Origin of the sequence: Pseudanabaena minima str. Chao 2107 (genome assembly GCF_051131155.1) — a bacterium.
Classification (GTDB): Bacteria; Cyanobacteriota; Cyanobacteriia; order Pseudanabaenales; family Pseudanabaenaceae; genus Pseudanabaena; species Pseudanabaena minima.
Window position 1 is genome coordinate 576,119 of sequence record NZ_CP159508.1, and the last position, 57,671, is coordinate 633,789.

The following is a 57,671-nucleotide window of genomic DNA, read 5'->3' on the forward strand; positions in this document are numbered from 1 at the left end:
CAAGGCTACTTGCTGAATTTCTGGTAGCAATTTGCGCGATCGCTGTCTTTCAAAGATTTTCTGAGTTTCTTTATCCTTAAAGCTTCGGATCACGATCAAGGAATAGTAAGTTTATATTCGTATTATATAACGTAGCGCGTTAAATGTAAAGGGTTATACCAGCGATCGCCACTCAACCCCAAAAATCACGATCGCTACTCCATAAAAATCAAACAGCAATCGCTCTTAGCAGACCTTTGAGCAAATAGTAGAATTTCAGACTTTTGAAAATGAATGAAGTAAAATAAAACAAATTGAACTTTAGTGCTAATTGGAACACAAACATATGGATCCTGCAACAATAGGTGTTTTAGGTGTTTTAGCATCAGCGTTAATTTCTGCTTTTGTTGCTCATCAAACATCTTCCTTGCAACTAAGAGTTAATACCGATCAACAATTTAGTCTTTTGTTGTTTCAAAATAGGCTGGAATCATATCGTTCTCTATATAAGCATCTAAGCGATTTTATTAAAATCCTTAATTTTGGAAAACTTTCAGATCAAGGTGTGTTAGACACAGCAATATCCAGAGATGATGTTGTTCAATTTCTTCTAGGGCTTGAAAAATGGGATAGTGAAAATGCGATCTACTTGACTAATTACACATCTGGAATATGTATAAAGCTACGTAAAGAGCTTTACCAGCTTATCAGTAAAAGTAATGAATACTTTAAGTCTGAGTTGGGAATTGGTTCTTTAGCTAGGGAAATGCTTTACAGAAATATCGCAGGATTGGAAGCAGCTATTAAAAATGAGATTGGAGTATATGCAATTAGACCATTCCCAACCAACACTGACTTCAAACCTATTTCTACATACGAGGAGTCAAGAAAATATGCAATAGACGCAAAAGAAAGGCTTAAAGCGTTGCCTGATAGTGATCAATTATAAGGGTTCTGGAGCGAATAACAATTGTGGTGCAATAGAATTTTGTAGCCCAACAACGCAGATTTTTTAAAGATATTACACTCTGGATAACTAAAAACTTTACAAAGAATTGATACACGCCAGTTAAAGTTGTCTATTTCGAGTCAAGATTAGGCAATCAAAAATGATTTGCTTCATTGTTTGAGTTCGGATAAGTTATCGGCAATTCCTTTCAGGATGTGTCCCTTCGCAAAGAAAAATAGTTTTTAACTGATCGCAGATAACCTTCAATATTTTAGGATTTTTGGTAAGGCAAATTTCTAGATGCTAACGATACTAATCGGGTTAACTAAGCCATGTATCATTTAATCTGTAATAGATCCGCAAAAAATCCGCCCCATTGACATGAGCAATCAAACCTCAAAAATCACCTATACCTTTACCGATGAAGCTCCAGCCCTAGCTACTTACTCTCTACTGCCAATCGTCCAAGCTTTTACAAAAGCCGCCGACATTGAGGTTGAACTCAAAGATATTTCTCTAGCTGGGCGGATTATTGCGAATTTCCCTGAATACTTAACCGAAGCGCAGCGTCAACCCGATGCCCTTGCGGAACTGGGCGCTTTGGCGCAAACTCCTGAAGCATATATCATCAAGCTCCCGAATATTAGCGCCTCCCTGCCACAGTTAACGGCAGCGATCGCCGAGTTACAAGCTAAGGGTTACAACATTCCCAACTATCCTGCTGACCCGCAAACTGAGGAAGAGAAGGCGATTAAAGCGAAATATTCTAAGGTTTTGGGCAGTGCGGTTAATCCAGTATTGCGCGAAGGTAATAGCGATCGCCGTGTCGCCTCAGCCGTCAAAGAATTTGCTCAAAAGCATCCCCATTCCGTTGGTGCATGGTCAAAGGATTCTAAATCCCATGTGGCGCATATGACTGAGGGGGATTTCTACGGTAGCGAGAAATCAGTGATAATTCCCAAAGCAGGCGTAGTCAAGATTGAATTAACCACAGCCGATGGTTCCATTCAAGTTCTCAAGGAAAAAACAACTGTATTGGAAGGGGAAGTCATTGATGCTTCGGTGATGAGTGTCAAGGCTTTGCGGGAGTTTTATGCTCAAGAAATTGCCAAGGCAAAGGTAGAAGATATTTTGCTATCACTCCATGTCAAGGCAACGATGATGAAGATCTCTGACCCGATTCTATTTGGTCATGCGGTGACGGTCTATTATCAAGATGTATTTGAGAAGTATGCGGATACTTTCAAGCAATTGGGCATCAATCCAAATAATGGATTGGGCGATGTTTACGCCAAGATTCAATCTTTACCTGATGAACAGAAGAATGCGATCGCCGCAGATTTGCAAGCGGTTTACGAGAAGCAACCACGTTTAGCAATGGTTAATTCTGATAAGGGAATTACGAATCTTCATGTTCCTAGCGATGTGATTATTGACGCATCAATGGCGGCAACCATTCGCACCTCTGGCAAGATGTGGGGAGCAGATGGCAAGGCTTATGACACTAAGGCAATGATTCCCGATCGCTGTTATGCCACTATTTATCAAGCTTGTATCGAATTCTGTCAAGAAAATGGAGCCTTTGATGTCACCACGATGGGGAATGTTGCTAACGTGGGCTTGATGGCTCAGAAAGCGGAGGAATATGGCTCCCATGATAAAACCTTTGAGATTCCTGCGGATGGCGTGGTGCGGGTTAGTGATGAAACGGGGACAGTTCTCATTGAGCATTCTGTTGCTAAGGGTGACATCTGGCGGATGTGTCAAACTAAGGATTTACCAATTCAAGATTGGGTGAAACTGGCGGTTAATCGCGCCAGAGCAACAGGCAATCCAACAATTTTTTGGCTCGATGAACATCGTGCCCATGATGCGAATTTGATTACTAAGGTGAAGACCTATTTGCAAGACCATGACACCACAGGGTTAGATATTCAGATCATGGCTCCTGTGGCGGCGATGAAATATACCTGTGAGCAGATTAAGGCGGGTAAAAATGTAATTTCTGTAACTGGTAACGTTTTACGAGACTATCTCACGGATCTATTCCCAATTCTGGAATTGGGAACCAGTGCCAAAATGCTCTCGATTGTGCCATTGTTGGCAGGTGGTGGGCTGTTTGAAACGGGTGCGGGTGGTTCTGCTCCGAAACACGTTCAGCAGTTTCTCGAAGAAGGACATTTACGTTGGGATTCCCTTGGCGAATTTTTAGCGATCGCCGTTACCCTCGAAGACCTCGCACGCAAAACCAATAATGAGAACGCGAAGATCTTGGCGATCGCTCTAGATCAAGCCAACAGTCTCTATCTCAATAATGATAAATCGCCTTCCCGCAAAATTGGCGGCATTGATAATCGTGGCAGTCATTTTTATATCGCGCTTTACTGGGCACAGGCTCTAGCGGAACAGGATCAGAATTTGGAACTTAAGTCAAAATTTGCTGAGTTGGCGAAGATCTTGGCGGATAAGGAAAGCCAAATTATTCAAGAATTGAGTGCCGTTCAGGGTCAATCCGTCGATATTGGCGGCTATTATTTTGCAGATCCTGATAAGGCTAATCAAGCGATGCGCCCTAGTCAGACTCTGAATGAGGCAATTAATTCACTCCATTGATACCAATTCCCGAAGCCCTGCACTCAAGTGCGGGCTAAAAGCTCAAACCCGTTGAAACGGGTTAATTTATAGTATTCTGTAGTCCACTTCAGTGGACTTGAGCTTTTAGCCAAGAACTTGAGTTCTTGGGTTATTTGCGTAAATCATATAGATTACAGCAATTGCTTAAAGTCGCTTCACTTTACTTTTTAGAACTTTTTCTTCCACTTCATTAATTTGGACTTCTCGCAACCTCGTTGCATAGGCAGGGAAAGGAAATCCAACCAGTAATGGGGATGGAACTTCAGGCTGATGGATAAACATACTGCCAGATTTTAATAATAGCGATCGCTTCCGACAAGCTCCAGTCAAAAAGTTATATTCAGGTCGTTCCACTTCGGCAGAGTCAAGACGACCAACTACGCGCACTGCCGCCTGTCCGACCACACGACGTTCTACTTCTGAAGCAGTTTGTTGTGCGCCGATTAAGATAATGCCAAGCGATCGCCCCCGCTCCGCAATTTCCACTAGCAAGTCTTTAATAGGGCTACGACCTTCCTTAGGTGCATATTTATTCAACTCATCAAGAACAATGAAAACTACAGGATATTGACCGCGCTTTTCCTTTTCCATGAAGAGCTTTTGAAGCAATACACCCACCACAAACTTTTGAGCTTTGCTGCCGAGCTTGTTGATATCAGCGATCGTTAACTGATATTCCGCCGCTAGTGGATCGAGTTGATATTTTTGCAACTCCTCCGCAGGGAGATCACCACGAATCAAATGCCCCATTTCGTCAGCAATACCCCATAAACGTCTAGTTAGGGCTTCGGCTGTTGCAGGTGTATTGCGACCAAGCCATTTCTGATCTGCATTTTCTACTAATTTATCTTCAAGAAATAAAATTAAATCCCGAAATGTTTCTACCTTATCTTTGCCATCTTCCCCATAGGCATCATCTAAATCCAGACTAGCTCTAGGTAAAAATCCTAGCTTCCTATCATATTTATCATTATCCATCGCTAGTCTGGCTAGGCGCTCTTCAACAATGCTAGCCAGAAAGCCAATATTTCCGCGTTCGAGATCATCTCCTGCAAATAAAAAGCGAAATAAGCGATCGCGACAAAATTCACGCATTCCCCACACATAGGCGGAAATATTATCGGAACGCTGATCGAGGTGTGGTTCTATTTCTTGGGTATTTTTCTTGGGCGCAACACAAAATCTTACATCCCTAAATGGCTCTACAGGCAAATCAAGGGCATGATAGGTATGGCGATCTTCCTCTCGCATTTTATTGTTGGGTTTATCTAAGAAAAATAAATCTTCCCCTTTGACATTAAAAATGAGTGCTTTTGTATTCGCTCTCTTAGAACCCAAAGCCGCCGAATTAAAAATAGAATGTAGTAAAAACAAAGCAAAAGAAGTCTTCGTTGCTACCCCTGAAATCCCTGAAATATTGACATGAGCGCCCTTTGTGCCATCAATAAATTCATAGTTCAAATAGGCTGGACTTCCATTTCGCATAACTCCTGCGGAGATGCGTTGCTCCATGCCATCGAAATTTAGCGCAAATCGGAGATTCTCATCTTCGGCTAAATAGACAGCATCGCTCGGTTGTGGTGGTAAATATTCTTCAGGCTCAATGCGTGTGACTTGAATATGCGCGGCATAGGACACATTCACAGGCATACTGCCAGTAGTAACCAGAAATGTATCCGTATCAAATTGGGTTCCTTCATGGATCGTTCTCACATGATCGACCACACCATAAAAGTTGACGATGCCCTTTTTGTCGGGGCGATCGGTTTTTACTTGCACAACATCATCGAGACGAAGGACTTTGCCATCACTTACGGCTACCCAAAACTCAAGCGGGGTTGCATCTTTGGTTCCTAATATGTATCCAATCGGCTCGATCATGTGATTAATTATGAAGATTAATGATTTGAGAACAAGACAGAATTTACTATGCAAATTCTGTCTTGTTTTGATTATCTATTTCTACTTGCAACTTCTTGCTTAATAGCTTGCAAGGTGTCATCTAAAGCTTCTTTGAAAATGCTATAAAAAGCGTCAGTAGGTGTACCACCCTTGGGCTGAGCATTAACAGTGTAAGTAATCAAAATTTGAGTAGGTGGACGACGTGGCACGGTAGAGACAGGTTCTATTTTCCAATATCCTTCCATTTTGGCAAGATCCCCATCAACAAGTCGAAAATCAATTTGTTTGCGATCGGTCTCCTGAATGGCAAGTTTAGTACGCGAGACAATCGAAACTAAAAAGACTTGACGTGAATCTACTTGCTCGATCACCTTGCGATTACCACGACTTTCAAGAATTTTACTAGAAGTCATGTTGGGAATAAATTTGTAGAGATTAGCATAGTCGGTCAAAACTCGCCAAACTGCATCAGTTGAGGCGGTGATTAATACACGCGCTACATATTTACCATTACTACCTGTGACTACAGTTTGCCCCTTACGCAGAGAATCACGCTGGATCGAAGGTAATCGATCAACTGGTCCATCAAATAGGGCGGCTCGGGCTGGGAGCGTTGGTGTACAGCAAGCGATCGCGATCGCCATAAACATCGCTGATCCTGCGGAAAGTTTTGTCACGATTTTCTTGCCTAATTTCTGACCTAGTTTTTGATGGGATTGCATAGACTTTAGATAGGATGAATACTCTGTCATGGAATTAAGTTCTTGTGTATGTATATCAAAATTTGTGGGATTACGAAACTCGATCAAGCACAAGCGATCGCTCAAATGGGTGTAAATGCACTGGGATTTATTTGTGTAAGGGCTTCACCACGATATATCAGTGCAACTGCAATTGCTCAAATCACCTCTAGTTTACTCGTTGCTCAGTCGGAGAATGTGGGGGGTAGTCCCCAATTTGCCTCACTAGACTTGATTGGCGTATTTCTGAATGCAAGTTTTAGTGAAATTTGTGAAATCGTTACGCTAGCTGGACTAAATGCGGTGCAGTTACATGGGGATGAATCTCCAGAGTTTTGTGATCAGATGCGATCGCATCTCAACATTATTAACCCGAAAATCAAGCTGATTAAAGCATTGCGAGTCAAGGATCAAGCGGGTTTAGAGCAAGCACATCTTTTTAGTAGTGTAGTTGATGCAATTTTACTTGATGCTTACGATCCACATATGGCTGGAGGTACTGGTAAAACTCTGGATTGGCAGATGTTGCGCGATTTTCGTCCCAATTGTGACTGGTGGTTAGCAGGAGGACTATCTCCTGAAAATGTGACTGAGGCGATCGCTTTGGTAAATCCAAATGGTTTAGATGTATCCAGTGGGGTCGAACGTGCTGCTGGGGATAAAGATCTATCGAAAGTTGAGCAATTTGTGCAGAGATGCATTTGCGATCGCGCAGAGTAGTCCAGCACTCAAGTCCAGCACTCAAGTGCTGGCTAAAAGCTAAAACCCGTTGAAACGGGTTACGGAAAATTTTTTTTAGTCTGCTTCAGCAGACTTGAGCTTTTAGCCCGCACTTGAGTGCTGGGCTAATTCTGAGCTTAGGGGCTAGCTTTGCAATCTTTATAGATCTGCTTAAACTTTTGCTGCTGAATACTGTGATCGACTATTGGCAAAGGGTAATCACGTTTTTTACATTGATGTGGCGGAATATTGCCACTTAAAAGTTCGGCAGTCGTTAAGCCTTGTAATTCAGGTAACCAGCGCAAAATATACTCACCTTCAGGATCATATTTACGAGCTTGCGAGGCAGGATTAAAAATCCGCAAAGGTTTTGGGTCCATGCCACTAGAGGCACTCCATTGCCATCCACCATTATTTGCCGCTAGATCACCATCTAGTAATTTCTGCATAAAATAGCGTTCGCCCCATTGCCAATTAATGATCAAATCTTTTGTTAGAAAGCTAGCAACGATCATCCGACAACGGTTATGCATCCAGCCTGTTTGATTAAGCTGGCGCATCGCTGCATCAATAATCGGATAGCCTGTACGACCTTCACACCAAGCTATAAATTTTTCCTCATCATCATCCCAAGGGAAATTTCGCATCTGCGGACGATAGGCTCCTGTTTCGAGTTCAGGGAAGTAAAACAGCACATGCTGATAAAATTCGCGCCATGCAAGTTCTTGTTTCCATGTAGTGATCCCCGTGGCTTCCTCTTCACTACGGACAAGCTGCTCAGCCGCGGTCGCCTTTTCCCAAACCCTTCTAATCCCTACAGTCCCAAACCGCAAATGTGGGCTAAGGGTCGATGTACCCGCATGGGCAGGAAAATCCCGTTCAGTTTGATAGCGCAAGATCCCATTGCCATCACAAAAAGCTTCTAAAAGCTCCATAGCTGCGGCTTCACCAGCTTTCGGTAAAGTGATGTCATTGATAAATTTGAGTTCCCGCAAACTTGGCAAAGCCATTACAGGCAGATGCTCATAACTAGCTAAACCTGTTAATTTCTGAGGTGCATCAAAGGGTTTAGGCTTTGGCTTAGCTTGCCAATTGCGCCAAAAAGGAGTGTAAACCTTGTAAGGTTCTCCTGCTTGGGTAGCGATCGCATCGGGAGCAATCAAACCAATATCTATAAAACTTTGAACTTTAATTCCTAATTCTTGCAGGGCATTAGTTGCTTCGCGATCGCGTTTAATCGCAAATGGTTCAACATCTTGATTAAAAAAGACATGACTTGCCTTAACCGCCTTGGCTAATTCACAAATCGAATTTACAGGCTGACCATACATAAATAACAAATCACTGCCCAACCGCCGATAATTAGCTTGCAACTCCCGCAAGCAACCCAGCATAAAGTCAACCTTGCTACCTTCGGTCACACCATCGTCGAGAATATCAGGATCGAAAATGAATACCCCCAGCACGATCCCCTGATCGCCTACTTGCGCGATCGCCTCACTCAGCGCAGGATTGTCATCAATTCGCAAATCCCGTCGATGCCAGACTAAAGCGATCGGGTTTTGGGCGATCGGATTACCCGAATTACTGGCTGTTTTAGGCATAAATATCAATGTCTTTAAAAATATCTAAAAATTTTTCTATATGAGTCAGTTTAGCAAAAGCTTAGTGGTGCTTGGCTTTTGCTAAACTGAGGGAAGCGCAAAACGCTACACGCGCTCAAAATTCATGGTTTGGAGATTTCTGTCATGCCAGTCAAAATCGCGATCTCGCAAATTCAGCTAGATCAAGGGCAACGAGTCACCCTTGAAGATATTAACTGGCAAGAATTTGAAGACATTCTCGAAGATTTAGGCGAGCATCGTCACTCACTAATTGCTTATTACAAAGGAGTATTGGAAATTCGGATGCCATTGCCAGAGCATGAACGCGCTAAGGTTTTGATTTCAAATTTATTAGTTGTTTTGTTAGAAGAACTAGATTTGGAGTGGGAATCTTTAGGATCGACGACTTTTAAAAGTAAAAAAATGCAAGCGGGGATTGAGCCTGACGACTGCTTTTATATTCAAAACTACCAAGCGATGATTGGTAAACTACGCCTAAATCTTGATATTGATCCCGTACCTGATTTAGCGATCGAGGTGGACTTAACTTCAATTACCCAGATCAGTGCTTATGAAGCTTTAGCTACACCAGAAATCTGGCGATATAACAATGGGAAACTAGAGATTAGCGTATTTGAAGATGGTAAATACCTTAACTCTTCTGTTAGTAAATCTTTCCCATCAGTGCCAGTCATTGAAGGAATTTCTTTGTTTTTAGAAAAAAGTAAGAATAAGCCGATAAGTGTATTGCGACGAGAGTTTCGGCAATGGCTACAAACATTATCCATATAGCAATAAAATAACGTCAGTTCGATGAAAGCGAAAAATGGTAAGAATTGCTAAGTGGTTCTTACCACTTTCCGCTTTCGTCAAGCAAAGCACGACACAAATGCCTACATCAAACTCACGTTAAATAGACAAATCAAGACCCAAAATACAAGTAGCGGCGCTACTTGTATTTTGGGTTTATAGACTAGATTTTACGCTTTATAACCATAAAAGTAATATCATCAAGAACTTTGTGCGATCCAATAAATTCACGGACATCTTTTATTATAACTTCTCTGATTTGATCAATAGGTTGTTTATGTGATTCACTAATTACTTGGATTAATCGGTTTAGCCCATAATGTTGTTTACTTGGGTTCTCAGCTTCAGGAATACCATCAGTATATAACAAGACTATATCTCCCAAATCTAAGTGGATTTCCAACTCAAAGATAAATTCAGTAATCTCATCAGTTAATCCAATTGGAAATCCTAGAGAGTCTGTATCAATAATTTCTATCTCCCCATTTAACCGAACTACAATTACACTTTCATGCTGTCCACTTATATAGAGTTTATTGTCATGATAATCCATAAGAATCAGACTTAAACTCTTATCGCAATTCATGCGTTGAAGATTTTCATAGATTGTTTGATTAACCGTAGATAAAAATTTAACAGCATTTCCTTCTCCATTAATTAGTAAGGTTCGGATCGCAGTTTGTACCATAATCATGATTACGCCACTTTCTAAGCCATGTCCAGTAACATCCCCAATGCCGATTTTGATTCGCCCATTCCGCTGTAAAACATCATAATAATCACCACCCACTTCATCCGCAGGCTCCATAAATCCCACAATATCTAATTCTTTAATACTATTTAATTCTTTTTTTCTTGGTAAGATCATCTCCTGTAGCTTGCGAGTAACTGCTAACTCGGAACTCATTCGATAATTTTCTACAGTTAATCGTTGATTTAGAGAATTAATTTCTTGATTAGCTTTTATTAATTCTCTGGTACGCTCATCAATAATATTTTCAAGATTTCTGTTAATTTGATCTAACTGAGTATAAGCTTTATCTTTAAGGATAACTTGTTCCTGTAGTTTTTCTGAGGCTCGATTGTTTTCAGCAACTAAGGCTAAGACTGCAATTGTAGTAATTAACATTACCCCCATAAACAACTGCAAGAATATGAGAGAGTTACTCTCTTGAGAAACCTTATAAAAAACTCCAAATTTATAGGCAGTACTTACAGATGCAGCCATCGAAACAACCATCGCAATTAAGGTTGTAATTTTTGCTCCAAATCGAGAGGCAGACCATAGTAATGGTGGCAATAAAAAATATTCAATTGGTTGATTTTCTATCAGTATTAAACGGAAAATTATCGCTAAAATTAATAAACATAGAAATAGTTCTTTTTTGTCAAATTTATTGTCAGGATTATCATTGGATTTTATGCTTGAATGCTTGTTCCACCAAGCACAAATTAGAGGCGAAAATAGTAATACTCCGATCGCATCGCCAACCCACCACCCCCAAGTAACGCTCCAGTATATATCCCAAGGAATTAACCCAGCCCAAAATACAATTAAAGCTCCTAGCAAAGCTTGCAAAAGAGTTCCGCTAAAAGTAACAACAAGAGCAAACATGACAAAACGTTTAACGTATCCTAAGAAATCATTTGTCTTGTTGAAATGTATGACTAATGTGGTGGAGACTAAAGCACCGATCGCAGGTACAAGTCCGCCAAAAATAGCGAAAGGGAAAGGTACTTTAGAGGTAATAAAACTATTTATAGTTGCTCCCAAAAATATTCCTACCCATCGCGATCGCCCCCTTGACAATAAAGCTCCAACTGCTAGTCCAGCAGGGGGCCATACTGGAGAACCTAGCTGAGACTGTGGTAATTTCAACACTAATGCGCTTAATACAAAGTAACCCACTGCAATAATTAAGTTATCAATCCACCAAACAGTGCTGATTGTTTTTTTTGTCTTTAGCAATAATTTCATTTGGTCACAATATCAAAGTTTGCTGATAGCCCCCCAATGCTTTTGGGATGTTTGCTGCTCAAAATGTACTGTTTTGAACACTAGTACTATGCTGATTGGGACAGCGATCTGGTGCAGCTATTCCCTATAATCTCCAAAAGATAAGTAGGTAAATTTTTCATAAAAACTGAGCTAATGTCAGGAAACCGTAAATATTATGTCCTTCAAACATAAATTATCAGTTAATAAATGACCAACAACTCAAAGTTTGTGCTTGGATAGGACAAGGGGCATTACCCTCCGCCTTAGGGTCAGCAGAACGGCAATAAGACAAAGTAACCATTCAGGAATAATTCTATGCAAACAAATGTTGCTAATCAAACCAGCAATATTACGGTAGAAGACGATCGCACAGGTTTAAGTATCGAAACCCTCAAGCGTGCCTTTGCCGACAACCTGTTCTACATACAAGGCAAACTCGCTATTATTGCCAACTTCACCGACTATTACATGGCGTTGTCATACACCACACGCGATCGCCTATTGCAACGTTGGCTGCAAACACTCAAGGTGTACCACGAGCAAGACATCAAAACTGTTTACTACCTGTCAGCCGAGTTTCTGATGGGGCGACACCTTGGTAATAGCCTGATCAACCTTGATCTGTACGAGTCGATCGAACAAGCCGTCAGAGAGTCAGGACTAGACCTTACCGAAGTACTAGAGCAAGAACCCGATCCCGGACTTGGTAACGGTGGTCTCGGACGTTTAGCAGCTTGCTTCCTTGATTCCCTAGCCACTTTAGAAATTCCTGCTATGGGCTATGGCATTCGCTACGAATTTGGGATCTTCAATCAATCAATTCAACATGGCTGGCAGGTAGAAATCCCTGACAAATGGCTAAAGTGTGGCAACCCTTGGGAAGTCGTGCGCTACGAATCCACTGTACAAGTTAAATTTGGTGGACATACTGAGGTTTACAACGATGATCGTGGTCGTCCTCATACCCGTTGGATTCCCAGCTTCACCGTTGAAGGTATTCCTCACGACACCCCCGTCCCTGGTTATCAAACCAATACCGTCAATACCCTTCGTCTGTGGAAAGCCGAAGCAGGCGAAGACTTTAACTTCCAAGCCTTTAACTCTGGCGACTATGATGGCGCAGTGGCTACAAAGATCAAATCAGAGACTATTTCCAAAGTTCTTTATCCCAACGACAACACCCCTCAAGGTCGCCAGTTGCGATTAGAGCAGCAGTTCTTCTTCGTTTCTTGTTCACTCCAAGACATCATTCGTCGTCATCTCAAAAAATATAATCGTTTGGATAATCTCCCCGATCATGCGGCGATTCAGCTAAACGATACGCACCCTGCGATCAGCATCGCCGAAATGATGAGATTGCTAGTTGATGAGCATGAACTATTCTGGGATGAAGCTTGGCGAATCACCCAACGTACTTTTGCTTACACTAACCATACTCTCATGCCTGAAGCTCTAGAAAAATGGGGTGTTCCTCTATTTGAGAGCCTACTGCCTCGCCATTTAGAGATTATTTACGAAATCAATCATCGCTTTTTGCAAGATGTGCAAACTTGGTTCCCTGATGACAATGAACTATTATTACGCCTATCGATTATCGAAGAAGGCGGCGGCAAGAAGGTAAGGATGGCAAACCTTGCTACTGTTGGTAGTCACGCGGTCAATGGGGTCGCAGCTCTGCATACAGAATTGCTAAAACAAGATGTCTTGAGAGATTTCTATAAACTCTGGCCAGAGAAGTTTAATAACAAAACTAATGGTGTCACCCCACGCCGTTGGGTACTATTGGCGAACCCAGCTTTCGCCGAATTGATTACCGAGAAAATCGGTGACAGTTGGCTGAAGCATCTTGATGAGCTTCGCAAACTTGAAGCTTTCATTGACGATCAAGCTTTTCGCGATCGCTGGCGACAAGTCAAGCAAGCCAATAAGCAGAAGCTGGCTGACTACATCATGGCTCACAATTGTGTAGAAGTTGATGTCAACTCGATTTTTGATATCCAAGTGAAGCGCATCCATGAGTACAAACGTCAGCATCTTGATCTGCTGCATATCATTGGGCTGTATCTGAGGATTAAGCAAAACCCCAACATCAAGATGACTCCTCGCACCTTTGTATTTGGTGGTAAAGCGGCTCCTGGGTATTTCATGGCGAAGTTGATCATCAAAGCAATTAATGCTGTAGCCGATGTGGTCAATCGTGATCCCGATGTCCATGGACGGATTAAGGTTGTCTTCCTTGCTAACTTCAGTGCTTCTCTTGGGCAATTGATTTATCCAGCCGCCGACTTATCTGAGCAAATTTCTACCGCAGGTAAAGAAGCATCGGGTACTGGCAACATGAAGTTCACAATGAACGGTGCGTTGACAATTGGCACTTTAGATGGAGCCAATATTGAAATCCGTGAAGAAGTTGGCGAAGATAATTTCTTCCTCTTTGGTCTAACGGCGGCGGAAGTCGAGAAGATGAAGTACGAAGGTTACAATCCTCGCTACTACTACGAGAATAATGAAGAACTTCGCAATGTACTTGATCGCCTAGCGATGGGATATTTCTCTCCTGGCGAGAAGGACTTGTTCAAGCCTCTGGTTGACTCACTCTTAAACCATGACGAATATATGTTGTTGGCTGATTATCAAGCCTACTCAGATTGTCAGGCAAAGGTTAGTGATGCTTACCAAGATATTGAACATTGGACGACGATGAGTATCCTCAACGTAGCTCGTTCTGGTAAGTTCTCTTCTGATCGCACGATCAAAGAATATTGTGATGAGATCTGGAAAGTGAAACCCGTTAAAGTGGAATTGGAACCCTACGATCCTGCAAGGGCTACTCTCAATGTTGGTGGTTAATCTCTAAAGCTCAAAGAATAAAGGCTCGCTTAGCGAGCCTTTATTCTTTTGCAGTAATACTAATAGAACTTAAACAAAAAACGAAATGTAGGGGCAATTTATGAATTGTCCCTATGGTAAAATTTTATGAAAGTCGCCTTTTTCAACACTAAACCTTATGATCGCCATTCCTTTCATGTTGCGAACAAACTGCATCAACATGAAATAGTTTTTTTTGAATGTCATCTCAGCCATGAAACTGTTTCCTTAGCCGCAGGATATACAGCGGTCTGTATTTTCATTAATGATTACCTCGATGCTGAGATGTTAGAGAAGCTTGCTCAAGGTGGTACAAAATTAATTGCTTTGCGATCAGCAGGTTTTAACCATGTAGATTTAGCGGCGGCATCACATTTAGGATTAACGATTGTGCGCGTTCCAGCTTACTCTCCCTATGCAGTTGCTGAACATGCCGTTGCTTTAATTTTATCGCTTAATCGTAAAGTCCATCGCGCCTATAACCGTGTTAGAGAAGGTAACTTTTCCATTGAAGGATTGCTCGGTTTTGATCTGCATAATGCAACGGTTGGTGTAATTGGAACTGGACGAATTGGTGCAATTTTCGCCAAGATTATGCAGGGATTTGGTTGTAGATTAATTGGCTATGATGCTTATCAGAACTCAGCTTGCTTAGAAATGGGAATGACCTATGTGCAAATATCAGAATTATTTGCCCAGTCAGATATTATTTCGCTCCATTGTCCACTGACTCCCGATTCACATCATTTGGTTAATGCGGAAGCGATCGCCCAGATGAAAACTGGGACAATGCTGATTAATACTAGTCGTGGTGGTTTGATTGATACTCAAGCCGCGATCAACGGTCTGAAATCAGGTGCAATTGGCTATCTCGGCATTGATGTATATGAGCAAGAAGCAGACTTATTTTTTGAAGATTTATCCAATGAAGTTATTCAAGATGATATATTTCAGCGCTTGTTGACTTTCCCCAATGTGATTGTTACGGGACATCAGGCTTTCTTTACCAGCCAAGCTTTAGCGAATATTGCCGAAACTACACTCGCCAATATTACTGAATTTGGACAAAGTGGAAATTGTGTAAATGAAGTCAAGATCGAACAGGCGATCGCCTCAAAATAAACTAACTGTAATGGAAGCTACTTATAGCTGTCGCCATCCCAAACCCAAATAGTGTGAGGTGGAGCGAAGCTCCACCTCACACTATTTGGGTTTGGTTTTCAAAACACAAAATGTCGTAGCCATTTTATGTTTTGGTATAATTAGGGCTTACTGAAAAAGCAAGAAAAGCATACAAGCAATGGTTTTCAAGGAGATCGAAAAATGATAAAGTCAAGGCGATCGCACCATCATTGCAAATCCATAGGATAGATATTTAGCGATTAGATTCAACTCGATTGGTAATTGCTAGAAAGTGCAGCTTTAGGTATGGGGAGCGACTGTTGAAGCTCTAATTTAGAATCAATGTTCTCCATTTGATTTTTCTCCCATGCTCTAACTTTCGTTTTTGCCTCATCAAAGATCCGTTGATAGTTGCCAATTCTGACTTTAAATGATGCTTCTTCATTGAGTAAATTCCATAAGGGTTTGTAGTCGTTATAAGTTTTAAAGTAAGCTGACTCGTTCTTAGGTGCAACAGAATCTGTCCCAAACAAGAAGCGATCGGGATACTTATTGATGAGGTTTGCAAATGCACGGGTAGCTTTTGGTTCTTTTACAAAGTATTTCGCTACTTCATCCCAAGAAATATCAAAATTGACATGTTGATAATCTGGATCTTTTAAGATCTCCTCTAGTAAATTTAGATGATTTTCTCTAGGTGCAACAATACGCCCTAAACCATTGTGCGCCCAGATAATTGATGTTTTTGGATGGTTTTTAAAGAGAGTTTTAAGATTATCAAAATAGGCGGGTCTATCTCCTGTAATGGGTCGAACAGTGTCAATATCACAATGGATTAAAGTTACCAATCCAATATCACCAGCTAGAGCAAAAACTCGATCTAAAGCTGGATTAGTCAAACTTGCCGTATGCCCAACCACCTTATCACTGACAAACTCTTTATGAATTGTGAATTCACCAATTCCAGAGAAAACTCCAGGGTACATCTTTAAGACTCGGATAATATGAGCAGTTGCATACATATCTGTAGGATTAAAACCAGTAATCATCGGGTCAAAATGCTTTTGCTGATCTGGAGATAACTTGAGATATTCTTGGGCAATCATTGCGTCTACTAACGAATAGTAATAAAGTTCTGTATCTGAGAGTAAATAATAGTCGGGAGCGCGTTTACCATCAACGAAGTAGTCCCATTTTTGTTGAAGGGGAATTCCAAATATTGCTACTCTGTCAACCTTATTGCCCAGCAGATTGAGAAAATCGTTTATTTTAATTCCTTTTTGAATATAGTTGGTCAAATGAAAGTGGGAATCATTAAACAGGATTTGGTTTGTCCCTTGAGTGCGACCTTCTTTGCCGATTGCCGAAAACGACAAGGAAATCACAAATAAAATCGAGAACAAAAAAGCAACTAAGGAAAGTTTATATCTCTTTAAATAAAGCATTTTTTAACCCCAATGATCGGTTTTGTCTTTTACTAGCTGAATTCTGAAACGACTACTGCATCAGGTTATACCCAACGATTCTAGCTTTATCTCCTTCTATGACTAGCACAAACTCTTCGGTGATAGTGACATGGGTAAACTCAGTGTTATATGTGAGAGTTGCTAAGGTCTCAGTAGGTGTGGACTCGATATTAAATCCTAATAAGTTAGAGCTTTTGACCTTTCCCAGACGCTCATGGATAGCTTTACAAGCCTTAAGGGCAGCACTTTTTTCATGTTGTTGCTTGAAGCGATTATCTGCTTGTTCGTAAATTTCACTGCATTGCTGAGCGTTCAGTCGATTATGGAATTCTACAACAGCACTCTCCGCAAGCTCTTTTCCTTTCATTAGTCCATTCCAAAGAGCACAAGAAGAGAGCAAAATTGTTGCGATGATTGGAATAAATAGAGAGCGAGATATTTGTTTGTACATATCGAACATCTCCAACCTTATTAAAAACTTTTCAACTGACGTAACTCTTATATCTCTGAGAATCAGGCAGTTATGCAACAGTGTTGCAGCTAGGAAAAGAATATTCCCGTTCTAGAGGATGATCGGTGCGAAGTCCTGCTCATCCTAACTTCCTAAAATTTTTTATGGAGATTGACAAGAGAGAAGTTTAGATTGCGGGTAGGTAGATAGCAGTTGCTTCTGACGCTCTTGATTCGATCGCCCATAGGTATTGAGCGATCGCACTGCATCAGGAGCAGGAATTGTCGATAAAATTTCTTGTCCAATATCGCTAAAGGTAATCACTTCCTTAATTTGGAGATCGCGATTTTGGTGTTGCTGATAAAGATCGTTGTAAGCAGAAGCGATCGCTTGCCATTTGTCTTGAGGGCAAAAACTGCGATCAATGAGAATAGTAATTTGGGTAGGTGGTAAGGCAAAGGCGATCGCACTGCCCACAAGGCAAAATCCTAGCCATCCCAAACCAAGAGTAATCACAAGCTTACGATTAAGTTTATTCATGGGTTTACAGATTAGTTTGAAAGATTTCTTTGAGGAGGTTCTGGACGTTTTGGGGCGTACCGACTTGAACTGTTGACTCGCGGAGAGCAGCGATCGCTTTCAGTTCTTGTTGATTGACTTCGCCATAGGCGATTGGATAAATCCGCACATCGCTAAACTTCATCAAATCCTTGACCTCTTCAAATTTCAATCCTGTAGTCACTTCGCCATCAGTTAATAACAGCAATCGAAATACACCCGTAGGATCAGCTTTGCGGCGTTCCATGAGTGGGGCTAAACCTGCGATCGCGCCATCATAAAGAGCTGTATTCCCATCAGCTTCAAGTACATTGATCGCAGCGAGTAAACGCTTATGTTGCAAGGCATCGAAGGGAGATAGATTGACTATATTCTTGACGCGATCGCTAAAAGTGATCAAACCAACTTGATTGCCAGCATTGATTTCTTTCGTAGCAATGCGTAAGCCTTCTTTAACCGCTTTGATGCGATCGCCAGCCATCGAGCCACTGGTATCAATCACCATCATCATATAAACAGTTCGCCCACCATCTTTACGTTGTTTCCAGAAAGTAAGTGCCGTTTTGAGAACTTCTCCTGAAGGAATAGCAGGAAAGTTCTTTTGCTTAAAATGTTCCAATACCTCAGGAGCTGCAAAAGCAAGTTTCTGCATGGATTCAGAAGTTGCAAATTCGGCAAATTGTTGTAATCCTTCTTGTTGTTCAGGCGTATTCCAATCAAAACCTACTAAAGGGGCATTATGAGGTATTCCAAAGGGAATATAGGCAACTTGCTCAAACCCTGGGAGCTTTTTCAAAGCTGTAAAAGCTACTCCATCAAGAGGGAAAGCTTGCATCTTTTGCTGATCGCGTACAAAGATATCTTTCAGTTCTAAGGTTGTAACTGATGTGACGATCACTTGCTTCTGGAAAGCATCAAATACAGAACTAACTTGAGGAACCTTTAAATCTTGGACTGTGAGGGGTTGCTTATCGCGATCATGTCCTGCGGCTTGCCAAAGAATTGTATAGAGAAGATTGAGTGCTGTTGAACTTGAATAGGGATTGGGATAGCCAATAGACATTTTTCCTGTGGTGATAGCATCAAGCAAACGAACGAAAGTTACTTCTCCACCTTTAGCTAGTTCTTGGTAAATGTCACCTCTTACTGCAAAGCCAGTACCATTGATTTGTAATGCTGGAGAAATTACTTTGACTGGGACACCATCACTTTTGAGGATTTCAATCCACAAATCATTGGATGGACTGAAGGCAGCAGGTTTCATCGTCTTAGAAGAGATCAGCCGTTCGGCTAGACCAGATGCAATATTCCGAACTCCTACTCGGACTACCTGACCTGACTTTAAAGTGATATTTTTCGCGTTAAAAGCTTCAGCAACGTCAACTAACCAGCGCTCATCTTGTCTTTGAGCATTAGCTTTTTCCGCAGAGCTATAAATCTCAACATATACTTGTTTGGGATCATTGGTCGGCTGAGCCGCATATAGAGGGAAGTCTTCAATTTTGGGCAGTGGTTCTTTAATGCTATCCGTAGAATATCGCGCTGCTGCCGCATCGGAAACTAAGGCTTGTTCGATTCTAATTTTAGGTAAAAAATCATTTTGAATTGCTTTGCTGGCTGTCTCAAAAGAGTCGATTTTAATCGTTCCACAAGCGACAAGTAAAGTCAAACTAAGCCCGATTGCAAACCATAAAGATCGCAGAGTTTTGAGTTTTTTAAATAGGCGATCAAAAGCTAAATCAATCATAATTCTTGCTTTATTCATTATCATAAACATAATTTTGGCTGAATTTATTTGTTAAATAGTTTTTCAAACCAATTAAACCAATCATCAAAAATACTACGTTTAACTGTGGTTGTCTGATAAGCATTAAGGTTTAAGAAGAGACGTATAGTATTAGCAATTTCATTAGCTTCTGATTCTTTGAATTCAGTTCCAATAAATAATATTGGTATAAGATAAGATTTATTATTACCATCAAGAATAGAAATAGTATAGGATTCTTCTCTGTGATAATCAGCAGAGTTTTTTCTCCTAATTCTTCTATAGTCTTATCTAAACTAATCGCTCTGATTTCACTAAGTTGTATTTCAAGCAAGTGCTTTTTTCTCCACAATGCTAAAACAATTAATTTGCCAATATCTTTGTCAAAGACATATACCTTACCAGATAGTATATACAATATTAATATAGCTATAATCAAATACAAAATCATACATATTAAAATGTTGTTAGACGAATAACCTCTAATACACCAAATATTTAAAAGATAAGACTTGTTAGCATTAATTGATAAGCTTGATGAACTACGATCAGACAAAAAATTATTTAATTTGATAATTTGTTTATCTAATAAATTTGGAGATATATACAAATAAATCTCTTCTTTCTCAGTAACCAATACTAACAAATCATTCCTTGAAATTAAACGGTCTGAACTTGAAAGTATATCAATTGTTTTTTTAGTCGTTTTAAGTAACCTCCCATGTTTATCATTTATTACTTTTTCTTCATTACCAAACAAATAATTTCCAGATAGTGAGCAACTAATTTGACCTTGTGCTTTAGTACAATTTAATCGGGAAGAATTTAAAGCTCTAGGCATTATAAATAATTCATCTATAATTGACACGGGTAAAGATACTGGCAAATTAACACCCCAAAATATATCTACACTAACAAAGAGAAGCACCATTGATAAAACAATAGCGATCACAATATTGCTAGGGAATTGAATAATAAGTTTGTTCTTCCTATAGCTAACAAATGCAGAAAACTTATGCTTTGAAGGTTGATTGATTTTATAAGACATAATGATTTACCTATTCGTTACTAGTTTTCATTTGCTTGCAAAGTGATTTTGTTCGTATCGATCGCTAATCTCAGCTGAGCAGGAAGCTCCATTTTGAGATTAGAACTATTGCGATCTAGCGAAAGCAGTAAAACTTGATCTTGTAGATTTTGTAAAAGTTCATGAGTAGCTTGGAGGCGATCGTAACTGGCTTGTAAACGTCGCTGGGCAACCACGCGATAGTTCTCTGACTTCACTTGATCGATAGTCGCGATCGCATCAGAAACCTGTCCCGCTAAATCCAAAACAGTGATCAAAGTCTCTAAGATATCCACCGTCATATCTGGTTCCTTCTCAACTATTTTTTCAGCATAAGCATGAATCTCCCTCGCCCATGCCTTTACCCTCCGCCACTGCATTCCAGTAGCGAGCGACTTGTGTTCTAATCTATCCAGTTTTGAAGCAAATACATAGCGATCGAGCAAGTTATTTTCATTCAGCCAAGCAAATTCCTTCTTAACTAGCCATGACCATGCACCAAAGACGATCGCGGCGATCGCACCACCACTCGCAATCACAATCGGACGCGGACGCAGTACCGCCACAAAACAAGCCAAACCCAAAGCCGTTCCTGCCAAAAGCATATAGGTTTGTGGTAATTGGAATAGTTTTGTCCTTTTCATAGGATGCTTACCACTAGGAGATGTTACTACTACTCTCGGTTCAGTCGGTATTGAGTTAGAGATGATAGTGTCGAGTCCTGCGCCGTATTGGAGCCTACCCACTGGCTGTATAAAATTAGGATTCATTTCTTTAGTAGTTACTTGTTCAACCCTAGAAAACAACCATTGCAAAGGCTTTTCTGCGGGGTTTTGACAGATAATCGGTAGCCAAGTCGCACAGGGGAAGCGATCTTCAATGCCTTGCAAGCGCTCTCTCGCCCGACGGACTGATAAGTAACAAGAGGTTCCTCTTGAGAAGTCTTCGAGAAAGTAATGGAGAAATTTCTGTGCCACTTCATCGGGGATCGGTTCACGCATCACGATTACTTGGGGAATGTGCAAATCAAATAGTGATCGCGCCAAGCCCAAACCATCACAGGAGTTGAAAATCGCTAACCTCAACCCATTGGATACAGCAGTCCTCAGGGCATAGCGCAACTGTTCCATCCTCAGACTTTCTGTTTCGTTGATATAGATCCTACCAATATCTTCTTGAGTGGAACTATGCCCTGCAAAAAAGAGAATATCCCATTGCTGTTGCCATAGCTCATCATTAAGTTGTTGGCGCTTCGGTTCTACTAACAGAGATACTTCTGCATTAGGTAATTGTTCAAGCATGGCGCGATCAGCATCGATATCGATACCTTCACTATTACCGAGAATTATGAGTATACGAATCTTATCAGAATGTTTTTTGGTAGGGGTGATACTGGAATATGCAGGAGCAGCGATCGCAATTTCGGACTTGGTAAAGCGGCGATCAAATAAATCCCACAAATGCCAAGGCATCTTCTGTAAATAGGGATTTCCCGATTGCAGAAGTACTCGTACTTCATCATTTCTGTAGATATTATCGGAGACTAACTCCCTCGCAGGCAGGAAAGACTGCGATCGCAACCATTGATTGAGTTGTTCTGAGAGCTTTTCGGCAGCATCATAACAATCTTCAAGAAAGGAAACGTTAGTAACAGCATTTGCATCTGCCGACAGTCTCGTTGTTCCACCTATCTTTAAATAAGAAGATTGCCATGCATCATAGAGTTGAGGCAATTCTTTTAATGGAGGCAAATTTGCAGCGATTTCGGATGATGGAAGTGCTCCTTCTTCACCAATCTGGATTGTTACTGCAAAACCCTGCTCGAAATTACCGTCATTAAATTTAAGGGTTACTAGCTTACCCATAATGGCGATCGCTCCATCAAAATATCTACAAATTCATCATGCACATTTTATTTAGATTTGTCATTAAATTACCTTTGTAAATACAAAAAGCAAATTAAAAATGGTTGCTTAGTTTCACATAGCTCTGGTGATCGCTGAACTATGCAGTAAAAAGCTAACTATTTAGCTACTCATCAGACTTAAACAGCTAACTTACGCAGTAATTAACAAAACTTAAACTTTTCCTGAGTCATGAATTCTCATCGTCCACGCTTGAGAGCGTAAACAACCTTTTCTACCATTTTCTTTTTTGATTGGGATTTCTTAACTGTTCTGATTTTAGTAATCTCTCTGCCAGATCCCCTCGTCTCTTTACCAATTCTTCAAGCTTTTGCTGTAATGGAGTGCATTCAATATCCACCTGTAAATCTTGGCACCACTTCCTCCAACAAGCTAACCATAAGCCCAACTTTTCATCCCATCTCAAGTGATGGGGGCGCGATAATGCGAGCAACATAATAAATGAGACTAATCCAAAAGCGACTAAAAACGACCATTCCAGAGACATATTGAGATTTAGATGTATAGCTACCGTCGATTGTGTTAGGACAAAATCAAAACCCAAGAAGAGAATGGCGACGCTTCGTGTCGCCATTCTCTTCTTGGGTTTTATGTCCTCATACACTTGGCGACAGCTATATGTACTTTGCTGGTGATTTTTAGGTCTAGGCGATCGCCCAGCTATGCAAAAAGCAAATTAGCGATCTCCTTTTCTATTGTTAAGCATTGTAAAGAACTGCGTAAGTTCCCAGATTAACCATGATGACTAAATAGATTAAAGATGCAAATCGAGAATTCTACTTGCATACATCATCAATCTTTAGCGATAGATAAAAGCACATGTAACTCACAGTCAAAAAGATATGAAGAAAGTAATGTATTGGTTGATTGGAGAAAAAGCTGGTAGAACCGTTGTCGGAACGTGGAACTGGCTCTGGGGAATTCCTGTAGATGCAGGCGGCAAAGTGGCGGTAGCAGTTGCCGAGGAATCACTACAATCGATGCAAGAAGGTGTACATCGTCTAGCAGAAGCAGTTGCTATTCAGGATGCTTCCTATCAAAAAGCCAAGAAGATGCACGAGTCAAAACTTAAAGAATTAGAAATTCTCAATAGACAAGTTGCGACTGCCCAGAAGCTTGGGAACGAGTTAGCAGCAAGGCAGACAATGGCAAAAGTGATTCAGATCGAGCAGGTTCTACCAAGCCTCGAATCAATGATTCGTCAAGCTGAACAGGCGGTCAATCAGTCTAAAGCAAAGCTCGATCGCGAACGAGTAAAGATCGAGTCATACAAGTCTGACATGCAGAACATGAAAGATCTTGCTGAGGTAAACGAAGCTTTGGCAATCATCGCCAGTGTCAATAATGAGTTTGATATTGGCTCAGCCAAGAGTCAATTTGAAGAGGCAAAGAACGCTGTGGAAACTCGCAATTTGCGAACAAATGCACTTGCCGCTCTATCGGAAAATCCGATCGCAGTAGTAAATGCTGAAATCGAACAAATGACTTTGGAAGACGAAGTAACGCGCCGCCTTCAGCAAATCGGAAATTCTGACCTTCAACAATTGAATTAATTTGACTTAATCAGAGAGTAAAATCAAGGAGTAAATTGTCATGGCAAATTCAAAAGCAAACAAAAATTTCTCTTCACCACCACCAATTGTTTTCATCTTGCTATTTTTGAGTTTGGGTATTGGTGGATATTGGTGGTCTCAGAAAGCTTCAAATCCACCAAATTCTTCTGTTTCTTCAAATCCACAATCTCCATCTGCCCAGAGTTCCCAGAATGTCATTAGTATTGGAGACAAAATTCTAATTAGCGATAAGCTAACACCCGAAAAACAAGCAGGTGTTGATGCTTTGGCAAAGGGAAACTGGAATGAGGCGATCGCTAAATTTCAAGCTTCACTACAGCAAAATCCTAACGATCCTGAAGCCTTGATTTACTTGAATAATGCCAAAATCGGGGATGGAAATACCCTAAAAATCGCCGTAAGCATCCCTATTGGCAGTAACCTTGATGTTGCACAGGAAATCCTGCGGGGTGTAGCGCAGGCTCAAGATGAGGTCAATCGCAGTGGTGGCATTAATGGAATTCCCATAAAAGTAGCGATCGCTGATGATCGTAACGATGCCAATCTTGCTTCTCAAATCGCGACAGAATTTGCGAAGGACGATAAAATTCTGGCAGTTGTTGGACATAATGCCAGTAATGTATCTCTAGCTGCTGCGCCTATTTATCAACAAAATAATTTAGTCGCGATTTCTCCCACATCTAACGCTGTAAACCTATCGGGAATTGGCAGCTATATTTTTCGCACCGTACCAAATATCCGTAACGAGGCTCTTGTTTTAGCGGAGTATGCCACCAAGGCAAAAAATCTTTCAACGATTGCTATCTGTTACGATTCTAGCTCTGTGTCAAGCCAATCGCTGAAAGCGGAGTTTACCGATCGCGTCGTATCTAATGGCGGACGTATCGCTAAAACACCCTGTGATTTTGCGGCTATAGACTTTAGCCCTGATCGCATCATTCCCAAGTTCATTGCTGAAGGAGCCGATGGCTTACTTTTACTGCCCAATATTGACAAAATCAATGCAGCAACGGATATGGCAAGAGCTAACCAAGGGAAACTCTCTTTAATGGGCAGTTCGGCAATGAATACTCACAAGACTCTCCAATTAGGTCAGAAAGATGTTAATGGTATGGTGATTAATTCAATTTGGCATCCCGATACCGATTCTGCAAATCCTTTTGCTAAAAATGCTCAAAAGCTGTGGAGTGGAATTGTTAATTGGCGCACAGCAACATCTTATGATGCAATGCAGGCAATTATTGCAGGATTAAAGCAAAATCCTACTCGTAGTGGCTTGCAACAAGTGATTTCGCAGCAAGGTTTTTCGGTTAATGGAGCTACAGGAGTTGTGAAGTTTCTACCCTCAGGCGATCGCTCTGATACAAATATGCTCCTCAAAATTCAGCCAAGCAAATCATCAACTGGCTACGATTTCGCTCCCATGCAATAAATATCTCTTCTGATGAAATAAAGCACCGCGCTTAGCGCGGTGCTTTATTTCATCTAGATAAACTCAGTTCGGGTTAATTGTAAACTGGCTCCTAGAAAGGTTTCGCGCTGCGAAACCTTTCTAGGAGCCAAAACAGTAAAAGCCTCGCTTTGCGAGGCTTTTACTGTTTTGGCTTTTAAAATTTTGTAGCTTATCCCGAACTCACGTTAAATAGTAAAATTTTCTATCAAAGAATTGTCATTAAGAGAGACTCGAATACTAAAACGCTCTCCGATACTGCCACTAAATTGAATATTAATATAATTATCAACGCTTCTAGCTTGTCCTTTTAAAAATTCATTGCCCGCATCATCCAAAACGACTAATTCAATCAATTCAGGCAGAAAAGCTTCTGAAATTGGATAAAGAGATAAACGAATATCGATCTCGTTTTGACCCTTTGGCGAAATTGTAGCGATTAAGGCTAACAAATATTTAGGCGTTGTAACACCAAGTTCAAACAATATGCCACGTCGAATTTCCTCTGAATTAGTCAAATTGTTGCGGAGAGACTTTGAGATTTCTTTTGTACGATAAGCATACTGAGACTGTTTGCTATCTAGTAGATTTTCTATCTCTTCCCATCCAGACTCAAAGAGATTCTGTAACCAGTTGCTAAGACTTACAATAGCTTTATTACTCCCAAAATTTTGTTGACTAGATTCTCGCAAAGCTGCGATCTCCATACATAAATTTTCAATCGGTTCTAAGCGATTAAGGGCAATAAACTCGGTTGATACTTGCTTTACAAATCCCAAGAGCCTTGCCGATCGCAGATTTTCCTCAAATTGCACAACTACATAGCCGATCCGATCTTCCCAGACTTCGGGTGGTACATAACAGGTTGATTCCCCCAATTGGAGTGATCGGCATTCTAATTTACCAATTCCCTCAATTTCTAAATCCGCAACATCTGCACAAATTCTCACCACAGGATGCCAACTATCACTAGTTTGCAAACTAGTTGAGATTCCCATCATCTCTAAATAATCATGCATTACTAGTACCGCTAAAGTATTACGCTTCAAGCGTTCGGTAACTTCTGGAAGAAGTTGTTGCGATGCAACCGATCGCGCAATATCACGATACTGATTAGAAATTGGTAAAGACAGAAAATTTTCTTCAAGATTATTCATATTTATTGCTCTTGAGTGCGATTAGGCAACTCTTTGCTGTTCATAAAATTCTTTTAAAAGAGGAATACATTTTCTTTGATAAAAGCTGCTGAGTGTCGAGATTGGAAGTGCAAATTCCTGAGCCAAAATCTGCCAGCTAGATTCAGGAGGTAAGCGTCTGAGAATTAAAACTTGAGCATTAACATCAGCGCGATCTCGTATATATGTACGCTGCAAAACTTTAGTTTTATCTGATTCCACCCATTGTCGAACTTGATCTAGCAAATTAGATGGCTGTGGCGGTGCAATTATGAGATCTACTATCTGATCAGTTATTTTGCGATCTTCTCCTTCTTCTAGTACATGTTGCAATTGCTGTTGTTGATTTTCGATATACATATCTTGCAATCGGCGCTTAAGGTAAGCATTCATCCAAGTAATAACATTACTGCGATCGGAGTCATAGGCAGACTTTGCGGTAATAGCCTCACAAAGATTTCGACAAAAATATAGCCACGTTAGTTGCAAAGCATCTTCGTAATAGGTTGAGCTATCTTTCCAAAGTTTCTGTGAGCGATTAATTAATCTAATCAGTGAAGTTAACGCCCTCTGTCGAGCAATACTTCCGTGTGGATGCTGACAAGTTTCTTGAACAAGCTGCTTTAATTGTTGTTCTAAAGCGATCATTTTAGAAGTCTATAAACTAACTGTAAATCACTTAACTATAACGCTCTACGTTATGGCTTATTACTTCTCAGCTAATATCAGCTATGCATCATAAGTAGCTTTTTTGTGGCGCGGCAAAGCCGCGCTACATCGCGCTACATTAGGATGTCCAAAGTTTAGGTAAACAATAAATGATTGTGGCGATCGCAGGCAATACTATTGGCAAAATCACACCACCCGAAATATACATCTCGATACTCACTAAGATATACAGACTCAAGCTAGCACCCAGCACAATATAAACCTGTCGTTGCGATCGCGGTTGCCAAAACCCCACTAGAATTGCTCCACCAGTGAGAAATACCATCACCATCCAAGAGTCAGGAATTGGCACAACATAGCGATCGCGCAAGAAATGATGGACTGCATAGGCTTGCACTTCTCCACCTGTATAGCTTTCACGTAGTTTAGTTGATGCAGATTGCTGAAGCCAATAACGCACTGCGGCTGGTTGGACAAAGGAGTCTTCGCCTTGTTTAAATATTCCCGCTTCAGAATAGTTTGCCGAAATGATTACGATTTGAGAATCTAAGATTTGTGACTTGTTCTGCAATAATTGCCACGCAGGAATTGTTTGGTAAATGCGATCAGGAGGAATGGAAAAATCAACAATGGGATGCAGCCATGACTGACTGATCGCACCTTGAGCAAAATCTGTAATTGGTGACATTTGCGCTTTAGGTGAAATCAAATTGCGAAAAGTTTTACCCTGTAGACGGAGTTTGTCAGAGATTTGAGTGAAGAGATTTTCATTGGGAGTTAGAGGCGATCTCAACTTTTGAGTTTGTCTGAATCGATGCAATCCTGCTAACAAATAGGTAAATGGCAATTTAGGTACATCAGATTGCACTAGGGGCAAATACTGCACCGACATATGAATATGTCCATCCACGCTGCCATTGTTACTGGCAATTTCAGGTAAAGTCTCTAACCAATTCCCTTCACTATAAACAGAAGTGAGGACAAACCAAGTCTCATTTTGTTGATTTACCCCATTTTGAATCGCTTGACCTAGAGAGCGATCGCTTTGTGCATCATCCTTGCCATCTTTGCGATTGCGATGGGAGCGATCAAGTAGATAGTCAATTCCGATAATTTGAGCCTTTTGGCTAGCTAAGTGATCAACTAATTGCGCTAAATAGAGGCGATCCATTGGATACGGATCAGCGATCGCGGCTTTTTGTAAAGAAGTTTCATCAATTTGGACTAAAAGTACGGGAGGGGATTCGTTGGGAATGCGTTGAGTTTGCTGGCGATAATAAGCTTGTAGCCAAACGCGACGATCAAGCATCCATTCTTGAAAGGATGGAATAAGGCTAATTGCTAACAAAGTACTAAGAGCAATTGCCTGTAATGGCTTGGGTAAAACTCGCTTGATGAATGCATTTATCCCCTTGCTGGGTATTTGAAATAGGGGCGCATCGGGGTAGCGAAATAGCGAAGGAATGAGATATACCGATGGAAATGTTAAGCGTTCTTCTTGTAAATAGCGACAGGCTTCAAACATAGATGTGTGAGCATCGTGATGTTGTGCCAGATTTTTGAGAAACTGCACCAAAAAACTCTGGGCTGCCAGATTGTGAATCGGTTCGCGCATAGCGATCGCCTGCGGTATACCTACTTTAGAGAGCAACCATGCTGCGATCGCAGTGCCATTGCAAGAATTAAATATTGCGATTTGCAACCCTTTTTCCTTTGCTTGCAATAGATAAGGTTCTAAATCGCTCATAGTCAACGAGTGTTGAGGTGCAACCAGTAACTTACCAACCGTTAAATTAGTTTGGTCGCTATGCCCTGTAAAAAAGAGAATATCCCATCCCTGCTCATCGGCGATCGCATTACAGATTTTTTGTTTGGGATTAATTTTATTAGCTGTATTGCTATCCCAACAAAGGGAATGAATTTCTGCTAATCTCGACAAAATTTGCATTGCTTCGCGATCGTGCTGAAAACTCAACCCCGTTTCATCGCCAAAGATCGCTAAAACCCTAGGTTGGCGGCGTGTTTTTGGTGGCAAAATTTCTTTACTTGAAGAGAAACTTCTGGCAATTCGCACTGTGTTAAGGGCAGCAAATTCATCATGTAACTTCCAAGCTTCCCAAGGCAAGCACAGCAAATCATCAGAACAATTAATCAGTAAATCTATATGTACTGAAGATGGATCTAAAGATTTGGATTCAATAGATATCAGGCGAGCTGATCGCTTCACCTCTTCCCACAGCTCATAGAGTTCTGGACTACGTAGCCAAAAGTTAAATTCTCGAATTAGCTTCTCTTCTGCTTCCCGTAGTTTTTCATGCCAATCCACATTTGAGAGCGAGAAGCTACCACTGCTCTGTACCTTTCCCCGTAAGGCGTTAGCTATAGACACATGACGATAGTAGTTAAGATAGGAAAGTTGCCATTCATCATAGCTCTTAGATACAAGTTCAGAATAGCTAATAATTATACGTGGAAGACATTGATTTTTCCCCCATTTCAGATGAAATCGGCATTGTGTCCCAATTTTCTCAACTTCTAGATAGTAAGTCGGCATTTAGAGCGTGGGGTAGAAGGCAAAAGCTGGTAAGGTTAACATAACACCACTGGGCAAAGAAATCGATACTGTGAAGGCTTCATTTTGATTACCTGTGACACAGGCATAAAGATAGAGATCTTTACTATTAGCTTCTAAACGTCGATCTACTAAAACTTGCTGTTGATCGCGAACACGCATTCTCACGCCATGGGGAATCTCATTAATAGCTTGACTGCCTATCACAAGCAATAAAGACCATTCAGGATTTTCGGAGAACTTACTATCAGTCCATACTGTCGCATAGAGACGCAAATGGCGATCGCCTAGTTGAAAGTCTTGGTAGGCTGCTTTTGCAGAAGGGGGAACCTGAACATGCAAACGTTCTACTTCACTAACTATCGTTTCTAGTTCCTCTCTAGGCGAACGTAAATCTGAAGAACGCATCATCGGTGCGTAGGTAGGTAATAGATGCCAAGACAAGTTTTGTGCGACTTCATCCAATTTTTCTTGCAACCATAGTCCCGTGTTAAGGATTAGCTCCGTTATCTTAACTTGGGGTAATTCCGTAATTGGTTCTAGTTGCGATGCTGTAATAGGCTCTAAATGTTGGAGATACAACAATAATCGTTCAGGTTCATACTCAAATAGTGATATTGGCACTTGGTAAGTATTGTCATGATCGCATTCTGAGGTCTGTAAATACTTTATGAATTGTGAATAGTGACTAAACCCTAAAATCACAGCCTGCTCAATTTCTTCCTGGATTTCCACAACGACTATAAAAGCATTATGGTTTTGAGCAGTAGCGAAGTTAGGATTAATAAAATTCCTGTGAACTTCCACCCTATCCCCAGATGATTGCGTAATTGCCAATATGTAAAGGATGAAATCTCTAATTTGCAAGTACTTGCTGCTTGTGATGTCTTCTAGTGTATGTTGAGGAGATAAGTGGGGTAGGCGATCGCTTAGCCATTTCTCAATAGTTAAATAGGCGAGTGCATCCAGATAAGCTTGCCATCGGTTATTAGCACTTTGCGATAGAGCGATCGCTTGACGAATAATTGTGGAAGATAAAGCGATCGACTCAAGGGGTATGGTTTCAAATTCGCTAATCATTGGCTTTCCCCCAGAACTGAGTAAGTTGATTGTCATCATGACGTTGATTGTTTATTCTAATTCGTTGTCTATTCATAGCGCTAGTTATGTATTAGTTATGCAATCCTTAGCATTGATGTACTTGCTGTAGATACTTACAGAGCTTAATCGCAAACCGACTGCGAAAAGGAGTTCCTTTATTCTTAATACTTTCAGTCTCGGCATGTTCCATTTCTTCCTCCACTAGTTCCTGCAAAACAGTTTCTAATTTTTGATCAAGTTCACATAGTTGTGAAGCGTCAGCATAGAACTTAACTAGTTCGATTACTTGATTGCGTAAGCTCCCTAAGATTTCACGGCGAATATCTGACCTTAATTCCTTTAATTTGAGGAGGCGCGTTACCTGATATTGTGCACCTAACCCGACTGAGACTGCAATTTCTGCCATAGTTTGCCCATGACAATGAAATAGACTTAGTCCTGTGAGGAAGTTTGCTGCATGATCAGGCGATCGCTGTTTAAGTTTGGCATGGTGTATTTCTGTTACTTTGGCGATCGCCTGTTCTAAACTTTGCTCAAACTGTTGACGGTATGCTGCTAAGAAAGCCAAAGCCTCATGCTCATCTTCACGATTAGTCATTAAAGTCTCAGGATTAATCGATATATTTGGTTGATCGAAGGAGACTTGCCGAGACTTGCCGCCTCTGGCCTGAATGCGATATTGGCGTAATTTGCTTGCCATCTCTTGCAATTTACCTAAAATATTAGTTGCCCCAATATTTACAATATGGTTCTCAGTATGATTTACAGCTAGATATTCGCTAATCTTCTGTATCTGCTCTGGAGTAGGTGCAGGACATTGACCTTTGCTTCCATTTAACCGCGACTGTAATCGATCCATTCGATAAACTACATGATAGGCTTCTAACAGATTCTTTGACTGTTGAATGGAATATTGAGCAGTTTGATAAAACTCGCTATAAATGCGCTCTAATTGCTTTGGACTAGTGTCATTGAGAATAGCCCAATCACTGACTAAATAAACACCATGCTCCAACAAAAAAGCATTTAACTCCCGATTTTGTTTTACTTTGCGACTTGTCCAAGTTGCTAAATTACTACGTTCATGCTCAAAACTATCCAAGATTTCACGGGCAACTGAGATAAATCCACTTTGGTTTTGAGGTCGATCAATAAAATCATTCAACACAAAAACTAGTAGGTCAGGATATCTAAATCCATGGTCTGTTCCAAATTGATTAGCAATCTGATAACAAGTTTGTTCGATTTGATTGGAAATAAAGCACCGCAGACAAATTTCGGCGATCGCTTCGCCACTTTGCCACAACTGCCATAGTTGCCTCTGAATTTGTAAATCTGTCAATTCAGGAACAGCATCAAGATCATCTGTTGCCGAAAATTGCTGCAAGAAAAACTCTCTAGCATTGGCGATCGTTTCGCGGATGCATTGCCCTGTAGCCCTTAACTTTACAAATTGCCAATAATGGCTTGCTTTCATACCAATTTCCGTAGCTATGCCTATCTGTTACTACTTCTCACAAACTTTGATCTATGCAGTTGAGATACCCTAAACTACTCGCTTTCGTTTCAACATATTCGGTCCCATTTCTACCAAAATGTCAATATCATTTGATGGTATCGATTGAGGTATCTCCACGGAAGATGTCCTGCATTTTTAAAAAGCATCATTCCGAATTTTTTGCATAGCTTCTTTAAGGTAGCCTATTTCGCTAGAGCATATTTGATATACCTCAAACGCGTCAATACTAAAGCAGTCATGGGCTAAAATATTTCTCATTCCCATGATATTTCCCCACTCAATATCAATATGCTGATCGAAAGCTTTTTTGCTAATCATTTTTTCGATTCTATTAATATTCTCGCCAATTGCGACTAACATCATCGCAATTCCATCTAGTCGATCAAGTCCATTATCATCACGCAGAAAGTCCTCAGGCGAATTGATACCTGAAAACCGTCTCTCAATTCTTCTAATTGCTTCTTCAATTTCAAGAAATAACTCTAAAAGCATTGTCCGATCATACATAAACAGCCTCCCGTTCAATTCTTGCTTTTAAATACTTATTCATACCGTACCAGTACCGAATTACATCCACTTCTTTCCCAAACTTTGCTTCTAGTTCGTTTTTAAGTCCAATGCGTTTTAAAATATTTGGTTCCATTTCTACCACAATATCAATGTCGCTTTCTTCGGTCGCTTCGTTTCTTGCTACTGAGCCAAAGACACCGATCTTCGTGACTTTATAGCGATCGCGTAGTTCTAACTTCAAACCACGCAACTCATTCAATATATATTCTCGATCTAGCGAATTTGTAATCATTAATTTACCTTGCTACCTAATCCTTTGGTAATCCTAGATCTGGTAAACCTTTCACTATTTTAACGGTTTCTAAGCTGACGGTGATGACTTGCTTAATCAATCTCACGATGTATTCTTCATCATCAAGGCAATTAGGATCGTTGGTGATGCCGCTTCGTTTGTCGGTGCTGACTTGGTATTGATCGATGATCCAGTCTAGGGCAGAACGGTTGCCTAGTTTATATTCAAAGGTTTCTGGGGGAATGCCTGTAAGGGTGAGGAAGTCGTTATATTTGATTTGGGTTTTGTCTTTGCTGAGGCGCATTTTTTCGACTCGCCAATCGATTGGCAGGTCTTTATTTTCGATATGTTTGAGGCGATATTCGGGTTGTTGTTCGTAGTTGATATGGATTTCGGTGAGGCGTTTTCCTGCTGTGGCAAAGGGATGAAATTCTGGTGCGAAGGGGATGCGCGGTAGTTCGCGTTTGAGGTTGGCAGCGTAGCGTTGGCGATAGTGAGGATGATGGAGTAGGGCGTAGGTGTAATGGAAGATGTCCCATTTGGTAATTTTGGGATCTTGATAATGAGTTTGGAATTGTTCTAATGCCCAATCGGTAATATTTTCTTGGCGATTAGTTCCATCTTTATCATAAATATAAAATGGGAAACATTGAGTTTGTCTACCGCCATAGTGCATACAGGGAATACAGTTTGTTACTTGTGAAGAGAAAGGTACTTGAGCCTCACACACAACAGAAATTATTTTATTCTCTTCTTCTGTATTTGGGGTAGGAAAAATGATGGGATTATTGAATATATCTTGATTTAAAATAGGGTCAAAGAATAGATAAGAACTTGTATAGGGTCTATACATAGAACGCCTAATTTTATGTTCTGAAAACTCTGCTAATCTGGCACGTTTTAAATCTGCTTTCAGATCTCGACTCCAACTTATCCTAGATTCATCGTATAGAACAAAATCATCTAAATTTATATATTGATCAGATCTGTGAATCCATCGGCTAACTTCCTGATTATAAGTTTCTATATGTAGTTTTACTTTCTCTACTAAATGATCTCGATTAAAGTTGTAAACCCATCTGTCTCTGTTGGTAACTACACCAAGACTGTAAACTTTAAAGATTGAATTAACGGAGTCCTTACTTGAGCGAGATTCTTTATTCCCAATCGAGATAAAATTCTCAAATTCTTCTTCTAAGCCTTGAGTCAACCAAGTGTTACTTTTTGTTGGTTGTATATTTTCCCAATCAATATTCCTAATAGATTCAAAACTATCGAGATTACTTAACTTTTCCTCTTTTCTTAAAAAGTCATTAAAACACTTATACATGATAGTTGCTTTAAGATCAGGTATATCTGACAAACCTTTTTTGACACAGATATTGATGCTGACACCTACTTGAATACCGAAAACATTATGGGTAGTTCCAGATATTTTTGGATTTTTTCTGACATCTCCTAATAAATCAACAATATAAATGGAACTAAATTCTTGACTCAAATATTGTCTTACTCCATCAAAAGCACGCTGCTCTAAAAAGCCGTTGTTAGTTACAAATGCTATGATTCCTTCTCCATCTCTAAGGATTCTATCAGAAGCCCACCGAATAGCCTTTACATAAGGATCTCGAAGTTTATTTACATTAGTAGCTTTAGAAGCTTTTGCATAAGTATCTGCTATTCGATTATCAATACCTTGTCGATCACTTCTCTCATACTTACGGTTTTTGTTATTGTCATTTTCATCAACTTGGTTGGTATTGTATGGTGGATTACCAAGAATCACAAAAATTGGAGATTCCTGCTGTTTTTTGACTCTCTGAGTGTTTTCTGGGACAAATAACGATAGCTGTTGCTCATCAATCATTTCAAAAGTATCAACTAAACAAATCCCCTCAAACGCCTCATACTTCCCAGTCTGCTCAAAATACTCATGCTCAATATTCATCGACGCAATGTAATAGGGCAACAACATCACCTCATTGCAATGCAACTCATGCTCATACTTGTGAGGCAAAGCCGACTTTTGGATTTCCGCAATCTCACGCATCACCCGCATAATGAAATTTCCCGTACCCACAAACGGATCGAGAATATGCACACCCTTATCCACTAGAGACTTGCCAAACTCCCGTTGCAAAATCTCCTCCACACTCTTCACCATGAAATTCACAATCGGCTGAGGTGTATACACAATCCCATGCGTATCCGCCACCTTTGTCGAAAAACCCTGAAAGAACTTCTCATAGACCGTATTCAAAAAATCCTGCTTTTGCGAAAAATCATCAATCGTCGCCGCCGTCTCTTCGATCGCCCCATAAAACCGATCCAAACTACTCAAAAAATGAGCGCGGCTAAAATGCTTAGAGGTTAAAGCATTGATCACCTTCTCAATCTCAACGGCAATAATATTTCTCTGAGCAAAATCAGGATTATTAAACACACTCCGAAATATACGCTCGGTCAGCAAATGCTGAATCAACATCTCCTCAACTGCTGATTCGGCAAGATTAGGATTAATCGACTGCCGACAAAGCTGCATAAATGCCGCAAACGCATCGATAAATTTCTTGTTAGTTTTCTCCTGTGTGCGGATTAGCTCTAGTAGCGCTGTAGCATGATCCTTCACGCGATCGCCAAATTCCTCAGCCGCCTTCTCCCATTGTGCGATCGCTGGCGCACGATATTCAAAAAACTGGCGCACCACATCCACCAATTCTTGATCTTTGGTAATGTCCACATCCATCACCAACTTGCCATCTTGATAAAGAATCGCGCGATCGGGTTGTTGAAAAATAATATTGTCTTTGGGATAGCCTACAGCAAACTTTTTCTGAACTTCCTTCTTCAGATCATCCTTACTATCCTTCGCTTCCCAATAAGCACGCGGCAAATGATAAATATCTACCAACGCCCCATCAATGCGAATTGGTTGTTTTTGCGATCGCTTAATCGCAAATTGTTGCTCCAAAGTCCAATCAAACTGTCTTCCACAGGACTCAAGCAACTGCTGAAAAGCCGACAGCACTGCGCCCTCATGGACTATCCCTAACTTGCTATAGCGATCCAAGGCTTCATAGTAATTCTTAATCGGCTTGTGTGATGGCTTCAGGCTGAGACTAGGCATATTAAGACTGCACGAGATTTTTATGTGATAACACTACTATAGACTGAGAATGTTTTTTTGTTGCATAGCTCTTGATTCTCTAGAATTACGTATATGACAAAGACGTGTTGGTAAATTTTATGTCTTTATTCTGGAGTTTCTTTATCGCAATTTCGCCAGCGATCGCCATTCTTTGTTACTTCTATGAATGTGATCGTAAAATTGGTGAATCTTACCAAGACAAGTTCAAAGCTCTCTTGATGGGAATGGCTTGTATCATTCCTGCGGGATTCATTGAAGGACTGGGCGCATATATTTTCTCTGGGAATAAAGTCGCTGACTATTTCCAACAAATAAATATTTCGACAGAGACTCCTGCGTTTTCTTTATTAGAAGCTTTACTAGGAGGATTTGTTCTATCTGCACTCATTGAAGAAGCTCTGAAACTATTGATTTTGCTAGCTGCATTTAGAAATAGTGAATCCTTCAAGTCCAAAAACAATATTGTGATGTTAACGGTCTGCCTTGGACTGGGATTTGCTTGCATCGAAAACATTATGTATGTGTTTACGCTGTATAGCAAAATGGGACACCATATCGCCCAAGCCAGAGCATTTGTGAGTTTGCCGATGCACGCGATCGCAGGTGTAATTATGGGCAGTATTCTCGCAGAGGCAAGGAGTAATTCTCAACATCGTCTATGGATTATTCTCAAGGCTCTGTTTGCTGCGATTCTTCTACATGGTACTTTTAACTCCTTGCTATTTCTTCACACTTGGCTCAGTTCCCTAGTGGTGTTTATCGGTTTATTCGGTAGCATCTTCTTTACAGTTCGATATTTCCAAAAACTAAATAAAGTTACGCAAGCAGATAAAAATATATCGAACCAAGCGATCAGCAGTAAAAATGCTCGCAAATGGTGGCATTGGCATTGGCATTCGCCAATTTTATGGTTGATAGGAGTTTCTACAGCGATCGCAGCTAGCTATTGGATACCACAGAGCACGAGTCAATTTGCAGGACGCAGTGGCAATAACAGTGTGAGATCTAGGGCTGTAGCCAGCAATGATGAATATGAAATCTCGCAAATTAAAGCTAAATCTGAACGTAGAGACTACGCAGGAGTAATTCGTGACTGCGATCGCCTACTTCGCAAAAATCCACAAAATCCCACAGCTTATAATTACAGAGGCATTGCTTACTTCTATCTACATAATTTTGACCGAGCAATCGAAAATTATAGTCGAGCAATTGAAATTGACTCAGAATATGCATTTGCCTATTTTAATCGCGCTGAAGCCTATTTTAGTCAACAGGATTATGACTTAGCCTTGGCAGATTATGATCTGGCAATTCAAGCCAAGGGCGACTTAGGAGACAAAGGGAAGAAGCGACTTGCGGATATCTATGCTAATCGAGGCGACGCTCTAGGTCGATTAAGACGATTTTCAGAAGCTTTAGCCTCAGCCGATCGCGCAATTGAAATTGACTCCCAGCATGGTTTTGCGTGGTATATTCGCAGCCTTGCTCTATTATACTTATATCGAAATCAAGAAGCCTTACAAGCTGTAGACAAGGCAATTGAGTTTGAGAACTATGCCTATGTCTGGCATCAACGCGGTGATGTGTTGTACGAAATGAAACGTTATCCTGAAGCGATCGCCGCTTTTGACAAGGCAGTACAAATTGATCCCCAATATGCCCGCGCTATGTATAGCCGAGGCATAGTTTTAGAAGAACTAGGACGCGATCGCGAAGCTCTGCAATCATACAATAGCGCTCTAGCGCTTTACCCTGAATGGGAACAGGTCAAAAAATCCAAACAAAAAGTCTTGCGTAAATTAAATAAGAAAGCAGGTAGATAAGATGAAAGACCAAACACAAAATCCAAAGAAAGTAAAGGCTTTCCCAGATCTTAAGGAAAAAGCTCAACATGGGGATATCAGTGCAATTTCCACGCTGATGAATCGCTCTTTTCAACGTCGTGGAGTGACAGCTTCAGTCAAACTAAAAACAGATTGTCTTCAGATTTTATTGGAATCTTCAGAAGTGCCAGATCGTTCAGTCTATGTTTCGATGATTTTGGTAGGTATCCAAAAATTAGCGATCGCCAATGTCAATACTCTGGAAATTTATGGCAAACGGACAGGTTCTAATATGCCTAACTGGAGTCATAAAGTAAATTTGAGTCCACATTCACCTATAAACACAGCCATAAACACGCAATCAACTACTCCAGAAATCGCTCTAGAAGTTCAGCAAATATCTCCTGATCTAGCTACTAGCGAGCCTTCTCAGAAGTTGATGAATGTATCTTTGGAGGCATCTTTGGAGCCACAAACACAATCATCAAAAGAAACAGTCAAGAATAGGAATTCCAACTTACTAAGTCGCTTAATTCAACAATTGGGAAATCGATTCAATCTCAGAGCCGCAATCTATGGGCTTTTGCTCGATACCATTAGCACCGAGGCAACAGTATTTTTCTTTTCTTCAATTATGACTGTATTCTTTACAATTCAAGGGAAAAGCCTTTATCAAATTCAATCAGAATTTTCTAGTAATTTGTTTTTGATTATCTATCTTTGCATTGGAATGACATTCTCTTGTGCAGGAGGTTTTTTCTCGGCTCATTGTGCCAAACAGAATCAAATTTTCAATGCGGCTTTAACTGGAATCATATCAACTAGTTTAGGAATACTCATGCAATATACCAGTCCGTCATCTGTTCCTTCATGGTTTCATACTGCGGCTCTTTATCTAACAATCCCTGTAGCGATCGCTGGTGGTTATCTCCGAAAAATCTCGCTGAAGAAGCAAATGCAAAGAGCATAAATACTCTCAAAATCATTGAGGATGTTTAAGTTAATTTAGCGACTTCCTTTTGGGCGAGGTAACCGAGAGTTATTTTGGTGGAGAATGAAAATATTCATAGAATCACTGAGAGATAACTTTGATAATTCATGTGAACTCTGGGTGTTGCTAGCGATCGCTGCCAAAGAATTGCTAAAAATTGAGGTGATCGCTATAGCTACTAAAAATCCATTGCTTAAAAATAGTCTCATATCTTTTTCCTTCAACTGATGCTTAACAGATTGCCAAAAAAATTGAATTCAAAAGGCTCATTCATGGACTCAGTGTTTGACTCACTGGTTAATAACTTCCACTGCCAGAAGTTTTCAGCCCTATTAGCAAAATGAACTCGCTTTATTTACCTGTCATTCATCAAAGTTAAATCTACGCGACTTGTTACAAAACTTAAACCCATAAGAGCAATAGCGGCGCAAAGCGCCGCTATTGCTCTTATGGGTTTTATGTCTTAAGCAAAATTTGCATTTCTATAGTAAGTAGCTAGGAATAAGTGAACTAAAAACCAAAAAGGTTGTTCCGCTCGCGTAGCGGGCGGAACAACCTCTGGTTTTAGATTTTAATTAAGCCCAGCTACTTAATAAAGTGCCATGATCGCGCATTGGCAGTTTATTACTATAAAAATAATCCACCAGATTACACACTAAATTTTATGAATACTATTCGATGGATTCGCGTGATTCTTTCCAGTATTTTCATTGTGCTTGGTTTAGTTTTTGGCACATATTTTTATATCAAAGAGCATCAATTAATCTCCATTGCACCTCAAGGATATATCGCGAGATTTTTACTGGATTTTAGTAATTTATAACTATAGCCACCTGTTGTATGAAAACCCAAATAGAGTGAGGCGGCGCGAAGCGCCGCCTCACTCTATTTGGGTTTCATGTCCTAACAAGAATGGCGACAGCTATATTTTAGAAAAGAACTTATGGCTGTCGCCCTTTGTATCAGAACAAATCAAAACCCAAGATGCTAGTGGCGGCGCTTTGCGCCGCCACTAGCATCTTGGATTTGAAGATTGGCGACAGATTTAATATCTATCATTTTTAGATAGTTAAATCATATGATTAGCGTACAATATTCATGAAACTGTAGCGATCGCAGTGACAAATGCAAATAATTTTGGGAGAAATACTATGCCGCGAGGTGGAAAACGTCAGGGAGCAGGTCGTCCTGTGGGTACTGGCAAATACAACGAAACAACTAAAGCCGTTCGTTTACCCGTCAGCCTTGCTGATGAAATTTTAGAAGCTCTTGCCAGAGATCCTCAACAGGTAGAACCATCGACTATTGTCTCATCTATCTTTAAGACGGACAACAATAATATTAAATGCCGCGTGCCTCTCTATCTCAATCCCGTTGCCGCAGGATTTCCTGCCCCTACGGAGGATTATATCGAAGGCAAAATTGATCTCAATCATCATCTTGTTAAACATCCCGAATCTACGTTTTTAGTGCGAGTAGTTGGGGATTCGATGCAAGATGCAGGTATTCATCCGCGTGATTTACTGGTAGTCGATCGCTCCCTAGAGCCGATTAGCGGCAAGGTGGTCATCGCTGTCGTCAATGGTGAATTAACCGTGAAACGCTTGCGTAAGCATCGCAACAAATTATGGTTGATGCCCGAAAACCCTAGTTTTCAGCCCATTGAAATTGACGAAAATGTGGAATTACATATTTGGGGCGTAGTCACTAACGTAATTCATGCTTTGTAGTAAGAATCTAAGCTACAGAGATATAAAGCTAGGAAAAAGCAGTAAAAATATTGATTAAACAATTTAAAGTAAGATTTTGGCTATAAATCAGAGATGACATTTGGCTTTGATTAGCGTACATTAATCAAAGAGTTTTTGGTCTTGTCTATGGCTCGCTTTCCTGATTCTTCTGCACCAATCCTATCTTTGTCAGCTTCTAAGGCCCGTTCCTTTGGTATATCTGAAAATATTGTCGGCAAAAACGCTTCCTCCGAGTTCTTTGCAGTTTGGCAAATGCTTTGTTCGCGTCTGGATGCACACAAAGATAATTGGCAGGTTAGCTTTTCCTCTCCTGTGGCAGTGTCGGACTACATTACGATGCGTTGTTTGCTAACCGTGGGTGACATCACCCGTGAGGCAACTGGTAGCGATAAAGGTTGTTTAATTCAGGTGGGATCTGCTACGATCGGAGTCCATGCGCCTGAAAGAGCTATGCTCAATGCTTTTTGCAATGCTGCTGTTCATTTCGGGATTATTTTACCCTTCAAGCAGATCCGTGCCAAAAAACCTCCAGACGATGACCATGATCTTGAGGCTGTGGTCAATATTCTTCGCAAGATTCAACGTAAGCAAAAAATGAAACGCGGTTTCAAAGCTTTAGCTAATCTTGCTAATTTGATGACCCGCCAAATTAATTAAGCGCAAAGCGCTAAAACCCGAACCAAGAGACCCTTAAAAGTGTTGCAAAGCAACACTTTTAAGGGTCTCTTGGTTTATTAAAACCCAAGAATTGAGTGGCGGCGCTTCGCGCCGCCACTCAATTCTTGCTACTGCTATAAAATAGCCTTAACAAGGGGCTTAAGCCTGTAAATACTTGATCAAATGACCAAAGCCTAGTAAATTGCTGTCCAACCAATCCACTATTGCAGTCATGTAGGTGCTTGTTGTTATGCTGGAGCTTCATGGATGGTTAAGCGGACAGAAAAAAACTTTCACCAAAAAATCAATAATTTTTAGGGCAACGGTTTATACAGGGCTAGGCTTAACTAGCTTTGTCTCTTTTGCCTTGCCCATATTGGCTCAAACAGATCGAGCTAACTCCTTAACACCACAAATCATTACGCCCACTCTGCGATCGCCTTCGCCACAATTACCAACCCAAACCCCAGCACCGCTCCCATCACCCGATGAGTTGCTAAACCCTTCACGTGAGCCTGCCACTCCTCAAAAAGAAGTACCTGTAACTGGAACGATTACAGTCAGTCGATTTGAGGTGTTAGGTAGCACCGTATTTACGAAAGCAGAACTTGATCAGATTCTGAGTCCTTTTACTAAGCGACCAATCACTTTTTCAGAACTGCTGAAAGCGCGATCGCAGGTTACAGATCTATATATAAGCCGAGGATATATAACCTCAGGAGCCTTTATTCCTACCCAAAACTTACAGAATGGGGTGGTGCAGATTCAGGTAATTGAAGGTGGCTTGGAAGATATAAAAGTAACTGGCGTTGAACGGTTAAGTCCAGACTATGTGCGATCGCGGATGAATATTGCGACAGGTGCACCCCTCAATCGCGATCGCCTGATTCAAGCCCTCCAAGTGCTCCAAATCAATCCCCTAATTGCTAGTATATCGGCAGAGCTATCAGCAGGTACGAGAGCTGGGCAGAACATTCTGGAAGTGCGGATTAAAGAAGCAAAATCTTTAGAAGCGCAACTATCTCTGGATAACAACCGTGCTCCCAGTGTTGGTTCATTGCGTCGTAAAGTCCAAATTAGTGAAGCGAATTTAACGGGATTGGGCGATACGCTGAATATTGCCTATAGCAATACCGATGGGAGTAATTCCTATGATCTTAGCTATATATTACCGATCAACCCCTACAATGGCACGATCGCTTTTACGTTTAATAATGGCAATAGCAATGTCTTGGAAAAGCCCTTTAATATCTTGGATATTTATGCGAATTCCACATCCTATGACCTGACTTTTCGCCAGCCCATTGAGCAAACACCTAGTCAAGAAGTGGCAATAGGTTTCACAGCTTCCTATCGTGAAAGTTTAACTAGTTTGTTAAAGATTCCATTTCCTTTGTCCGCAGGAGCAGACGATAATGGCGTAACTAAAACTACGGTTTTACGAGCCTTTCAAGAATTTACACAGCGCTCTAGTCAGTCGGTAATTTCATTGCGATCGCAGTTTAACGTAGGACTAGGTGGTGTATTCGGCTCCAATGTAAATACTAGCTTCCCTGATAGTCGCTTTTTTTCATGGCGTGGACAGTCGCAGTATGTCAATTTACTTGCACCTGATACTTTTCTATTACTCCGTGGGGATTTGCAATTAGGTGATCGCGCTCTGCTACCGTCAGAGCAAATTGGTTTTGGTGGTCAAGATACCCTACGCGGTTATCGTCAAGATGTATTGCTCGGCGATAATGGACTAAATCTATCCGCAGAGTTGCGAGTACCAATCTTGCGGATACCTGAATGGGAAGGTTTATTGCAAATAGTTCCATTCGTTGATGCTGCTGCCGTATGGACGAGTTCTGGAGAAGCAAACTCCAGTTCCAATACATTATTAGGCACTGGCTTAGGCTTGCGTTGGCGGATTGGCTATACTTTAGATCTTCGGCTTGACTACGGCATTCCATTGATTTCTGTGCCAAATAGTCGCAATACTGCCCAAGAAAATGGGCTTTACTTCAATCTCAATTTCACAGGGTTTTAGAATCTATTGAAGAATTGATGGGACTCAGAACGCAAATGATAAATTTCTTATTAAGAATTACCGAGATCTCCCAAGATCCTTTTTTACCCAAAATAGAGTTTTGGCGCTTTGCGCCAAAACTCTATTTTGGGGGACTGATGCAAGTCCCTAAGCTGATTTTGGCAGACTTGGATGAATGATCGACAATTGAGCAGTTCGCGGTAAGTCATAACCCAAGGCGAGCATCCGCACCATTCTTTCGGCTGCATTCGCTACTAAAATTGGTGCTTGATTGATCGCTTCGGCTAAATCACAAGGACTTTCTAGGATTGTAGTAAACGCATCAATGCCATGCTCAATATTGATTGAAGCATTTTCTCCAATCGTTCCTGCGATCGCAATCACAGGTAAATTATAGCGCTTCGCTCGTTTAGCCACCTCCACAGGAATCTTACCTCGTGGTGTTTGAAAGTCAATACAACCTTCAGCAGTGATGACTAAGTCACTCTGTGGCAACCAGCGATCTAATTCCAAATATTCCATCACAATGTTATAGCGAGGATGCAGTTTTGCTCCTAGTAATGCAAACAAACCTGCTCCCAAACCACCAGAAGCTCCACTTCCTGGCATTTCGCGTACATCTAAATGGAAAGTCTGCTCAATCACTGCCGCATACTTTTCAAGAGCAGATTCCAAGGATGCCACAACCTCTGGAGAAGCTCCTTTCTGAGGACCAAATACCCGTGCTACACCACTAGTCCCGCACAAGAGATTATGCCAATTACAAGCGACATCAATTTGTACATTTGCCAATCGTGGATCGCGATGGTCGGTGCGAATGTGATCGAGCCTGCGCAACTCTCCTCCACCCAAGCCAATGGGGCGATCGCAATCATCCAGAAGTTCTACTCCTAGTGCCTGAGCCATACCTGCGCCTCCATCATTCGTACCAGAATCTCCACACCCAACTAAAATTCTTTCAGCGCCGAGATCCAGCACAGCACGAATTAATTGTCCAACTCCATAAGTTGTTGTTAATTGTGGATCGCGAACATCGCGAGGAACTAACCGCAAACCTGCCGCCGCCGCCATTTCCAAAACAGCCGTCTTTTGATAAGTTCCACCCAAAAAACCAAAGTGAGACTGTACAGGTTGTCCCACGGGACCCATTACTTCCATTTCATGAATTGTCCCACCTGTTGCTGTAACTAAGGCTTTTGTAAAACCCTCTCCTCCATCAACGAGCGGTGCTTTCCGAATTTTTGCATCAGGAATCACTCGCAAAATACCTTCAGCAATACAGTCAGCAACCTCATCCGCACCAATGCTTTCTTTAAATCCAGATGGAGCAATAAGAATATTTAAACTCATAATTTTTTCCTAAATTCCTAAAAAATGTTGTAAAAAAAGTGTTGTGAAATTGAATCAAATGCTTCTAGATGCAGCTCGCTATTGCAGCTCATGGAGGTGATAGTTAAAACTTCAGTCCAACCCATTGCCAGTAGGTGAGGTAAAACACAATTACTAACCCCAAATGCAAGGGAATCATGATTAGACTTAGACGCAGCAAATCTCTAGATTTGAATGTTTTTTCTTCGCAGTCTTGGAAGATGAGTAATGCTTTAGAACTCACAGGCATTGTTAAGCAGTAGTCCATTCCTAAAGTCCCAATAAACATTACTGCAACTGGATTTAGATTCAACGTTGCTGCTAAGGATAAAAATGCAGGGACTAAGGCTACAGCTCTAGCTGTATGAGATGTCATGTAGAGATGAGAAGTTAAAGCGATCGCTGTCAAAATTAGCAGAATCATGATTTGCGATTCTTGATTTGCAATTCCGCTCATATTAAATGTATGGTCAATCACCCATTTAGATGCACCAGACTGGACTAGCGAGTGCCCTATGACTAAAGCTGAACTGACGAAAATAATCAGATTCCAAGATACCGATTTGAGCGCATCTTTCCAGCTCATGACACCGATATTAGGTAGTGCTAGTAATGCTGCGCCAAAGATAGAAACTGTGGCAATTTTTAAGCCATGCAATCCCTCCGTTAACCACAACGCCAACATGCCAATGGCAATCAATAAAGTCATGCACTCCAATCGAGAAAGATTAGATTTAACAGCACTCTCGGCTGAGATTTGGATAGGTTTCTGGCGCTGTCTGCGATCGAGGAATGCATATAAGATCGCTCCACAAGCTCCAAAACTAGCAATGATTCCGAACGGCAAACCATATAAAGCCCATTGCCCAAAAGAAATATGTTGCCCTGTCATCTGCGTGAGTAATTCATTGGCAATCAAATGGGAACCAGCACCTACCAAGGAAACAATTGTGGAAACCAAGATGATTGTCGGAATTAAAATTGCTAATCCACGACTGATTTTGGGGTCACGAATCTCTGTCGTTACGCTGCGGAAGATTGGTAAAGTAACTGCGGCTCGTCCTGATGTAGAAGGAATCAAAAAAGAGAGCGGAATAATAAATGCTGTCATCGCCCAAAACAATCCGCTTACTGTCTTAACTCTCCCCATAATCAATTGATTTAGTCGAGCCGAAAGCCCAGTCTTCTGAATTGCAGCGCCCAATATAAAAGCCCCAATCATTAACCATATAATTTCATGTCCAAGGGACTCGAAAAAAAGAGCTTGGGGAACTGCTCTGGTCAAGACTAGAGCCAATGTTGCTACCAGTGCGACATAACTCACGTTCAACTTTGTCAATGTCCAAAGGATGACTGTTGAGCAAAAAATCAATAAAGACCAGCGCCCTGCGATCGATAGATCTTGAGCAAAATTGATCGCAATTGCAGCTAAAGTAATTCCAGCAATCGGGAGTAATGTCTTCAAATACTTTAATGACTGGAACACGTGGAGTTGATGATTTGGAACAACAAAGCTCATTTCTTACTAACCAACAATAACGGAAATAAATTAGGAATCTCTCTGTCTTTACCCGCTGTATAGTTTGCATTTATCACTTGCTAGGTGGTAGAGCAATCAAAAGCTTAAGGCTAGGACTTAATTGCCAATTAACTTTTACTTAACCCTTTTTTAATAAGAAGCTGATGAGACAAACATGAGAAAACTCTTATCTTTGGTTAGAAAGCGTTTAAGAATTGTCAGCAGTATGCTTTCTAAGCATTTGCATATCAAAACCTAGTCATGCAAACAATCATGAATTATTCTTATAAAATTCATGATTTGTATTAACGTCAGTTCGACGAAGGCGAAAAATGGGAAGCATCGCTTAGCGATGCTTCCCATTTTTCGCCATTTGAGCCTTTTAACGTAAGACTCAAATGGCGATATCGAACTCACGGCATGGGTTGTTAAGGGGGGGATTAAGGATTATCTTTTGGGGCTTTTACCGATTGAAGTTGTATTTACTAGCAGTAACCCCAAAAAGCTCTAACGTTACCTAGCTTTGGAAATTCCTGAAGTGTGGTTTTGGCAAGAAGGCGTATTTATTCTCTATCGGTTACGCGATCGCAAATATGAACCTATTTCCCGTAGTGAAATTCCAGAGCTTGCAGCTTTAGATATAGAGTTACTGACTCGCTGTGTCTTAGTAGCGGAAACCTTAAGATTAGAAGCCGCAAAAGCCTTCCGCAATTCTCTAAAAAGTTAGAGATTCTGCTCATACTTTAGTGAAGAAATAATCATCTCAGCAAAAATGCGTATCTATCTCCAGTACATAATCCTGATTTCATGACATATTACAGAACTTAACGCAAATATAAGCTTTTGGTTTAATCCAGAAAAGTAAAGCGTTGTATGCTAAGCATATCGATAGAATGAAGGTGGTTCTGAAGAAATGAAGTATATGGGAGAGCATAACTTTAAGAAAACGGCGATCGCATCAGTAATATCCATAATTAGTTTTAGTCTTTTCTCATATGAAAGTTTTGCTCAGAATGCGATCGCGCCAGATGCAACTTTGCCAACTAATACTTTAGTTAACTTTGATAGTACTAGCAAAACCTATACGATTACGGGTGGTACTGAATCTGGTGCAAATCAGTTCCATAGTTTCCAGAATTTTTCAGTACCTACTAGCAATACTGCGTACTTCAATAACTCTGCTCAAACGACAAATGTGATTGGGCGGGTTACGGGTTCTAATATTTCCAATATTGACGGCATACTTAAAGCTAACGGTGCTGCAAATTTGTACTTGATTAATCCCAATGGCATTGTATTTGGAAAGAATGCAAAGTTAGAGATTGGTGGTTCCTTTAGTGCTAGCACTGCAACAAGTTTAAAGTTTCCTGATGGTAGTGAGTTTAGTGCTACTAATCCCCAAGCTCCGCCCGTACTAACTGTTAATGTACCATTGGGCTTACAGTATGGTGTGAGCAATACAGGAGCGACAATTACCAATCAAGCAAACTTGGTAACAGGTCAAGACTTGGTTTTAAATGCTGACAAATTAGATTTGCAAGGACGGCTACAAGCGGGTAGAGATGTCACGCTGAAAGCACAAGATCGGATTCAGATTCGAGATACTTCTATCAGTCCATTTGTGGCGGCAGCAGGTAGAGACTTACTAGTACAGGGACATCAATCGGTTGATATTTTTGCGCTGAATAATAGGCAGAGTGGTTTGTTTTCGGGGGGGGATATGCTGTTGCGATCGCCTAATTCTATAATCGGTGATGCTCATTATTATACAGGCGGAAATTTTAAAATCGAGCAACTAGACGGGACTCTAGGCAATCTAGAAAGTCCTGACGACCCCATCATTCGCTCTGCTGGTGATGTGACTTTTGGAATCTATATAGGTAGTTCTCTCCATATCCTTGCTGGTGGGAAAGTAAACATTGGCACAATATTGATAACTGGCACAGATACTACTGGTAATACGATTAATCCAACACAAACTCCCAATCTTGCTGATGTTACACTTTCTAATGGCAGGACACTTACTATCAATGGTAGTACTAACCCAACTGTAGATATTCGCTCAGGTATGAATCCTTCAGATATAGGTATATCTGGAGTAATCGGTGCAGATTTTTTTAGTTGCGCTTTTTTTGGAATAAACTGCTTTTACAATAATTCGCTGACAAGTATTGTTTTCCCTAGCACTAATCAAGGTGCAACTGGCAATGGTATTACTATCGGTGATATTAAGGTTAATAGTCCTAATGGAATTATTTTGCTCACGAATAATTACAAACCGAATCTAGCTTTATCAAATGAAGATATCGTCATCACAGGGACAGGAAGTTTTGGATTCCAAGGTATTGACACCCTCAGTTCTACAGGTAATAGCGGTTCTGTATTCGTTGATTCTAGAAGAAGTATTGAATTAACAAGGAATATTTTTACGTTCTCAACTGCTGTATCTGGTATTGGTGGTAATGTTACTTTACTGGCTAACAATGATATTCTCTTTGGAGACAATGCTGTAATTAATGCTAATGCTCCTTTTCTGGGTGGACAAATCGATCTCAGAGCTAATGGAGTGATATCAGGGCAAGGAATAAGCATTCTTAGCACAAGTTTTGCCTCTACACTCAATGGTAATAGTGGCGATATTAACATTACATCTGCATCATTGTTTTTGACAAATTCCTCTACAGACTTTTCTCAAATAGCAACTGCCACTTCAGGCACAGCCAATGCTGGCAACATTATGCTGAATATTTTTGGGGATGTGACGTTTGACGGTGCAGTTAATAACTTCCCAACTCAAGTAATAAGTAGAGTTTCTCAAGGTGCGACAGGTAACGGTGGGATTGTCAAAGTTATTGCAGGAGAGCTAAATCTCCAGAGTGGTGCTCAAATTAGCTCTGTAACAGAAGGGTTAGGAAAATCGGGAGATGTTGAAATTTTTGCAAATGCAATTAATATTGATGGTGTCAGAAGCTCTATCAATAACCAAGTTAGTCCTACAGCCAATGCTAGTGGTGGCAAACTAACTTTAAATGTAGGTACATTAAACGTAACTAATGAAGGACAGATTAGTACGCTTACTTCAGGCAATGGGAATGCTGGCGATTTGATGGTCATTGCGACTGGTGCTGTTATTTTTGATCGCAGTACAGCTTCTTCAGCTCTTAATCTTAGTGGAGTCGGCAAGGGTGGGGATTTATTCATCTCTGCAAGGACATTGCAACTACTCAATGGTGCTCAGGTGGGTGCTGGAGTATTCGGCATTGGCGATGGCGGTAAAATCACCATTCAGGCTGACACAGTAACGCTTAGTGGTACAGGGCTAATCTCAGGCTCAATAGTTAATAGCGCGATCGCCACAACCGTGGAGAGAATTACCGCGATCGGTAATGCTGGAGATATAGATTTGAGTACTCGTCTTCTCAGTCTAAGTAACGATTCTTTTATCTCAGCAGCCACCAAAGGACGAGGCAATACTGGTAATATCAATATCCGTGCTAGTGAAAGTATATCAATAAATAATAGTTTAGTTAACAACCGTATTGACACTACTGGGAACGGGAAAGGAGGAAATATCAACATTACCTCACCATCGATCTTTATCAGTAATTTAGGTCGAATCAGTTCCTTGACTACTGGAATAGGAGATGCAGGCAATCTAAACTTATCGTCCCAGTTACTCTCTCTCTCAAATAATTCTCAACTCCAAGCAAATACCAATGGCAATGGCAATGCAGGGAGCATTACAATTGCACCAATCAACACTTTTGCCAATCCTAATAACAAGCCTAACAATAAAGTCAAGATAGATGGTAGTTTCGTTTCAGTAGATGTGAATACTAAGGGCACAGGAAATGCTGGAATTCTCTCAATTACATCAGACTCACTACAAGTCCTGAATGGTGGTCAAATTTCAGCAGGAGTATTTGGGAAAGGCAACGGCGGACAAATCACCATCAGTTCTGACACAATTAAACTAGACGGGAGAGGTATTATCCTTGGACAAGATGTATTTAGTGGTATCTTTTCATCAACAAACGATAATGCGATCGGTAATGCAGGCAGTTTAGATGTTAGGACTCGTAACCTTGAGATATTAAATAGTGCGGTTATTAGCGCAACAACACAGGGGCTAGGTAACGCAGGAAAAATTGCAATTCGAGCTAGCGATGCCATCTCTTTAAATAATGGGTCAATTCGCAGTAATGTTGGGGTAACTGGTCAAGGGGATGGCGGTAATTTAGATATTTTTGCAAATACATTACGCCTTGAAAATCAATCAGCTTTGAGTGCTTCTACGGCTAGTGCAAATAGGGGTGGAAATATTGCAGTTACTTCTAATAGCTTAGAAATTGCTGGTGGTTCACAGTTACGTACCACTACCTCCAGCAGTGGTGCAGCAGGTAATATCTCACTATTCCTTACTGATCTATTAAAAATAGATGGAACTGATAGTGGTATTTTTGCAGGAACTACAGCTGTATCCACAGGCAAAAGTGGCACGATTTTTATCGATCCTGAGCTGGTAACTTTGACGAATGGTGCAAAAATTTCTGTGAGTAGTCTCGGTAAAGGAAATGGTGGCAATATCCAATTAATTGCGGGATTGCTATCTCTTGATACTGGCTCACAGATTATTGCCGAAACAGCAAATGGAGAAGGAGGAAATATTGTTTTGCAAGTGCGAGACTTACTATGGTTGCGAAATAGAAGTCTGATTAGTGCTACGGCTGGTAATGATGGCAATGGTGGCAACATTAACTTGAGTGCAAATTTTATTTTGGCATTTGCCAAGGAAAATAGCGATATTGCTGCCAATGCTTTTAAAGGGAAGGGTGGTAATATTCAGATTAATACCCAAGCAATTTTTGGAATGCAGTTCCGTCCACGTTTGACTCAATTAAGCGACATTACCGCTAGTTCAGATTTTGGTGTAAATGGAACGGTTAATATTAATACCCCAGGAGTTGATCCTAGTAAAGGATTAAATAATTTACCTGTAGATATTGGTGATGCCAGTAAACTTGTCTCTCAAAAATGTTTAGCCGATCGCCAAGATAGCGCATTCGTGATCACAGGACGAGGTGGCATTCCTGCTAGTCCTGCTGATGTGATTAGCGGTAGTAACTTGCAAGAAAATCTGGGTACAACCAGCAATCAATTAGCTAGTCAGTCCAGCCAATTAATTAGACAATCCTCACATCAACAGCCTAATTCTGATCGCATAATTGAGGCGCAAGGATGGTTAATCAATCCCTATGGTGAAGTTGCTCTTGTAGCAGAAGTTGTTCAAACTATACCTTCACCAACTTGGGCTAAACAACTACAATGTCGTTAATAAGTATTAGCAATTTTGCGGCTTTTTCTATTATTTAGTAATGTTATACTCCTCAAAATAGAGGCTTAAACATTTCGTATGGCAGGAGAGAAATAATGATCAAAACCAAGATTAAAGTCATAATAATCTCTTCAGCTTTTTCGATGATTAGCTTTAGTCTTTTCTCACATGCAAGTTCTGCTCAGAATGCGATCGCACCTGACAATACGCTCCCCATCAATACTTCAGTTAATTTCAACAGCGCAAATCAAACCTACACGATCACAGGTGGTACTCAGGTTGGGACAAATCAGTTTCATAGTTTTCAAGATTTTTCAGTGCCAACTAGTAATACTGCACATTTTGATACTGCACCAACTACGGTTAATGCGATCGGTAGAGTTACAGGTTCAAATGTCTCGAATATTGATGGGATATTAAGAACTAATGGAACAACGAATTTATATTTAGTTAATCCAAATGGAATTGTGTTTGGTGCAAATGCCAAGTTAGATATTGCTGGCTCATTTAGCGCTAGTACTGCTAATAGTATTAAGTTCTCTGACGGTAGCGAGTTTAGCGCGACTAATCCCCAAGCGCCGCCTTTATTAAATGTGAATGTCCCTCTAGGCTTGCAGTATGGCAATAGTAATACAGGGGCAACGATTGTCAATCGGGGAAATCTCTCGGTGGGACAAGATTTAGTTCTCAATGCGGATAAGTTGGATTTGCAGGGGAGTTTGCGATCGCTGCGAGATTTGACGCTGCAAGCTCAAGATACAGTCGAAATCCGTGATCTAAATATTGATACAAGCAGTAATTTGGCTGGAGTTAACGCGGGTAATATTCGTGTTGAGGCGCAGGGGGATATTGCGATCGCAAATGCCAATTTGCGATCGTCCGCATCGGTTTTTGAAAATGCTGGAAATGGTGGAGCTATCTATCTCTCTACTTCTAACGGCAATATCTCGCTAACTAACTCAAACGTAGATTCATACTCATCTGTCAACTCCAATACGGGAAATGGAGGGGCAATTTCCCTTTCTGCTTTAAATGGTGATATCTCGTTAACTAACTCATTCTTATCTTCATACTCGACTTCAGTCTTTGGCAACAGCACTAAAGTTGGTGGAGCGATCGCCTTATCCACATCTAACGGTAATATCTCCCTTACTAACTCTAATTTAAAATCTTACGCACAATCAATCTTTGACAATGCTGGCAACGGAGGCACGATCTCCTTATCAGCTACTAACGGCAATATATCGCTTAACAGCTCCAACCCTTCTTCATATTCAAGATCAACAATAGGCAACGCAGGGAATGGAGGTGGTGTTTTCTTCTCTACGACCAATGGTAATATCTCGCTAATTAATTCAACAACAATTACTCAGTCGCTTGCCGAGTTTGGCTCTGGTAAAGCAAGTAATGCTGGTGCAATCTCTTTTTCAGCCTCCAACGGCAATATTACATTTAATAATTCGACATCGGTTGCGAATTCGCAATCTAGGTCAGGCGATGTCGGGAACGGAGGTGCAATTTCTTTTTTTAACTCCAACGGCAATATCTCCCTAATTGGATCTAGTGCGATCGCTGATGGTAAAAATGGAGGTGCAATTTCTTTCACCAACTCTAATGGTAATATCCTACTCTCAGGATTAGTTTTACGCTCTAATTCTACCTCTATAAATGGGGGAGACGGAGGTGCAATTTCCATCTCTAACAATAACGGTGATATTACAGGTTCGTTTATTAGTTCGACTTTCTCCACCTCTGGGCATGGAGGGGCAATTGCTGTCTCTAATACTAACGGTAATATATCTATCTCTAGATCGATTTTTTCCTCATATTCGCAATCTAATGCTAGCAATACAGGAAATGGGGGAGGGATTTCTTTCTCTACTTCCAATGGCAATATCTCACTAGATGTCTCACGCTTATACTCGTACTCAAGTGCATCAGTTACTGGCAATGCTGGAAATGGTGGCGCGATTTCTTTCTCTACTTCCAATGGCAATATTTTACTGACAAGCTCCGATCAATCCTCATACTCAAGCTCGGAATTTGGCAAAGCAGGCAATGCTGGGGCAATCTCATTCACTACCTCTAACGGCAATATTTCACTTATCAATGGCTCCTACTCTTCCGCTTACTCACAATCCTCTTTTGGCAATGCAGGAGATGGGGGGAAGATTTCTTTTAATACCTCTATCGGTAATATCTCGCTCATTAACTCAGCATCATTTGCATACTCGATCTCAGATACTGGTAATGCAGGAAATGGAGGGGCAATTTCTTTCTTTACCTCTAACGGTAATATCTCGCTTACAAGATCAGCATCATATTCCTTCACCAATTCGACTAATGGCAATGTGGGAAACGCGGGTGAGATTTCCTTGTTTGCATCCAATGGCAATATCATTACAACTGGTGCACTGCGTTACTTGCTTGCCACCGCAATATCAAAACTGGGAGAAAGCGGAGCTGGTGGTGACATTAAAATAGTAGCGAAAGACCAAATCAGTAATTTTGAGATCTTGACTCAATCATCTACAGGGAAAGCAGGGGCTGTAAAAATTGATGGATTGGGAGATCTGACTATTACGAATGTTCAGATTAGTACTAGTCAGGATGTAAGTTTTGATGCTCCATTTACTGGAAGAATTACCTTTGAAGTTGGGAAAAGTGGGAGATCGGGAGATGTAGTGATCGCTAATACAGTAGGCAGCCTCACCTTTGCCCAAACCACGATCAACACAGCCACACAAAGTAAAGACCCTGCAGGCAATATCTCGATCACCAGCCCCACAATGATCACCTTCCAAAACAATAGTAACGTCACTGCTACAACCAATGCCCAAGGTAAAGCAGGAGACATAACTATTAATGCACCTATTGTCAAGATTAACGACAATTCCAAAGTATTAGCAGAGACTAATGGCACAGGAACAGGCGGAAATATTACAATCAATGCTCCAACATCTGTGGACTTAACGCGAGTACTTGATGCATTTCCAGTTCTATCTGTCCAAACCAACAACGCAGGCAAAGCAGGGAATATCGTCATTAACACACCGCTCCTCACACTCACAGATAAAGCAAGGATTACCGCTACGGCTAGCGCTACCGCTACCAATCCCGACGGCGGCGGTAGCATCACCCTCAATGCCTCCCAAATGAATCTTTTCGGGACAGTCGGTGTATTTGCTGAAACCCAAGGGATATCCCCAGCAGGGACTTTAAAACTCAATCCCTATAATAATCTTGGCTATATCAACATCGCCTTAGCACCTAATTCCCAAATCTCTGCTTCCACTTCTAGCATCGGCAATGGTGGAGATTTGTTTGTCACAGCTCCCCAATCAATAGCGATCGCAGGACAAGGAAAACTCGCGGTCGAAACAACAGGGCTGATGGACAATGCAGGCAAAGCAGGAAATATCACATTTACGACCAAAAAGCTTACTCTCAGCGATGGAGTTTTAGTATCCGCTTCCACATCTGGAAAAGGCAAAGCAGGAGATATCTTTGTGAGAGCCGATGACTTTAGCATCTCCAACGGTGCACAGATCCAAACTGCAACATCGAGTATCGGTGACTCAGGCACAATTGATGTGAGGGTAGTGAATCAATTTAATCTTTCTGGATCAAAAACAGGCTTATTTGCGAATACTTTAGCTAATTCCACAGGAAGGGGTGGAGATATCTTTATCGACCCTGAATCTGTCACCCTTCGCGATGGTGCACAGATTGCTGTTGGTAGTCTCGGTGCAGGTATTGGTGGCAATATCACCCTCATATCGAACTTCCTCACGTTGCTAAACGGTTCTTCCATTACTGCCGAAACAGCTAGCGCTAATGGAGGGAATATAACCCTTAACATACCCTCTATCTTGCTGTTGCGCTCTGGAAGCCAGATCAGTACTACCGCAGGTACAGCCCTTGCAGGTGGTAACGGTGGGAATATAAATATTACCGCTGGTTTTATCGTTGCTCTACCCAAGGAAAATAGTGACATCTTCGCCAATGCCTTTACAGGTAACGGCGGCAATATTAATCTCACGACTAATGGTATCTTTGGACTAGAATTTCGACCTGTCCTCACATCATTGAGTGACATTACTGCTAGTTCTCAATTTGGTGTAAATGGAACAGTCAATATCAATACTCCAGGGGTTGATCCCAGTAAAGGATTAACTAATTTACCTGTAGATATTAGTGATGCGAGTAAACTTGTCTCTCAAAAATGCTTAGCCGATCGCCAAGATAGCGCATTTGTGATCACAGGACGAGGTGGCATTCCTGCTAGCCCTGCTGATGTAATCAGTGGCAATAATTTACAAGAAAATCTGGGTATGCCGACTAATCCAGAACGCATAGCTGAGGCGGGCAGAAGGACGATTAATCCCTACGGTGAAGTTGCATTTGTAAGGGACTCTTCTCATACTGTGCAAACTCCATCTTGGGCTAAGCAAATACAATCGCATCAATCTACTGAGGCATTTCCCGATCGCATAGTTGAGGCGCAAGGATGGACTATTAATCCCTTTGGTGAAGTTGCTCTTGTAGCGGAAGTACCTAAAGCTATACCTGCGCCGACTTGGGCTAGACAATTACAATGCCGTTAATACCATGCCGTTAACCAGTAGAGACAATAAATCTATGAAGTGCTTATTACCAAGTTTTATGAAAACGCTACCCTCTAAATTTTTGATAAAAGCAATTTTGATAAAAGCAATTCGGAGTATTGCTTTTATCAAAAATTTAAGTTTTGTTTTTCTGTTATTTTTTCTGACTGCATTTAGTCAACCCCTGTTAGCAACTGCTATTACTCCACCGCAGAGTTCTCAAATAGTTCAAGCAAATTCAGAACAGCCAAATACATTATTTAATCGCGGTAAATTGCTTTATCAATTAGGACAATGGCAAGAAGCAATTCAAGCTTGGGAGCAAGCTACAAAACTCTATCAACAACAAAATAACTCCCTAGATCTAGCGATAACTTTAAGCAATCTCTCTCTAGCTCATCAGAAATTAGGACAATGGCAAGAAGCGAAACGTGCGATCACCCAAAGTTTGCAAATAGCCCGATCTCTTGAAGTTAATCCCGCAAGTCAAAGAGCGATCGCTCAGGCTCTAGATACGCAGGGAAATCTATATTTAAACCTAGGTAAAGATGAAGAGGCGATCGCTGCTTGGCAAGAAGCTGCGATTTTGCATTCTCGACTTGGCGATCTTGATCATCAGATTCGTAATGTGCTTAATCAAGCTCAAGCCCTGAAAAATCAAGGCTTTTTTCGGCGATCGCTGCAAACTTTAGAATCAATTCAACAATTATTACCAAAAATTTCTGATGATCTACTGACAGCGATCACTCTCCATAACTATGGTGATATGTTGACCACAGTTGGTGACCTAAAACCTGCACATCAGCCTTTAGACAAGAGTTGGCAAATTCTTGAGCGCATTAATAACAATGAGCAAAAGAGTATTGTGCTGCTAAGACAGGGAAATCTCGCCCGACTCGAAGGCGCTTCTAAAAAAGCCGAAGAATTTTATAAAAAGTCTGCCCAAACAGCAGGGCGATCGCTTACCAGTTTACAAGCCCAATTGAATCTCTTGAGTTTACTAATTGATTCTAATGATGG

Annotated in this window: 40 protein-coding genes (2 of these 40 running past the window's edge); 19 read left to right on the forward strand and 21 right to left on the reverse strand. The window is 40.9% G+C overall.

What is annotated here, in order from left to right; translation table 11 throughout:
* Window positions 1–93 carry the 5' portion of a type II toxin-antitoxin system RelE/ParE family toxin gene (locus ABM313_RS02675; protein WP_434686158.1) on the reverse strand. It extends 189 nt beyond the left edge of the window, so 93 of the gene's 282 nt are visible here — the first part of the coding sequence; its start codon is at window positions 91–93; the stop codon falls past the left edge of the window.
* A 232-nt stretch (window positions 94–325) separates the two neighbouring features.
* On the opposite strand from ABM313_RS02675, the gene ABM313_RS02680 reads away from it, so the two are divergent.
* Together ABM313_RS02680 and ABM313_RS02685 are read left to right on the forward strand one after the other, a co-directional pair.
* On the forward strand, window positions 326–928 hold the full coding sequence (locus ABM313_RS02680) for a hypothetical protein (protein WP_434686159.1): 603 nt from the start codon (window positions 326–328) through the stop codon (window positions 926–928).
* Between the two features lie 381 nt (window positions 929–1,309).
* Window positions 1,310–3,541, forward strand: coding sequence for an NADP-dependent isocitrate dehydrogenase (locus ABM313_RS02685; protein ID WP_434686160.1), 2,232 nt, complete (start codon window positions 1,310–1,312; stop codon window positions 3,539–3,541).
* 165 nt (window positions 3,542–3,706) lie between these two features.
* On the opposite strand, the gene ABM313_RS02690 is transcribed toward ABM313_RS02685, so the two are convergent.
* Window positions 3,707–5,443 carry an ATP-binding protein gene (locus tag ABM313_RS02690; RefSeq protein WP_434686161.1) on the reverse strand — a complete coding sequence of 579 codons (1,737 nt, stop codon included), beginning with the start codon at window positions 5,441–5,443 and terminating at the stop codon, window positions 3,707–3,709.
* A 71-nt stretch (window positions 5,444–5,514) separates the two neighbouring features.
* Window positions 5,515–6,216, reverse strand: coding sequence for an SRPBCC family protein (locus ABM313_RS02695; RefSeq protein ID WP_434686162.1), 702 nt, complete (start codon window positions 6,214–6,216; stop codon window positions 5,515–5,517).
* An 18-nt stretch (window positions 6,217–6,234) separates the two neighbouring features.
* On the opposite strand from ABM313_RS02695, the gene ABM313_RS02700 reads away from it, so the two are divergent.
* Complete coding sequence (locus ABM313_RS02700) at window positions 6,235–6,924, forward strand: phosphoribosylanthranilate isomerase (protein WP_434686164.1); 690 nt, start codon at window positions 6,235–6,237, stop codon at window positions 6,922–6,924.
* Window positions 6,925–7,061: 137 nt separating this feature from the next.
* Here the strand turns inward: ABM313_RS02700 and ABM313_RS02705 are convergent, their stop codons facing one another.
* Window positions 7,062–8,528, reverse strand: a complete 1,467-nt coding sequence (locus ABM313_RS02705; protein ID WP_434686165.1) for a cryptochrome/photolyase family protein — start codon at window positions 8,526–8,528, stop codon at window positions 7,062–7,064.
* Window positions 8,529–8,672: 144 nt separating this feature from the next.
* Here ABM313_RS02705 and ABM313_RS02710 point away from each other — a divergent pair, with 144 nt between their 5' ends.
* The gene (locus tag ABM313_RS02710; RefSeq protein ID WP_434686167.1) at window positions 8,673–9,320 is read left to right on the forward strand and encodes a Uma2 family endonuclease; all 648 of its coding nucleotides are present in this window, start codon (window positions 8,673–8,675) and stop codon (window positions 9,318–9,320) included.
* A gap of 181 nt (window positions 9,321–9,501) precedes the next feature.
* Here the strand turns inward: ABM313_RS02710 and ABM313_RS02715 are convergent, their stop codons facing one another.
* A complete protein-coding gene (locus tag ABM313_RS02715) occupies window positions 9,502–11,316 on the reverse strand; it encodes a SpoIIE family protein phosphatase (RefSeq protein WP_434686168.1) in 1,815 nt (604 codons plus the stop codon).
* A gap of 336 nt (window positions 11,317–11,652) precedes the next feature.
* Here ABM313_RS02715 and ABM313_RS02720 point away from each other — a divergent pair, with 336 nt between their 5' ends.
* Both ABM313_RS02720 and ABM313_RS02725 read left to right on the forward strand, forming a co-directional pair.
* Window positions 11,653–14,187, forward strand: a complete 2,535-nt coding sequence (locus tag ABM313_RS02720; protein WP_434686169.1) for a glycogen/starch/alpha-glucan phosphorylase — start codon at window positions 11,653–11,655, stop codon at window positions 14,185–14,187.
* Window positions 14,188–14,313: 126 nt separating this feature from the next.
* Window positions 14,314–15,327, forward strand: coding sequence for a 2-hydroxyacid dehydrogenase (locus ABM313_RS02725; RefSeq protein ID WP_434686171.1), 1,014 nt, complete (start codon window positions 14,314–14,316; stop codon window positions 15,325–15,327).
* Between the two features lie 266 nt (window positions 15,328–15,593).
* Here ABM313_RS02725 and ABM313_RS02730 read toward each other — a convergent pair whose 3' ends face one another.
* From ABM313_RS02730 to ABM313_RS02755, 6 genes are all read right to left on the reverse strand, one after another.
* On the reverse strand, window positions 15,594–16,772 hold the full coding sequence (locus tag ABM313_RS02730) for an amidohydrolase family protein (RefSeq protein WP_434686173.1): 1,179 nt from the start codon (window positions 16,770–16,772) through the stop codon (window positions 15,594–15,596).
* Between the two features lie 52 nt (window positions 16,773–16,824).
* A complete protein-coding gene (locus tag ABM313_RS02735) occupies window positions 16,825–17,244 on the reverse strand; it encodes a DUF4019 domain-containing protein (RefSeq protein ID WP_434686174.1) in 420 nt (139 codons plus the stop codon).
* Between the two features lie 162 nt (window positions 17,245–17,406).
* Window positions 17,407–17,784, reverse strand: a complete 378-nt coding sequence (locus ABM313_RS02740; protein ID WP_434686175.1) for a hypothetical protein — start codon at window positions 17,782–17,784, stop codon at window positions 17,407–17,409.
* Window positions 17,785–17,788: 4 nt separating this feature from the next.
* Window positions 17,789–19,549, reverse strand: a complete 1,761-nt coding sequence (locus tag ABM313_RS02745; protein WP_434686176.1) for a vWA domain-containing protein — start codon at window positions 19,547–19,549, stop codon at window positions 17,789–17,791.
* Between the two features lie 130 nt (window positions 19,550–19,679).
* Window positions 19,680–20,615 carry a hypothetical protein gene (locus ABM313_RS02750; RefSeq protein ID WP_434686177.1) on the reverse strand — a complete coding sequence of 312 codons (936 nt, stop codon included), beginning with the start codon at window positions 20,613–20,615 and terminating at the stop codon, window positions 19,680–19,682.
* A 20-nt stretch (window positions 20,616–20,635) separates the two neighbouring features.
* Window positions 20,636–22,498, reverse strand: coding sequence for a CHAT domain-containing protein (locus tag ABM313_RS02755; RefSeq protein ID WP_434686179.1), 1,863 nt, complete (start codon window positions 22,496–22,498; stop codon window positions 20,636–20,638).
* A 902-nt stretch (window positions 22,499–23,400) separates the two neighbouring features.
* Here ABM313_RS02755 and ABM313_RS02760 point away from each other — a divergent pair.
* Window positions 23,401–24,111, forward strand: a complete 711-nt coding sequence (locus ABM313_RS02760; protein ID WP_434686180.1) for a PspA/IM30 family protein — start codon at window positions 23,401–23,403, stop codon at window positions 24,109–24,111.
* A 40-nt stretch (window positions 24,112–24,151) separates the two neighbouring features.
* Entirely contained in the window at window positions 24,152–25,564 is a 1,413-nt protein-coding gene (locus ABM313_RS02765; RefSeq protein ID WP_434686181.1) for an ABC transporter substrate-binding protein, read from the forward strand.
* A 206-nt stretch (window positions 25,565–25,770) separates the two neighbouring features.
* Here the strand turns inward: ABM313_RS02765 and ABM313_RS02770 are convergent, their stop codons facing one another.
* From ABM313_RS02770 to ABM313_RS02805, 8 genes are all read right to left on the reverse strand, one after another.
* A complete protein-coding gene (locus tag ABM313_RS02770; RefSeq protein ID WP_434686182.1) occupies window positions 25,771–26,739 on the reverse strand; it encodes a DUF1822 family protein in 969 nt (322 codons plus the stop codon).
* 21 nt (window positions 26,740–26,760) lie between these two features.
* Window positions 26,761–27,405: a sigma-70 family RNA polymerase sigma factor gene (locus ABM313_RS02775; protein WP_434686183.1), complete on the reverse strand. Its 645-nt coding sequence runs from the start codon at window positions 27,403–27,405 to the stop codon at window positions 26,761–26,763.
* 139 nt (window positions 27,406–27,544) lie between these two features.
* Window positions 27,545–29,980, reverse strand: a complete 2,436-nt coding sequence (locus ABM313_RS02780; protein WP_434686184.1) for a CHASE2 domain-containing protein — start codon at window positions 29,978–29,980, stop codon at window positions 27,545–27,547.
* Window positions 29,981–31,117 (reverse strand): DUF1822 family protein, encoded by a 1,137-nt coding sequence (locus tag ABM313_RS02785; RefSeq protein ID WP_434686185.1) that lies wholly within the window; start codon window positions 31,115–31,117, stop codon window positions 29,981–29,983.
* Window positions 31,118–31,184: 67 nt separating this feature from the next.
* Window positions 31,185–32,576 (reverse strand): hypothetical protein, encoded by a 1,392-nt coding sequence (locus ABM313_RS02790; RefSeq protein ID WP_434686186.1) that lies wholly within the window; start codon window positions 32,574–32,576, stop codon window positions 31,185–31,187.
* 177 nt (window positions 32,577–32,753) lie between these two features.
* Complete coding sequence (locus ABM313_RS02795; protein WP_434686187.1) at window positions 32,754–33,125, reverse strand: HepT-like ribonuclease domain-containing protein; 372 nt, start codon at window positions 33,123–33,125, stop codon at window positions 32,754–32,756.
* On the reverse strand, window positions 33,118–33,417 hold the full coding sequence (locus tag ABM313_RS02800; protein ID WP_434688339.1) for a nucleotidyltransferase family protein: 300 nt from the start codon (window positions 33,415–33,417) through the stop codon (window positions 33,118–33,120). Before ABM313_RS02800 ends, ABM313_RS02795 begins: the two co-directional genes overlap by 8 nt.
* A 19-nt stretch (window positions 33,418–33,436) precedes the next feature.
* The gene (locus ABM313_RS02805) at window positions 33,437–36,547 is read right to left on the reverse strand and encodes a type ISP restriction/modification enzyme (protein ID WP_434686188.1); all 3,111 of its coding nucleotides are present in this window, start codon (window positions 36,545–36,547) and stop codon (window positions 33,437–33,439) included.
* Between the two features lie 119 nt (window positions 36,548–36,666).
* Here ABM313_RS02805 and ABM313_RS02810 point away from each other — a divergent pair, with 119 nt between their 5' ends.
* The 7 genes from ABM313_RS02810 to ABM313_RS02840 all read left to right on the forward strand — a co-directional run bounded on the left by ABM313_RS02810 (window position 36,667) and on the right by ABM313_RS02840 (window position 43,822).
* Window positions 36,667–38,391, forward strand: coding sequence for a tetratricopeptide repeat protein (locus ABM313_RS02810; protein ID WP_434686189.1), 1,725 nt, complete (start codon window positions 36,667–36,669; stop codon window positions 38,389–38,391).
* A gap of 1 nt (window position 38,392) precedes the next feature.
* Window positions 38,393–39,361, forward strand: a complete 969-nt coding sequence (locus ABM313_RS02815) for a hypothetical protein (RefSeq protein ID WP_434686190.1) — start codon at window positions 38,393–38,395, stop codon at window positions 39,359–39,361.
* A gap of 84 nt (window positions 39,362–39,445) precedes the next feature.
* A complete protein-coding gene (locus ABM313_RS02820) occupies window positions 39,446–39,610 on the forward strand; it encodes a hypothetical protein (protein ID WP_434686191.1) in 165 nt (54 codons plus the stop codon).
* Window positions 39,611–40,046: 436 nt separating this feature from the next.
* Window positions 40,047–40,205 (forward strand): hypothetical protein, encoded by a 159-nt coding sequence (locus ABM313_RS02825; protein WP_434686192.1) that lies wholly within the window; start codon window positions 40,047–40,049, stop codon window positions 40,203–40,205.
* A gap of 328 nt (window positions 40,206–40,533) precedes the next feature.
* A complete protein-coding gene (locus ABM313_RS02830) occupies window positions 40,534–41,112 on the forward strand; it encodes a LexA family protein (RefSeq protein WP_434686193.1) in 579 nt (192 codons plus the stop codon).
* A gap of 186 nt (window positions 41,113–41,298) precedes the next feature.
* Window positions 41,299–41,790, forward strand: coding sequence for a hypothetical protein (locus ABM313_RS02835; RefSeq protein ID WP_434686194.1), 492 nt, complete (start codon window positions 41,299–41,301; stop codon window positions 41,788–41,790).
* 250 nt (window positions 41,791–42,040) lie between these two features.
* A complete protein-coding gene (locus ABM313_RS02840) occupies window positions 42,041–43,822 on the forward strand; it encodes a ShlB/FhaC/HecB family hemolysin secretion/activation protein (RefSeq protein ID WP_434686195.1) in 1,782 nt (593 codons plus the stop codon).
* A gap of 147 nt (window positions 43,823–43,969) precedes the next feature.
* Here the strand turns inward: ABM313_RS02840 and ABM313_RS02845 are convergent, their stop codons facing one another.
* Complete coding sequence (locus ABM313_RS02845; RefSeq protein ID WP_434686196.1) at window positions 43,970–45,172, reverse strand: glycerate kinase family protein; 1,203 nt, start codon at window positions 45,170–45,172, stop codon at window positions 43,970–43,972.
* A 103-nt stretch (window positions 45,173–45,275) separates the two neighbouring features.
* Window positions 45,276–46,655: an SLC13 family permease gene (locus tag ABM313_RS02850; protein ID WP_434686197.1), complete on the reverse strand. Its 1,380-nt coding sequence runs from the start codon at window positions 46,653–46,655 to the stop codon at window positions 45,276–45,278.
* A gap of 592 nt (window positions 46,656–47,247) precedes the next feature.
* Here ABM313_RS02850 and ABM313_RS02855 point away from each other — a divergent pair.
* The 4 genes from ABM313_RS02855 to ABM313_RS02870 all read left to right on the forward strand — a co-directional run.
* Complete coding sequence (locus tag ABM313_RS02855; protein ID WP_434686198.1) at window positions 47,248–47,436, forward strand: hypothetical protein; 189 nt, start codon at window positions 47,248–47,250, stop codon at window positions 47,434–47,436.
* Window positions 47,437–47,631: 195 nt separating this feature from the next.
* A complete protein-coding gene (locus ABM313_RS02860) occupies window positions 47,632–52,044 on the forward strand; it encodes a filamentous hemagglutinin N-terminal domain-containing protein (RefSeq protein WP_434686199.1) in 4,413 nt (1,470 codons plus the stop codon).
* Between the two features lie 95 nt (window positions 52,045–52,139).
* Window positions 52,140–56,651, forward strand: a complete 4,512-nt coding sequence (locus ABM313_RS02865; protein ID WP_434686200.1) for a beta strand repeat-containing protein — start codon at window positions 52,140–52,142, stop codon at window positions 56,649–56,651.
* Between the two features lie 58 nt (window positions 56,652–56,709).
* Window positions 56,710–57,671, forward strand: partial view of a CHAT domain-containing protein gene (locus tag ABM313_RS02870; RefSeq protein ID WP_434686201.1) — the start only. 1,669 nt of this gene lie beyond the right edge of the window; only the first 962 of its 2,631 coding nucleotides appear in the window; its start codon is at window positions 56,710–56,712; the stop codon falls past the right edge of the window.

Excerpts from the sequence above, each read along its gene's own strand:
- ABM313_RS02725 (WP_434686171.1), top strand. The coding sequence starts at position 14,314 with ATGAAAGTCGCCTTTTTCAACACTAAACCTTATGATCGCCATTCCTTT.
- ABM313_RS02765 (WP_434686181.1), top strand. The coding sequence starts at position 24,152 with ATGGCAAATTCAAAAGCAAACAAAAATTTCTCTTCACCACCACCAATT.
- ABM313_RS02830 (WP_434686193.1), top strand. The coding sequence starts at position 40,534 with ATGCCGCGAGGTGGAAAACGTCAGGGAGCAGGTCGTCCTGTGGGTACT.
- ABM313_RS02810 (WP_434686189.1), top strand. The coding sequence starts at position 36,667 with ATGTCTTTATTCTGGAGTTTCTTTATCGCAATTTCGCCAGCGATCGCC.
- ABM313_RS02710 (WP_434686167.1), top strand. The coding sequence starts at position 8,673 with ATGCCAGTCAAAATCGCGATCTCGCAAATTCAGCTAGATCAAGGGCAA.
- ABM313_RS02695 (WP_434686162.1), bottom strand. The coding sequence starts at position 6,216 with ATGACAGAGTATTCATCCTATCTAAAGTCTATGCAATCCCATCAAAAA.
- ABM313_RS02750 (WP_434686177.1), bottom strand. The coding sequence starts at position 20,615 with ATGTCTTATAAAATCAATCAACCTTCAAAGCATAAGTTTTCTGCATTT.
- ABM313_RS02700 (WP_434686164.1), top strand. The coding sequence starts at position 6,235 with ATGTATATCAAAATTTGTGGGATTACGAAACTCGATCAAGCACAAGCG.
- ABM313_RS02785 (WP_434686185.1), bottom strand. The coding sequence starts at position 31,117 with ATGATGACAATCAACTTACTCAGTTCTGGGGGAAAGCCAATGATTAGC.
- ABM313_RS02685 (WP_434686160.1), top strand. The coding sequence starts at position 1,310 with ATGAGCAATCAAACCTCAAAAATCACCTATACCTTTACCGATGAAGCT.
- ABM313_RS02840 (WP_434686195.1), top strand. The coding sequence starts at position 42,041 with ATGCTGGAGCTTCATGGATGGTTAAGCGGACAGAAAAAAACTTTCACC.
- ABM313_RS02780 (WP_434686184.1), bottom strand. The coding sequence starts at position 29,980 with ATGCCGACTTACTATCTAGAAGTTGAGAAAATTGGGACACAATGCCGA.
- ABM313_RS02815 (WP_434686190.1), top strand. The coding sequence starts at position 38,393 with ATGAAAGACCAAACACAAAATCCAAAGAAAGTAAAGGCTTTCCCAGAT.
- ABM313_RS02845 (WP_434686196.1), bottom strand. The coding sequence starts at position 45,172 with ATGAGTTTAAATATTCTTATTGCTCCATCTGGATTTAAAGAAAGCATT.
- ABM313_RS02730 (WP_434686173.1), bottom strand. The coding sequence starts at position 16,772 with ATGCTTTATTTAAAGAGATATAAACTTTCCTTAGTTGCTTTTTTGTTC.
- ABM313_RS02715 (WP_434686168.1), bottom strand. The coding sequence starts at position 11,316 with ATGAAATTATTGCTAAAGACAAAAAAAACAATCAGCACTGTTTGGTGG.
- ABM313_RS02690 (WP_434686161.1), bottom strand. The coding sequence starts at position 5,443 with ATGATCGAGCCGATTGGATACATATTAGGAACCAAAGATGCAACCCCG.
- ABM313_RS02745 (WP_434686176.1), bottom strand. The coding sequence starts at position 19,549 with ATGATTGATTTAGCTTTTGATCGCCTATTTAAAAAACTCAAAACTCTG.
- ABM313_RS02760 (WP_434686180.1), top strand. The coding sequence starts at position 23,401 with ATGAAGAAAGTAATGTATTGGTTGATTGGAGAAAAAGCTGGTAGAACC.
- ABM313_RS02860 (WP_434686199.1), top strand. The coding sequence starts at position 47,632 with ATGGGAGAGCATAACTTTAAGAAAACGGCGATCGCATCAGTAATATCC.
- ABM313_RS02820 (WP_434686191.1), top strand. The coding sequence starts at position 39,446 with ATGAAAATATTCATAGAATCACTGAGAGATAACTTTGATAATTCATGT.
- ABM313_RS02790 (WP_434686186.1), bottom strand. The coding sequence starts at position 32,576 with ATGAAAGCAAGCCATTATTGGCAATTTGTAAAGTTAAGGGCTACAGGG.
- ABM313_RS02805 (WP_434686188.1), bottom strand. The coding sequence starts at position 36,547 with ATGCCTAGTCTCAGCCTGAAGCCATCACACAAGCCGATTAAGAATTAC.
- ABM313_RS02720 (WP_434686169.1), top strand. The coding sequence starts at position 11,653 with ATGCAAACAAATGTTGCTAATCAAACCAGCAATATTACGGTAGAAGAC.
- ABM313_RS02705 (WP_434686165.1), bottom strand. The coding sequence starts at position 8,528 with ATGCCTAAAACAGCCAGTAATTCGGGTAATCCGATCGCCCAAAACCCG.
- ABM313_RS02735 (WP_434686174.1), bottom strand. The coding sequence starts at position 17,244 with ATGTACAAACAAATATCTCGCTCTCTATTTATTCCAATCATCGCAACA.
- ABM313_RS02775 (WP_434686183.1), bottom strand. The coding sequence starts at position 27,405 with ATGATCGCTTTAGAACAACAATTAAAGCAGCTTGTTCAAGAAACTTGT.
- ABM313_RS02770 (WP_434686182.1), bottom strand. The coding sequence starts at position 26,739 with ATGAATAATCTTGAAGAAAATTTTCTGTCTTTACCAATTTCTAATCAG.
- ABM313_RS02680 (WP_434686159.1), top strand. The coding sequence starts at position 326 with ATGGATCCTGCAACAATAGGTGTTTTAGGTGTTTTAGCATCAGCGTTA.
- ABM313_RS02740 (WP_434686175.1), bottom strand. The coding sequence starts at position 17,784 with ATGAATAAACTTAATCGTAAGCTTGTGATTACTCTTGGTTTGGGATGG.
- ABM313_RS02825 (WP_434686192.1), top strand. The coding sequence starts at position 40,047 with ATGAATACTATTCGATGGATTCGCGTGATTCTTTCCAGTATTTTCATT.
- ABM313_RS02795 (WP_434686187.1), bottom strand. The coding sequence starts at position 33,125 with ATGTATGATCGGACAATGCTTTTAGAGTTATTTCTTGAAATTGAAGAA.
- ABM313_RS02865 (WP_434686200.1), top strand. The coding sequence starts at position 52,140 with ATGATCAAAACCAAGATTAAAGTCATAATAATCTCTTCAGCTTTTTCG.
- ABM313_RS02755 (WP_434686179.1), bottom strand. The coding sequence starts at position 22,498 with ATGGGTAAGCTAGTAACCCTTAAATTTAATGACGGTAATTTCGAGCAG.